We start from the raw sequence: 53035 nt of genomic DNA, 5'->3' as shown, positions 1-53035 counted from the left end.
CGGCGCTTTGGGTAGAAGGGGTGGGACGAGAAGTCTCCCACAGTCTGTACTGGTCAGAGTCAGAATCGAGTCTGTAGTCCCACCCCACCCCTTCAAGTCTAAACATACAAGCGAGCCTGCTCGCGATGAGGGCTTCATTCGCATGAAGATTCTCGCCCCTACTCCACCGCCACCTTCGCAAACCCCGCCCGGATTCTCTCTTCCGGCAAATCATCGGCAATAAACACGATCACGCTTTCGCGCGGTTCATCGTCCGCCCACTCGGTATCCCAGTCGAAGCCATACAACTTCAACACGCCCTGGAACACCATGCGCCGAGGCTCGCCAGCGATGTTCAGCACCCCCTTGTAGCGCAGCAGTTGCTTGCCATGGTCTTCCAGCAGTTCGTTCATGAACTCGCTGAGCTTGTCGATATCCAGCGGCTTGTCAGTTCGCAGCACAAGGCTGGAAATGCGATCGATCGAAGGCGCCGAATTGGCCACCGGACGCAAGCTGATGCCGCCGCCCAGATCCGCATTGAGGTTGAAGCCGCGGACGTCGAGCAACTCGGCCAGGTCGATGTTGCCGTGATCGACCACTCGAATGGGTGCGCGACGGTTGATGCGGGTCAGGCGCTCGCTCAGCGCGGTGAAAGTCGCCTCATCCACCAGATCACGCTTGCTCACCAGCAGGCGATCGGCAAAACCAATCTGTGCCTGGGCGATGGTCTGGGTCAGATGGGTGTCGGCATGAGCGGCGTCTACCAAGGTGATGATGCCGTCGAGGATGTAGCGCTCACGCAATTCTTCATCGATGAAAAAGGTTTGCGCAACGGGCGCCGGATCGGCCAGTCCCGTGCATTCGATGACCAGACGGTCGAAGGCAATTTCACCGCTATCCAGGCGCTCAAGCAACAGGTAAAGCGCCTTGGTCAGGTCGGTGTGGATGGTGCAACAGACACAGCCGTTGGACAGCGTCATCACTTGTACAGGCTCGTCACCCAACAGCTGGGTGTCGATGCCGGCGTCGCTGAATTCGTTCTCGATCACGGCGATTTTCAGGCCGTGTTCTGCTTTGAGCAGGTGGCGCAACAGTGTGGTTTTGCCAGCACCGAGGAAGCCACTGAGGATTGTTACTGGAATGGGAGAGGACAAACTGGATCTCCTGACTCACAAATTGAAGTATCAACACAAAATAAATGTGGGAGCTGGCCTGCCAGCGATGGCGGCTGAACATTCAACATCACTGTTGAATGACAGTCCGCCATCGCCAGCCGGCCAGCTCCCACAAGATTGCTGCTAATCCGACCACCGGATCAACAGCACTTCGGCCCACCCTTGCCACCGTAACGGGCTTCCTGACGCTCCCGGAAGAACATCTCGTAGCTCATCACCGGTTTGTCCGGGTGTTTGGTTTGCATATGCTCGACATAGTTGTCGTAGTCGGGCATGCCGACCATCAGGCGCGCGGCCTGACCGAGGTATTTACCGAGGCGACTCAGGTCATTGAACATGTTTGCAATCCTCGATTACGCATCCGGCACAGCCTGGTATGGCGCTTCTTTATCCGTACGCTCTTTGGTACCCCAGGCAGCAATACCGACCTTGAGCGCATAGAACAGGATGCTGAACACCACAAACAGGAACAGCCCCGTCAGCGTTGCGTTGGTGTACGCGTTGTAAATCACGTGTTGCATCTGGTTGATGTCCTTCGCCGGAGCGAGGATCTGACCGTTGGCCAATGCATCGCTGTACTTCTTGGCCAGCGACAGGAAGCCGATCGCCGGGTTGGCGTCAAACAGCTTGATGAAGCCTGCCGTCACGGTGCAGATCAGCAGCCAGACAGCTGGCAGCATGGTCACCCAGATGTAGCGTTGACGTTTCATTTTGATCAGCACGACCGTCGCCAGCATCAGCGCGATGCCTGCCAGCATCTGATTGGAGATACCGAACAGCGGCCACAAGGTGTTGATCCCGCCCAACGGGTCGATCACGCCTTGATACAGCAGGTAGCCCCACATTGCCACGCAACCGGCGGTGGCGATCAGGTTGGCGGTCCAGGATTCAGTGCGCTTGAGCGCCGGCACGAAAGAGCCCAGCAGATCCTGCAGCATGAAACGCCCGGCACGGGTGCCGGCGTCCACGGCGGTCAGAATGAACAGCGCTTCGAACAGGATCGCAAAGTGGTACCAGAACGCCATGGTGTTTTCACCCGGCAGGACACTGTGCAGGATCTGTGCGATACCGACCGCCAGGGTCGGAGCGCCACCCGCGCGAGCCAGAATCGTTGTTTCACCGATGTCCTTGGCCACCGCTTGCAGGGCTTCAGGTGTGATCGCGAAGCCCCAGCTGCTGACGGTTTGCGCGACAGTCACCACATCACCGCCCACAATCGCGGCCGGGCTGTTCATGGCGAAATACACGCCAGGCTCAATCACCGAAGCGGCAACCATCGCCATGATAGCCACGAAGGATTCCATCAGCATGCCGCCGTACCCGATGTATCGGGCATGGCCTTCATTGGCCAACAGTTTCGGTGTGGTACCAGACGAAATCAGCGCATGGAAACCCGACACCGCACCGCACGCGATGGTGATGAACAGGAACGGGAACAGACCGCCCTTCCACACCGGCCCGGTGCCGTCGATGAACTGGGTCAGGGCTGGCATTTTCAGGTCTGGCATGGTCACCAGGATGCCGATTGCCAGGGCGATGATGGTGCCGATTTTCAAGAAGGTCGACAGGTAGTCACGGGGCGCCAGGATCAGCCACACCGGCAACACAGCGGCCACAAAACCATAACCGATCAGCATCCAGGTGATCTGGATCCCGGTAAAGGTGAAGGCTTTGGCCCACACCGGATCAGCGGCGATCTGCCCACCGAGCCAGATCGAGCCCAGCAGCAACAGCACGCCAATGACGGAAATTTCACCGATGCGGCCCGGGCGGATGTAGCGCATGTAAATGCCCATGAACATCGCAATCGGGATGGTCGCCATCACGGTGAAAATGCCCCACGGGCTTTCAGCCAGCGCTTTAACCACGATCAACGCCAGCACCGCGAGGATGATGATCATGATCAGGAAGCAGCCAAACAGCGCGATGGTGCCAGGGATACGGCCCATTTCCTCACGGACCATGTCGCCCAATGAGCGGCCGTTGCGACGAGTGGACAGGAACAGGATCATGAAGTCCTGAACCGCGCCCGCCAGCACCACACCGGCAATCAGCCACAGCGTGCCGGGCAGGTAACCCATTTGCGCCGCCAACACCGGACCGACCAGAGGCCCCGCGCCAGCGATGGCCGCGAAGTGGTGACCGAAGAGGATGTGTTTGTTGGTTGGAACGTAGTCCAGACCATCATTGTTGAGTACGGCGGGGGTGGCCCGTCGCGGGTCGAGTTGCATCACATTGTTAGCGATGAACAGACTGTAGTAGCGGTACGCGACCAGATAGATGGCCACTGCCGCGACCACAATCCACAAGGCATTGATCGCCTCGCCTCGGCGCAATGCCACTACGCCCAGAGCGCACGCTCCTACGATTGCCAGCAGCAGCCAGGGTATATGGCGTAGCAGGCTATTATTATTTTTCATTTTATGATTCCAGCCAGGGTGGACAAGAAAGACAGCCACCCCGAGTTTAGCTCGCCTGACGGCAAAGACCATACCCCGACATTGGTCTGGAGGCCTGTCCGTGCTGGCGGCCTAAGACAATGCGGGTCTATAGTCAGCGAACATTTCGAGGATTGCCCCATGAGCGACCACGCTGCCGATCGCCGCCGCTTCAAACGAATCGCGTTCGATGCAAAAACCGAGCTGGGCCAAGGGGAAATGATCTGGCCCGTGAAGCTGATCGATCTTTCACTGAAAGGGTTGTTGATCGAACGACCAGTGCCGTGGCTTGGGGATCAAGCGAAGGATTTCTTCGTGAATATTCATCTGACCGATGACATCGACATCGCCATGGACGTACAGCTGACCCACGAAGAAAACGGTCAGCTTGGTTTCGTCTGCCGACACATCAGCCTTGAATCCATTGAACGCCTTCGGCGGTTGATCGAGTTCAACCTGGGAGATCCGCTGGAGCTGGAGCGGGAACTGGGTGCACTGATCGAAGTTTGACCACTTCCTGTAGGAGCTGCCGCAGGCTGCGATCTTTTGATCTTGTTCCTGAACATCAAGATCAAAAGATCGCAGCCTGCGGCCCCTCCTACAGGGAGATTGTATTCACTCGAATAGCGCGTCGAGGGCTTGCTCCAGACGCGTCACGGCAATGATCTGCAATCCGGCCGGCGCTTCCTTCGGCGCATTGCCCTTGGGCACGATGGCGCGCTTGAACCCGTGCTTGGCTGCTTCCTTCAAGCGTTCCTGACCACTGGGAACCGGCCGCACTTCACCTGACAAGCCCACTTCGCCGAACACCAGCAGATCGTGGGGCAACGGCCGATTACGCAAACTGGACATGACCGCCGCCATCAGCGCCAGGTCGGAAGCAGTCTCCAACACCTTCACGCCGCCCACCACGTTGAGGAACACATCCTGATCGTGGGTCGGAATGCCGCCGTGACGGTGCAGCACCGCCAACAACATTGCCAGGCGGTTCTGATCCAGCCCCAACGTGACCCGGCGCGGGTTGGCGAGATGACTGTCATCCACTAGGGCCTGGACTTCCACCAGCATCGGCCGGGTCCCCTCCCACGTGGCCATGACCACACTGCCAGGTACTTCTTCCTGCGCGCGCGTCAGAAAAATCGCCGAAGGGTTGGAGACTTCTTTCAGCCCCTTGTCGGTCATGCCGAACACACCCAGTTCGTTAACCGCCCCAAAACGGTTTTTCACCGCACGCAGCAAGCGCAACCGCCCATCCGACTCGCCTTCGAAATACAGTACGGTGTCCACCATGTGCTCCAGCACACGAGGGCCGGCAAGCGCGCCTTCCTTGGTGACATGACCGACCAAAAAAATGGCCGTGCCACTCTGCTTGGCATAGCGCACCAGCAACGCCGCACTTTCCCGGACCTGGGAGACACCGCCGGGAGCCGATTGCAGCTGTTCAGTGAAGATGGTCTGGATGGAGTCAATCACCATGACTTTGGGCTTTTCGACCCGCGCCGTGGCGATGATTGTTTCGATGCAGGTTTCAGTCATCACCCGCAGCTGATCCTGAGGCAGTCCCAGGCGCCGGGCCCGCATCGCTACCTGCTGCTGGGACTCCTCGCCGGTGACGTACAGCGCAGGCATGGTTTTGGCGAGGTTGCATAAGGTTTGCAACAGAATGGTCGATTTTCCGATGCCCGGATCACCGCCGATCAACACCACCGAGCCGTCGACCAGACCACCGCCCAGCACCCGATCGAGTTCGCTGGAGGCCGTGGAGAAGCGCGGGATTTCTTCAACGCTGACTTCGGCCAACGTCCTGATCTGCGCCTGCTGGCCAGTCCACCCGGTGCGACCGCTGGGAGGCGCGGCGCCGCCACTCTCGACCATGGTTTCGGTCAGGGTGTTCCAGGCACCACACTCGCCACACTGGCCGGCCCACTTGGGGAAGGTCGAGCCGCACTCGGTGCAGCCGTACATGCGCTTGGCCTTGGCCATTTTAACTCCCGACAAAAAAACGCGATGATAGCGCAGTTGAGCCGGATCAGTTGCCAATGGGTTTGAGCACTTGCCTGATCGAACGACGAGGTTTTATTCACGCAGTGGCTATTAAGAAAAACCTGTACAAACTAATAAACAGATCGGCACTGTACTCAACAATTAATACACAAACCCTGTACAGCTCTTCATCGAACAAAACAACCTTGTACAACTTCAATTAACATCGATATTAGAATGCCACCAATCGTCATTATTGATACACATCTGACATGCCGACTATCAAAGCATTTGCTAATCGTTATCAAACTTACCCTGTGAAAGTACGACTTTAATCCAAGCCATTCGACTTCCTTCCGGCAGCTGTTTTTCCGCCGGATAATAATGGCATCAGTCCTCCCAACTCCTCGCAGGCGAGCATCACATCATTTCCGCGAAACGATCGCAGATCGCACAGCGGTGATGGCCTTTTATAAACTTTTTCCGGCTAGCCCGGTCGATAGCAGGCAAGCTCTGTAAGCAGTTGTTTCGGGCAGAACGCACTCTGCTGATTTACACTGCCTTCACCAACCTCATCTGTAACAAGGAAAAAACCTATGGGCGTGATCAGTGAGTTCAAGGCCTTCGCGGTCAAAGGGAACGTGATCGACATGGCAGTCGGTATCATTATCGGCGCCGCGTTCGGCAAAATCGTGTCATCGTTCGTCGGCGACGTCATCATGCCGCCAATCGGTTTGCTGATTGGCGGAGTGGATTTCAGTGATCTGGCGATTACGCTCAAGGCAGCGAACGGCGATATCCCTGCGGTGGTGATGGCTTACGGTAAATTCATCCAGACCATCATTGACTTCGTCATCGTCGCTTTCGCGATCTTCATGGGCGTCAAAGCCATCAATCGTCTGAAGCGCGAGGAAGCCGCGGCGCCAACACTGCCGCCGGTTCCGACCAAGGAAGAAGTGCTGCTGGGCGAGATTCGCGATCTGCTCAAAGCCCGGAACGATCGACCCGGAACGCAGGATTGAAAACAGAAACGGCGCCTTCCCGGCGCCGTTTTTTTTCACCAGTACGTTTCTACTGCCACCTGTCCGGGCCGTCGACTGAGGCTCAGGTTCATGTCGCGCAGCTTCAATACCTTTCGGGTGTCATCGATCATCTGCGGATTGCCGCAAAGCATGACCCGCGAATGCTCCGGCGTAAGCGCCACACCCGCTGCGCGCTCCAGTTCGCCGTTCTCGATGAGCGTGGTGATTCGCCCGTTCAACGCTCCGGGGTACGACTCGCGGGTGACGGTGGGGACAAACTGCAGCTTGTGCGCGAATTCAACCAGGTAGTCACGCCGAACAAGCCCCTCAATCAAATCCCGATAAGCCAGCTCCCGGGCTTCGCGCACGCTGTAAACCAGGATGATGCGCTCGAATTTCTCCCATACTTCGAAGTCCTGCAGGATCGACAAAAACGGTGCCAGGCCGGTGCCGGTGGCGAGTAGCCAGAGATCACGCCCATCAACGAACCGATCAAGGGTCAGGTAACCGAAGGCTTGGCGGTCGACCAGCAGCGTATCGCCAACTTCAAGCCGACTCAGCTCACTGGTGAACTCGCCGCCCGGCACAACAATCGAAAAAAATTCGAGAAACTCGTCATGAGGTGACGAAACCATCGAATACGCGCGCCATACGGTGCTGCCGTCCGCCTTGGTGACCCCCAGCCGAGCGAATTGGCCTGCACGAAAACGAAAGCCGGGATCCCTCGTAGTCCGTAATGTGAACAGACTCGGAGTCAACGAATGGACGTCGAGCAGGGTTTGGCGAGTGAATTTTTCTGCACTGGCGGTCATGGGGCGCTCCGATCAACAGGTACCCCAGTGTCCCGCAAAGCACAAAAATTAAACACCGACGGTTTGTAATGACTTTAACTTATTCGGCCTGTATTAACCGACTAGCTCAAACTTCTCACAGAGTAAAATTAAAGATGACATTCAATAAATCAAACTCACTCCATACTGTATTAGAACTGAATCTTCACTTCTATAGCACTAACAACAGCCAAATAACAACTACCCATCTGAAGGAAACATCCTACACTTTTCGGGGTGCAGGATCTTGGATCCACCACGCACCCCCTCATGTACCCGCAGCCGTAACTGGAGCTTCACTATGGACCAGTGGAAAGAAACACAAATGAAACAGTTGTCTGCTACGACGGACATTCAAAACGCGTACCAGATTTCGATGACTTTTGCCAAGAATACCGGTTTCAAATTTTGTGCCTTTTCAACTGGTTACTTGGACAAAATAACGACGTCCAGCGTGATTCAGTTCGACAACTACCCAGGCGAATTGAACGCGAAGTATAAGCAAAAAGTCCTGGGTGCACTTAACCCGATAGTGGCGCATTGCAATCAATCGATGTTTCCGATTCTCTGGTCGCAAGAGCTGTTTTCCGAAGCCACCTGGATCTGGGACGCACTCGAGCAGCATGGTTCGCAGTACGGGTGGTCTCAATCGTTCCACGATGAAAGAAGTGGTCTGTGCAGCATCTTGAGCCTGGCCCGAAGCCATCAACCGATCACGACATATGAGCTTTACGATAATCTGGGTTTTTCGGTGTTCATCGGGCGCCATCTGCACGCGCTGGCCGTAGAAACGTTGCCCAGACAGGTCGCCGATCACGAAGTACCGCACTTGTCGGAACGTGAAATCGATGTCTTGAAGCTGGCAGCAGCGGGCAAGACGGCGGGAGAAAGCGCCATAATTCTCAACGTCACCCCGCGCACCGTCAATTTCCATGTGCAAAGCGCAATTATGAAATTCGGCGTCAATAACAAAATTTCAGCAGTGATTGCGGCTGCCAAGGTCGGAATCCTCACCAACACCTTGGGCCGCTGACAAAACCTGCGAGTAATTCAATAGAAAAAATCGTACCATTTGCAGCCTTTCCGAGTGTTGACCTGTAAACCTCTACAGCGCAGTACACTCGGCCGGATTCGCCCGCAACAATGCCCCTGGCGGCGAGAATTCGTTGATTACCAAGAGCCCCTCGCCCATGCCTTTGCTTGAAACCCCCTTTGCCCAACTCGATCTGATCCGCCAGCCCGAGCAGCCGAACGAGCCGCTACAAGCATTCGATGCTGCAGACGAGTATCTGCTTAACTACCTGGCCGAACAGCAACCCACCGTGCAAACCCGGGTGCTGGTGCTCAACGACAGCTTCGGAGCATTGGCCGCAAGCCTGGTCGGCAAAACTCAAGTCACCAGCAGCGGCGACTCGTTCCTGGCGTTTCAGGGGCTGGAAAAGAACCTGCTGCGGAACAGCCACGCATTTGATGCTGTGCCGAAGGTGCCCGCCAACCAGCCATTCACCGGGCCGTTTGACCGGGTACTGATCAGGGTGCCAAAGACCCTGGCCTTGCTCGAAGAGCAACTGATACGCCTTCAGGGACAATTGGCACCGGGCGCACAAGTGGTCGCCGCCGCCATGATCAAGCACCTGCCCCGCGCAGCCGGCGACCTGCTTGAGCGTTACATCGGCCCGGTCCATGCCTCGCTGGCCGTCAAGAAAGCACGTCTACTGATCGCGACCGCTGAAGCCAGGGTCGCAGCGGTATCGCCCTACCCGACCCGTTATCAGCTCGACACTCCCGCTATCGAACTGCTCAACCACGCCAACGTGTTCTGCCGTGAAGGCCTGGATATCGGCACCCGAGCGTTCCTGCCGCATCTGCCAATGAACCTGGGCGCCGCTCGTGTCGCGGATCTTGGCTGTGGCAACGGCGTTCTTGCCATTGCCAGCGCCCTGCAAAATCCTGACGCGCAGTACACGCTGGTCGACGAGTCGTTCATGGCGGTGCAATCCGCTGCAGAAAACTGGCGTACAGCGCTGGGTGACAGGGATGTGATCGTGCGGGCCGGTGATGGCCTGGCCGAACAGGAATCACAATCGCTGGACGTGGTGCTGTGCAATCCACCGTTCCACCAACAGCAAGTCGTGGGCGATTTCCTCGCCTGGCGCATGTTCCAGCAAGCCCGGGAGGCGCTCGTTGTGGGCGGTGCGCTGTACATCGTGGGCAACCGTCATCTGGGTTATCACAGCAAACTGGCCCGGCTGTTCCGTGGCGTCGAGCAAGTGGCGGCCACGCCCAAGTTCGTGATCCTCAAAGCCCGCAAGTAAATCGCAGGCAAAAAAAACCTCCATACGCTGGAGGTTTTTTATTGAGGGGCTGCAGCACCTCAATGTGTGCTCAGCCCTGCTGCGTTCATGAACATGCGCATCAGGCTCGCGACGATAAACAGCGCGCCCACGCTACCCACCCAGATCATCGCCAGCCATCCGAGTCGCTGCCACAGAGGCTTTTTCTCTGCGGCTTCAATTTCCTCCAATGAATGCTTACCAGTCATGGCTTTAAACCCTCCTCTTCAAGGTTGACGGCGTCTGTCTCGACGCCATCGCGAGCAAGCTTTGCGCTCACAGGCCGTGCGCTAGTGGTAGCCATCTTCATGGGTGACCTTGCCGCGGAACACGTAGTAGCTCCAGAAGGTGTAGCCCAGGATGAATGGGATGATAAACAGTGTGCCCACCAGCATGAAGCCTTGGCTTTGCGGCGGTGCTGCGGCGTCCCAAATCGAAATCGACGGCGGCACGATGTTCGGCCACAGGCTGATGCCCAGACCGCTGTAACCCAGGAAGATCAGCACCAGGGTCAACAGGAATGGCGTGTAGTTCGCGTTGCGTGCCACGGCCCGGATCAAACCGTACATGGTGACCAGCACCAGGATCGGCACCGGCAGGAACCAGAACAGATTCGGCAACGTGAACCAGCGCGAGGCAATCTCAGGATGAGCCAGCGGCGTCCACAGGCTGACAATACCGATCACCGCCAACACCACGAACGCCAATGGCCGCGCGAGGTTGTGCATCTGTTCCTGCAATTTGCCCTCGGTTTTCATGATCAGCCAGGTGCAACCCAGCAGCGCATACGCCACCACCAAAGCAACACCACAGAACAGAGTGAACGGCGTCAGCCAGTCCAGCGAACCACCGGCGAATTGACGGTTGACCACCGGTAGCCCATCAATGAATGCGCCCAGTGCCACACCCTGGAAAAACGTTGCAGCCACCGAACCACCAATGAACGCTTTGTCCCACAGGTGACGCTTGTCGTCTTTGGCCTTGAAACGAAACTCGAAGGCCACGCCGCGAAAAATCAGCCCGATCAGCATGAAGATCAGCGGCAGATACAGCGCCGACAGCACGACCGAATAGGCCAGCGGGAAGGCGCCGAACAATGCCGCGCCCCCGAGTACCAGCCAGGTTTCGTTGCCGTCCCAGACGGGCGCGACGGTGTTCATCATCACGTCCCGATCCGTCTTGCCCTTGATGAACGGGAAGAGAATCCCGATACCCAGGTCGAAACCGTCCATGACCACGTACATCATGATGCCGAAGATGATGATCACGGCCCAGATCAGCGGAAGATCAATACCCATGATTCAAATCTCCTTGGTCAGGCTGTGGTCGGCGTCAGCGTCAGCATCGTCTTCCGCTGCGGACAGCGGACGGGCGGGTGTACGTTTCTTGCCAGGACCGCCATCGTTGGTTTCCTTGCCTTCGTCGATCTTCGGTCCTTTGCGCACCAGACGCATCATGTAGCCCAGGCCGGCACCAAACAGCGCGAAATACACCACGACGAACATGATCAGGGTGATGCTCATCTGCAGGAAGCTATGGTTGGAGGACGCATCCGCCGTTCGCATCAAGCCGTAAACCACCCAGGGCTGGCGACCGATTTCAGTCGTGAACCACCCGGCGAGGATTGCAATCAGCCCCGAAGGCCCCATCCACAATGCCAGGTACAGGAACGGACGCGAGGTGTACAGCTTGTCGCTCTTGCGCAGCCACAGGCTCCACAGGCCGGTGAAGATCATCAGGAAACCCAGGCCAACCATGACCCGGAACGACCAGAACACGATGGTCGAATTGGGCCTGTCTTCAGGCGGGAAATCTTTCAGCGCCGGGACCTGTTTGTCCAGCGAGTGCGTGAGAATCAAGCTGCCGAGGTACGGAATTTCGACGGCGTACTTGGTTTTTTCGGCCTTCATGTCCGGCCAGCCAAAGAGGATCAACGGGGTCGGTTCATCACCGACGTTTTCCCAGTGCCCTTCAATTGCAGCGATTTTCGCTGGCTGATGTTCGAGCGTATTAAGGCCGTGGAAGTCGCCTATGACCGCCTGAATCGGCGCAACGATCAATGCCATCCACATGGCCATCGAGAGCATGGTACGGATCGCCGGATTGTCCTTGCCGCGGAGCAAATGCCAGGCCGCCGAGGAGCCGACGAAGAAGGCGGTCGCGACGAACGCAGCGGTTGCCATGTGCGCCAGGCGGTACGGGAACGACGGGTTGAAAATCACCGCCAGCCAGTCCACCGGAATCACCTGCCCATTGATGATTTCGTAACCTTGCGGGGTTTGCATCCAGCTGTTGGAGGCGAGAATCCAGAAGGTCGAGATCAGGGTGCCGATGGCAACCATCACCGTCGAGAAGAAGTGCAGGTTGCGCCCGACCTTGTTCCAGCCGAACAACATGACGCCCAGGAAGCCGGCTTCCAGGAAGAATGCAGTCAGGACTTCATAGGTGAGTAACGGGCCTGTCACGGCACCGGCGAAGTCCGAGAAACGGCTCCAGTTCGTGCCGAACTGATAGGCCATCACCAGGCCGGACACCACCCCCATGCCGAAGTTGACGGCAAAGATCTTCGACCAGAAGTGGTACAGGTCGCGGTAGGTATCGTTATTGGTTTTCAGCCACAGGCCTTCGAGCACCGCCAGGTAACTCGCCAGGCCAATGGTGATGGCCGGGAACAGAATGTGGAATGAGATGGTGAACGCGAACTGAATTCGGGCGAGATCAAGCGCCTCCAAACCGAACATAAGTCTTCCTCTGTCAGGTAATACCGGCTGTAGGCCTGCGGCCTGCACCCACTGCCCCCACGGATATGGAGTGTGGCGAATTCAAATTCGTTCTTTTTTTACAATCATCACAGCGTAGGGAGTCTGGCCATCTGGCCGCCGGATCATTTCCACAAAAGGTTTTGATCTGGATCAAGCATGGTTGAAAGAGTAGTCCCATTTTTGGGGGGGACCCGTGTGGTCTTTTGCCGCGTGACAGGTTGCCTCATGGCTCTGCACGGTCCCTTGTAGCAGCTGGCGAAGCCTGCGTTCGGCTGCGCAGCAGTCGTGAATTCAGGTTGGACGGTATGACTGATACATCGAGAGCGCCCATTTACGACTGCTTCGCAGCCGAACGCAGGCTTCGCCAGCTGCTACACAGGGCGAGCGCGAGATCGGTGTCTTGCTAACTAAATTTGCCGTGGTCGCAACTTCCAGTTACAGGTTAGTGATAATCTCGGGACTACCCCCGCTCAAGATCCGCCTCAGATGCCCAGCCAAGCGCCCCTGCTGTTACGTCATCACCGCCCTTTCATCGCGTTCTGGCTGGCCCGTGTATTCACGGCCAGCGGCTTTCAGATGCTCACCGTCGCCATCGGCTGGAATCTGTATCAACTGACCGGAAACGTGCTCGATCTCGGTCTCGTGGGCCTGGTGGAATTTGCGCCAAGGGTGCTGTTCATGTTGCACACCGGTCATGTGGCGGACCGTTATGACCGACGCAAAGTCGCGGCGATCTGTCAGTCACTGCAAGCGCTGATCGCCCTGTCACTGGCTATCGGCAGCGCCACCGATCATGTCACCCGGGAGATGATCTTCATCCTCGCGTTCCTGCTGGGTGCCGCGCGGTCCTTCGAAATGCCGACCACTCAAGCGCTGCTGCCCAGCATCGTTCCCAGCACCTTGTTTCCCCGGGCGGTTGCCGCCGCACAGTCTGCCCAGCAATCGGCCACCATCGTCGCCCCGGCTCTCGGCGGTTTGCTCTACGCCTTCGGCAGCGTCTGGGTCTATGGTCCGACGGTCATTCTCTACATTATTGCCTGCGCACTGATGCTCAACCTGCCGGCACGCCAGACACCGTTGAACAAGGGTAAAGCCACGCTGGACTCGCTGTTGGCCGGCATCCGTTTCATTCGCAGTCGCCCGGATATCCTCGGGGCGATTTCTCTGGATCTGTTCGCGGTTTTACTGGGGGGCGCGACGGCGTTGCTGCCGGTGTTCGCCAAAGACATTCTGCTGACGGGGCCGTGGGGACTGGGCCTGTTGCGTTCTGCACCCGCTGTGGGCGCATTGATGATGTCGCTTTGGCTCGCACGGTTCTCCGTGGACCGCAAGGTCGGGCGAGTCATGTTCACTGCCGTGGGCGTGTTCGGTGTCGCGACGATCGCGTTCGGCCTGTCGACTTCATTCTGGTTTTCCCTCGCGGTACTGGTGGTGCTGGGCGCGGCGGACATGATCAGCATGGTGATTCGCGCCTCCTTCGTGCAACTGGAAACCCCGGACGAAATGCGTGGCCGGGTGAGCGCCGTGAACGGACTGTTCATCGGCGCCTCCAACCAGTTAGGCGAATTCGAATCCGGCCTGACCGCTCACTGGTTCGGCACCGTACCGGCCGTTGTGATGGGCGGTATCGGCACCCTCGTGGTGACCGGCGTCTGGATCAAACTATTCCCGACCCTGGCCAACCGCGATCGCATGCATGTGCCTGTCGAAGAAGCCAAGGTCTAAAGCAGTTTGTCGAGGGTGACGGGAAAGTCCCGTACCCGCTTGCCGGTGGCGTGATAGATCGCGTTGGCCACCGCCGCGGCAACGCCAACGATGCCGATTTCACCCACGCCTTTCGAACCGAGGGCGTTGACGATCTCGTCGTGCTCTTCGACGAACAACACGTAAATGTCACCGATGTCAGCATTCACCGGGATGTGATATTCGGCCAGGCTGTGGTTCATGTGACGGCCCAGTGCATGATCGGTTTGCGTCTCTTCGTGCAGCGCCATTCCAATGCCCCACACCACGCCGCCGAGAATCTGGCTGCGCGCCATTTTCGGGTTAATCACCCTGCCCGCCGCGATGGCGCTGACCACGCGGTTGACCTTCACCGTTCCCAGGTCCTCATCGACAAACACCTCGACGAACACTGCCGAGTGAGTCGCCGTCGCATACGCCTCGCGTTTTTTGTCCGGCTCGGCATCCACCTGGACCTCCAGCGTGGCTTCGCCACTGTCCCGAACCAGCTCAGCCAGTGACACCTTCGCCTCACCGAACACTAACTGGCCGTCTTCGAAAACCGCCTGCTCCGTCGTCACCGCACTGAACGCCGGGTGCGTCTGCCGCGCCACCGCGAGCAGTTTTTCTTTCAATGCCTCGCAAGCCTGTTGCACGGCAGTACCCACCGACGAGACGGTGAACGAACCACCCTGCAGCGGCGCAGTGGGCAATGAGGAGTCGCCGAGGATAAACGTGACGTCCTTCACCGAAACGCCTGATGCCTGCGCGGCAATTTGCGTCATCACGGTGTAGGTTCCGGTGCCAATGTCCGTTGTCGCGCTGCTGACGGTTAAATGGCCCGTGTGGTCCAGGCTGGCCTTGGCACTGGCTTTCTGCTGCATCGCCTCCCAGACACCGCCGGCCATCCCCCAGCCCACCAATTGGCGGCCATGGCGCATGCTGCGTGGTTCGGGGTTACGCGCATCCCAACCAAAACGCTCGGCACCCTGTGCATAACAGGCGCGTAATTCCTTACTGGAATACGGCTTGTCTTCGTTCTGATTGCGTTCCGAATAGTTGATCAAACGCAGCTGCACCGGGTCGATCGCCAGCGCGCACGCCAGCTCGTCCATGGCGCACTCGAGACCGATCAGTCCGAGCGCGGCCCCGGGTGCTCGCATGTCCAGCGGGGTGAACACGTCGAGAGGGACTAACTTGTAAGTCAGTTGCACGTTGTCGCAGTGGTAGAGCATGCCGCTCCACTCCACGACATGTTCGGTAAAGTCCTCGAAGCGCGAGGTCTGGCCAATCGCAGTGTGCGCGACCCCCAGCAAGCGCCCGTTGGCTGTCGCGCCCAATTGCAGTCGTTGCAACGTGCGAGGCCGATAGCCGAAGGTGAACATCTGCTGACGGGTCAACGTCACGCGCACCGAGCGCTTCAGTTTGAGCGCGGCCATGACGGCGAGTGGCAGTTGATATTGAGGGCGCAAGCCCGAGCCGAACGCACCGCCGACATAGGCCGCGAAAATCCTGACCTGCTCTTTCTCGAGGCCGAAGACTTTTTGCACGTAGGACTGACAGTTTTGCGGCCCTTGAGTCTTGTCATGAATGTGCAGGCTGCCATCGGACTGGTACAGCACCGTGCTGGCGTGCGGCTCCATCGGATTGTGATGTTCAATCGGGGTGCTGTAATTCAGATCCAGGCTGATAGCCGCACCGGCGAACTCGGCCTGAAAATTCCCACGGGGCTTGGGCAGTTCGGCGGGCGCGGGATGCGCTTCTTCCTGCGTCGACAACAGATCGGTCTGATGGGCTTCGCTTTCGTATTCGATCACCACCAGGGAACCGGCATGGCGCGCCAGTTCAAGGTTGTCCGCCACCACCAGCGCAAGTGGCTGGCCACTGTAGAGCACCCGGTCGTTGTACAGCGGACGAAACGGTGAGCCTTCGGCGGAGTCGGCGTCGTCGTAATCCTTGTCGTAACTGGCGATCTTCGGCCGGCTCACATGATCGATCACCGCGATGACACCGGGCAGTGCCAGTGCTTTCGAGGCATCAATGCTGATCACCCGACCGCGGGCGATGCGGCTGGAAACAACACTGCCATGCAGCAGGCCTTCCTCTGGATACTCACCGGCGTAACGCGCTTGCCCCGTGACTTTGAGTTTGCCGTCAACGCGGTCCAGCGGTTGGCCCATGGGTTGAGTAAAAGTAGTCATCAGGCTTGCCCTCCCAGCGCGGCATCGCTCAGGGCGCGGACGATTGCCCGACGCGCCAGTTTGACCTTGAAAGCGTTGTGTTCCAGGGGTTCTGCGTGTTGCAGCAAGGCATCGGCGGCGGCGCTGAAGGTCTCGCGGCTGACGGCTTTGCCCACCAGAAAACTTTCCACGGCCTTGTCGCGCCAGGGTTTGTGCGCCACACCACCGAGTACCAGACGCGCCTCGCGGATGATCGGCCCGGTCATATCGAGTGCCGCAGCCACCGAGACCAGTGCAAAGGCATAGGACGCACGATCGCGGATCTTCAGGTAATGGCTGTACTGGGCAAAACCGGCCGCTGGCAACTCGATGGCGGTGATCAACTCGTCATCGGCCAACTGGTTGTCACGCTCCGGCGACTCGCCTGGCAGGCGGTGGAAGTCGGCGAACTCGATGACTCGCGAGCCTGCGCGTCCTTGAACGTGGACCAGCGCCTCCAGTGCGGCCAGCGCGACACACATGTCCGAAGGATGAGTGGCGACGCACTGCACGCTGGCGCCGAAGATGGCATGAATGCGGTTCAGTCCGTCCTTCGCCGGGCAACCGCTGCCGGGTTCGCGTTTGTTGCACGGCACGCTGGCGTCGTAGAAGTAGTAGCAGCGCGTGCGTTGCAACAGGTTGCCGCCCGTGCTGGCCATGTTGCGCAGCTGCGGCGAGGCGCCCGCCAGTATGGCCTGGGACAACAGCGGGTAACGCTGTTCGATCAGGGGATGCCAGGCCAGGTCGGCATTGCTGACCAGGGCGCCGATCATCAACCCGCCCGTCTCGGTTTCGCGGACCTCTCGCAGGGGCAGCCCGGTGATATCGATCAGGTGCTCAGGACGGGTGACGTTTTCCTTCATCAAGTCCAGTAGATTGGTACCGCCGGCAATGAACCGTGACGCGGGACCGGCGAGATGAACGGCGTCCTGCACCGAATCGGGCTTGCTGTAATGAAAGGGATTCATTGGCCACCTCCTTGCCCGTCTTGCTGGCGACAGGCGGGAAGCGCCTCTTCGATGGCATCGCGAATATTGCTGTACGCGCCACAGCGGCAGAGATTGCCACTCATCAGTTCCTGGATTTGTTCGGTGGTCTGCGCCCGACCTTCGTTGGCCATTCCCACGGCAGAGCAGATCTGCCCCGGCGTGCAGTAACCGCACTGGAAAGCGTCGTGCTTGATGAAGGCCTGCTGCATCGGATGCAGTTGATCGCCGTCGGCCAAACCTTCGATGGTGGTCAGTTCGGCACCGTCGCACATGACGGCCAGCGTCAGGCAGGCATTCACGCGCTTGCCGTTGAGCAACACCGTACAGGCGCCGCACTGGCCGTGGTCGCAGCCCTTTTTCGTGCCAATCAGGTCCAGCTGTTCACGCAGCAAATCCAGCAGCGTGGTCCAGGGCAGCACTTCAAGCTCACGCCTTTGACCATTGAGGGTGATGCGCAACGGATATCGGGCAAAGGCCGGCTGCGCTGCGTCGGGAGTGGTCGCGCTCATATACACCTCACGGTTGATCGTACGTTCGCGGCGTTTTGGCAAACCGCCGTCATAAGGGGTACGACTTCAGGGGGTGCGGAGCGTTCAAGGAAGTTGATCTGTGGCGCGTGCTCGACTGCACAGCCTGATCAGGCCAGCGGGAGCAAGCTCCCTCGCCACAGGATCGGTTCTAAATGACTAACTCCACGGCCACAGATGCACGCGTGGCTTTGCCGCAGAGTTGTTCCACAAGCGCCAGGGCAAATGGCAGCGCAGCGCCCGAACCTTGCGCGGTGATGCAATTACCGTCGATCACTACCGGTTGATCGACGAAGTTGCAGCCTGACAATTGGTGGCTGGCCGAAGGCAGGCAGGTCATGCGTCGCTGACGCAGGACACCAAAGGCCTGCAATGCCACCGCAGGGGCCTCGGCAATACCGGCAAACAGTCGGCCGGCAGACGCCTGGTCCTTGATCAGTTGTTGCAACGGTTGATGCGCCGCCAGGTGCTGCGCCCCGACTGAGCCGCCGGGCAGCGCGATCAGGTCAAACGTCTGGGCGAGCAAGTCAACGAGCATGGCATCGGCCGTCAAGCGGGTGCCGCGCGCACAGGTGAGCATGCGCCGTCCCTCGATGCTGGCCACCACCACTTCGACTTTGGCGCGGCGCAGCACATCGACCAGGGTCACGGTTTGCAGATCATCGATGCCCTCGGCGAGGGTAATCAGGGCTCTAAAGGTCATGGGGGGTGTTCCACAGAATGATCTCTAAAGCGTAGTCAGCTTTCTTGAGCCCTGTTCTGGCTGGCCGTTACTTGATGTAAAGCTGGGTCGACATCGTGTTGCCCGGTGCATTGATCGAGGTGTTGCTGAACGTGAAAGTACCCTCCTGCTTGCCGGCCAGATCAAACACGTACAGATAGCCAACCGTTTTTTTTCCGACGGTGCATTCCGTCAGGTTGCCGTTATCAAACGCGCAGATGGGGGTTCGGGTGCCGTTCACTTCGAAACCATCCAGACCGACTTGAGCCGTACGCCCGTAGCCGACTTCCAGCACATACACCTTGATACTCGGCCCACTGTGATTGCAGCGCGTCTGTTCCTGCCCCTGTGCAATGTCTTCAAAGCCGCAGGCCGGCGATTCGACCTTGAGTACCTTCACCTGGCTCAAGGGGGGCGCCGATGCCGCCGACACCGTTTGTGCCCCAAGGAACACGGCCAAAGCTGTTCCAGACACTCTAAACAGATGCTTTTTCATGCAGCCCTCATGTCACCCCAGATTCAGCGCGCAGTATGGCTCACTTGGCTTTAACGCAAAACATCGACGACGATCGCAGCCATAAGCAGCCACAGCCCCACGCTGCTGGTATGATGCGCGGCTTTTTCCGACCCACAGAAAATTACCAGGCGCCTGCAGCGGTCTGTGCTTTGCTGTTGAGGTCGATACATTCACGGCGCCGGGCGCGCCACGGGGAGCAGACATGCTGGAAAGGCTGTTTCAACTCAAGGCACACAACACCAACGTGCGGACCGAGATTCTTGCGGGCGTAACGACCTTTTTGGCCATGGCCTACATTCTGTTCGTCAACCCGAGCATCCTCGGCGAGACCGGCATGGACAAGGGTGCGGTGTTTGTCGCAACGTGTCTGGCAGCGGCCATTGGCTCGACGGTCATGGGCCTGATCGCCAACTACCCGATCGCGCTGGCACCGGGCATGGGCCTGAACGCCTTCTTCACCTACACCGTGGTCCTGCACATGGGCCACACCTGGCAAGTGGCGCTGGGCGCGGTGTTCATCTCGGCAGTGCTGTTCTTCCTGCTGTCGATCTTCCGCATTCGTGAATGGATCATCAACAGTATCCCGCTGCCGCTGCGTTCGGCGATTGCGGCCGGTATCGGCCTGTTCCTGGCACTGATTGCCCTGCACAACGCCGGCATCGTGGTCAGCAACCCGGCAACAATGGTCGGCCTCGGCGACTTGAAGCAACCGGCTCCGATCCTCGCGACCCTCGGCTTTGCGCTGATCGTGGCCCTCGAAGCCATGAAGATACGCGGCGCTGTGCTGATCGGCATTCTGGTGGTGACCATCGCCTCCATTGCGCTGGGCTTTACACCGTTCGGTGGCGTGATGTCGATGCCGCCGTCCCTGGCCCCGACGTTCCTGCAACTCGATATCAAAGGCGCGCTGGACATCGGTCTGGTCAGCGTGATTTTTGCCTTCCTGTTCGTAGATCTGTTCGACAACTCCGGCACATTGATTGGCGTTGCCAAGCGCGCCGGGCTGATGGGCAAGGACGGCCACATGCCGAAAATGGGTCGCGCGCTCATCGCCGACAGCACGGCGGCCATGGCCGGTTCGCTGCTGGGCACATCGACGACGACCAGCTACATCGAATCCGCAGCCGGCGTGAGCGCGGGTGGCCGCACAGGCCTGACCGCGGTGGTGGTGGCGATCCTGTTCCTGCTGGCGCTGTTCTTCTCGCCACTGGCCGCCAGCGTTCCGGCGTTCGCGACTGCACCGGCCCTGCTGTTCGTCGCGGTATTGATGACATCCGGCCTGGCCGAAATAGACTGGGACGACATCACCGTTGCCGCGCCGGTCGTTGTCACCGCCCTGGCAATGCCATTCACGTACTCCATCGCCAACGGCATCGCCTTCGGTTTCATTTCCTGGACCGTGATCAAGCTGCTGTCCGGCCGCGCCCGTGAGTTGAATCCGGCGCTGGTGATTCTGTCGATTCTGTTCGTGATCAAGTTGGGTTGGTTCAACGCATGACTTTTGATTCCCAGGCTTACGCCACTCAGCTCGAAGAAAAGGTCACGCGCCTGCGCGACCTGCTGGCCCCGTTCGACGCGCCCGAGCCGACCGTGTTCGACTCGCCTTTGAAGAACTTTCGCCTGCGTGCGGAATTTCGCCTGTGGCGCGAAGGCGGCGAGCGTCACTACGCGATGTTTTCCCAGGAAGACAAACGCACGCCGATCCTGATCGAAGAGTTCCCGATCGCCAGCCTGCGCATCAACCAGTTGATGCCGCAGCTCAAGGCGGCGTGGAAGGCCAGTGCGGCACTGAGCCACAAACTGTTTCAGGTGGAGTTCCTGACCACCCTGGCCGGCGACGCGATGATCACCCTGTGTTATCACCGGCCCCTCGACGAACATTGGCACACCGCCGCATCGAAACTGGCAGCCGACCTTAACGTCAGCGTGATCGGTCGCTCCAAGGGCAAACGCGAAGTCATCGGTCACGATTATGTGGTCGAGAAGCTTGAAGTGGGCGGTCGCACCTTCAGCTATCGCCAACCGGAAGGCGCGTTCACTCAGCCCAACGGCACCGTGAATCAGAAGATGCTCAACTGGGCGTACGACTCCCTGGGCGATCGTGCGGATGATTTGTTGGAGCTGTATTGCGGCAACGGCAACTTCACCCTGCCCCTCGCCACCCGAGTGCGCAAAGTGCTGGCCACCGAAATCAGCAAGGCTTCGGTCAATGCGGCCTTGAGCAACCTCAGCGAAAACGCTGTGGATAACGTCACGCTGGTGCGTTTGTCCGCCGAAGAACTGACCCAAGCGCTGAACGAAGTGCGTCCGTTCCGTCGTCTGCAAGGCATTGATCTGAAGCGCTACGAATTCGGCAGCGTCTTCGTCGATCCGCCTCGCGCCGGCATGGACCCGGACACCTGCGAACTGACCCGGCGCTTTGACAACATCCTCTACATTTCCTGTAATCCGGAAACACTGGCGGCCAACATCGCCCAGTTGCACGACACGCACCGCATCACCCGCTGCGCGATGTTCGACCAGTTCCCGTGGACGCATCACATGGAATCCGGAGTGATGCTGACCCGTCGCTGATTGCAGCAGCCATAAACAGAAAAGCCGTCTTCATGACGGCTTTTTTGTGGGTGCTCAGTGGGGGAGATCGGCTTTGCGCGAACTCTCTACAACGCTGAAATCGTCCGATCACCGCACACAAACGTCTGCGATCCCGCCTCTTCAATTGACCAAACTAACCATCTAGTACAATTTATCTCCACAGGCTGAAAAATCGGCCAATGCTAAAAATAATAAGTGGAGAGACCCCATGCCCCCTATCGTTCTGGTGCTGAACGGCCCGAACCTGAACCTGCTTGGTACCCGTGAACCGGCCACTTACGGGCACGAAACCCTGGCGGATATCTCAGCGCTGTGTGGACGTACCGCAGAAGAATTCGGCCTCACCGTGGAATTTCGCCAGACCAATCATGAAGGCGAGCTGCTCGACTGGATTCATGCCGCTCGCAAGCGTTGCGCCGGCATCGTCATCAATCCGGCCGCCTGGACACACACCTCGGTTGCGATTCGTGATGCATTGGTTGCCAGTGAGCTGCCGGTTATTGAAGTGCACCTGTCCAACGTTCACGCCCGTGAGCCTTTTCGCCACCACTCGTTCGTATCGGCTGTGGCGATAGCGGTAATGGCCGGTTTTGGCAGCCATGGTTATCGCCTGGCGCTGGAGCATTTCAGTCTGCGTTTGAAGGGGTGAGCAGCATGGACCAGCACAACGTGGTACTGGCCGGCCTGATCGGCGCTGGCATTCAGGCGTCACGCACTCCGGCGCTGCACGAGCATGAAGGCGATGCGCAGGGCATGCGGTATCTCTATCGCCTGATCGATCTCGACCAGTTGAAACTCGATAGCGCTGCCCTGCCCGAGCTGCTGATGGCAGCCGAGTGCATGAACTTCACCGGCCTCAACATCACATTTCCCTGCAAGCAGACAATTATCCCGTTACTCGACGAGTTGTCTCCGGAGGCCCGTGGCATTGGGGCGGTCAATACGGTGGTGCTTAGAGACGGTAAACGAATCGGCCACAACACCGATTGCCTGGGTTTTGCCGAAGGATTTCGGCGTGGCTTGCAGGACGTTTCCGTTGAACACGTCGTACAAATGGGCGCGGGGGGTGCCGGCGCGGCGGTCGCCCATGCGCTATTGAGCGAAGGCGTACAACGGCTGAGCATTTTCGATGTGGAAATCAGCCGCGCGGAAGCCTTGGCGCAGAATCTCAACCAACACTTCGGCGCCCGTCGTGCGGTGGCCGGGCATGATTTGCCGAGTGCGCTGGCTCAGGCGAACGGGCTGGTCAATACCACGCCCATGGGCATGAAGAAACTGCCGGGCATGCCTGTTCCCGCGGAACTGCTTCGCAAGGAGCTATGGGTGGCAGAGATCGTCTACTTTCCGCTGGAAACCGAACTGCTGCGCAACGCCCGCGCCTTGGGCTGCCGGACGCTGGATGGCGGCAACATGGCGGTGTTTCAGGCGGTAAAGGCGTTTGAGCTGTTCAGCGGTGTGGTGCCGGATGCGCAGCGAATGCTCGCGCATTTTCAAAGCATGAACGGGTAAAGATCAAAAAATCGCAGCCGGCGGCAATGCCTGCAGGCTGCGATCTCAAGGGTGAGATCAAGCCTGCAGATAGCGCAAAACCGACTCGCAGATCATTTCCCGATGACGCTGCTTGATGCGCTCGTTCGGCAAATCGATCTGGAACATTTCACTGAGCGTGTGGCGGTTCGATACGCGATAGAAGCAGAACGAGCTCATCAGCAAATGCACATCCAGCGGATCGAGGCCGGGGCGGAACACACCTTCGTCTGCACCCCGGCGCAGGGTCACGCCCAATGCGTCGAGAACAGTGTTGTTCATCGCCTTGATGGCATCGGAGCGCTTCACGTACTCGGCGTTGTGGATATTCTCGATGCTGACGATTCGCACGAAGTCGACGTTGCGGTCATGGTGATCGAAGGTAAATTCCACCAGGCGGCGAATCGCGTCCACGGGCGCCAGCTCGGACAGGTTCAAACGGTTTTCAGTGTTGCGGATGTCACCGTACAGCTTTTCCAGAACCTCGACGTAGAGCTGCTCTTTACTGCCGAAGTAGTAATAGATCATGCGCTTCGAGGTGTGGATCCGGTCAGCGATCGCGTCGACGCGAGCGCCGGAAAGCCCCTGCTGGACGAACTCGACAATGGCCTCTTGAAGAATATTCTCGCGGGTCTTTTCCGGATTGTTCTTGCGACTCTTGCGCGGCCCCGCCACTGGTTCGTCGGGCACTACGGAGAGTTCTTGAGATATTGTCATTGCGGGCTCACGGCCATCACTGAACAGGCTGGCGATTATGAGCCGCGCCGCACGGCGAAGGAAGCTGTGCGGTAGCGGTTTAACCTCGCGCTTACCAATTTCCTACAACTTTGCCTGACGGACGGCGCCACTACGTGATTTGGCCATCGCCGCCAGCCGTACCGCTACGTTGGCAGCACCGTAACCTGCGTAGCCGTCCTTACGCTGGATGATTTCAAAGAAGAAACGCCCTTCGAACGGCTCGGTGTAGACGTGAAACAGCTCGCCGCCCTGGGAATCCCGGTCGTAAAGCACATTGTAATAGGCCAGTTCGCTGAGGAATTCGTCGTCAAAATCGAAGCGCGCCGCGAGGTCATCGTAATAATTGAGCGGGATGTCCAGCAGCGGTACGCCCGCCTCTTTGGCGCGACTGACTTCAGCGAAGATGTCGTCACAATCGAAGGCGATGTGATGCACGCCCGAGCCGCGATAGCTCGACAGTGCGTGTGAAATCGCGGTGTTACGGTTCTCGGAGATATTTAAAGGCAAGCGGATCGAACTGTCACGACTGCGCAGGGCCCGGCTCTTCACCAGACCATACGGGTCAGGAAGCACCACTTCATCGTCGGCTTCGAAGTCCAGCAGGCTTTTGTAAAAAAGCACCCAGCTGTCGAGGCTGTCGGCGGGCAATGCAATGGCCATATGGTCGATGCGCTTGAGGCCGCCGCGAGCCACCGCATCGGGGCGCACGTTAAAATCGGTCCCGTAGACATCGGCGTCCTGATCCACCAGATAGATCAGGCTGCCATCCGGTGCGCGCACGGCGGCCAGCTCCAGCTCGTTCGGGCCTACCAGCCCGCGATAGGGTTGACCTTTATAGGCGACGGCGCGGGCCAGCGCACTGCTGCTGTCCTTGACCCGCACGGCCATGGCGCACAGTGAAGGACCGTGAGCTTCGAAAAAGCTGTTGGCGAAGGAGTAAGGCTCGCAATTGAGGATCAGGTTGATATCACCCTGTCGCAGCAAGCTCACGCTCTTGGAGCGATGTTGCCCCGCCTTGACGAACCCCAGTCGCTCCAGCCAGTGGGAAAGCTTGGCACCGAGGCTCTCATCCACCGCAAATTCGAGAAACTCGATCCCGTTGTACTCGCTGGCCTTGGGGGTCTCGAACAGAATCTCCGGGTTGGCCGTTGGCTTGGCTTCCTGCGCCAGCCGCTCACGGGTTTTCTCTTCCAGGTACAGCAGCGAACGCAACCCGTCAGCGGCGTTGGCTCGAGGCGGTGCGGCGCGGAAGCCATCGTTGAAGATCTCAAGCGACAGCGGTCCGGTGTAACCGCTCTTGATGATGGGTGCGAGGAAACCGGCCAGATCGAATTCGCCCTGCCCCGGGAAACAGCGGAAGTGCCGGCTCCACTCCAGCACGTCCATGGCCAGGATCGGAGCGTCAGCCATTTGGACGAAGAAAATCTTGTCGCCGGGAATATCGGCGATTGCGCTGGGATCGCCCTTGAGCGACAGGGTGTGAAAACTGTCCAGCAGCACGCCGAGACTCGGGTGATCAGCCTGGCGGACGATGTTCCACACCTGTTGCCACGTGTTGACATGCCGCCCCCACGCCAGCGCTTCATAACCGATACGCAGGCCACGCGCCCCGGCGTGCTCGGCGAGCAGACGCAAATCGTCGACCAGAATCTGTTCGTCACCGATGGAATCGGCAGAGGCGTTGCTGCACACCAGCACGAGGTCAGTCCCCAGTTCCTGCATCAGGTCAAACTTGCGTTCGGCCCGTTCCAGGTTGCGTGGCAAGCGATCGCGGCGGCAGCCCTCGAAATCCCGGAAAGGCTGAAACAGGGTGATCGCGATCCCGAGATCGGCGCACATCTGTTTGATTTCCCGTGGACTACCGTCGTAGTAGAGCAGGTCATTTTCGAAAATCTCCACCCCGTCAAAGCCGGCGGCGGCAATGGCTTCGAGTTTTTCCGGCAGGGTACCGCTCAAGGAAAGGGTGGCAATGGAACGCTGCATATTCAGACTCCCGGTGGTGGAGACAATCTTTTTATCGACATCGCGGTAACCGCATTTGTAGCAGCTGGCGAGCCTGCGTCCGGCTGCGAAGCAGTCGTGAAATCAGCTGAAGCGCTGTATCAGGAAAACCTTACATTCAGCTTTTACGACTGCTTCGCAGCCGGACGGGGATAATCCCCTCACCACAGGCTTCGCCAGCTGCTACAGAGGTTGCGTTGAGCAACGAGTGATGATTTGACGTTGGATTAATTATTGGCCGAGCACCTCCACACAGCAATCCAAAGTGTACTACCCGGTTAGTTTTGTGTTCGATTATCGAACACTATGGCCGTTGGTGAATTGACGATTTTTTGTCCACTGCGCAACATCAACTGCACATTGAGTCCGGTCATGAACCACCGGGTTCGGTAACCAACGACACAGCACACCCTATAAAAACAATCGGTGGCCTACATGATTCCTTCTCAGAGCTCTCCCATGGAGCGTCCCTCCATGACCCCTGCCAGCAGTGGTGTCGGCGACAAGATCCGCGGTGCCATGGCGGTCGGCAAGACCCGCTGGGGCATGCTGGCGCTGGTGTTTTTCGCCACCACCCTGAACTACATCGACCGTGCAGCACTGGGCGTGATGCAGCCGATCCTGGCCAAGGAAATGAGCTGGACGGCGATGGATTACGCCAACATCAATTTCTGGTTCCAGGTCGGTTACGCCATCGGCTTCGTGTTGCAAGGTCGATTGATCGACAAAGTCGGTGTGAAGCGCGTGTTCTTCTGCGCGGTGTTGCTCTGGAGCCTGGCCACCGGCGCTCATGGTCTGGCCACTTCGGCGGTCGGCTTCATGGTCTGCCGGTTCATTCTCGGACTGACCGAAGCCGCCAACTACCCGGCCTGTGTCAAAACCACGCGGCTGTGGTTTCCGGCCGGCGAACGCGCTGTGGCCACGGGCATTTTCAACGCAGGTACCAACGTCGGCGCGATGTTCACCCCGATGCTGTTGCCGCTGATCCTCCACGTGTGGGGATGGCAGGCCGCGTTCCTGTGCATGTCGGCATTGGGCGGGATCTGGTTGTTGTTCTGGGGTTTGAAGTATTTCAACCCGGAAGATCATCCGAGCGTTAAACAAACGGAACTCGACTACATCCAGAATGAAGTCGAGCCGGAACAAACCCGCGTACCTTTTTCGAAAATCCTGCGCATGCGCGGCACGTGGGCATTTGCCCTCGCTTATTCGATGACCGCGCCAGTGTTCTGGTTTTACCTTTACTGGCTGCCGCCCTTCCTCAACCAGCAATACAACCTGGGAATCAACGTCACCCAGATGGGTATCCCGTTGATCATCATCTACGTGACCGCTGACTTCGGCAGCGTCGGTGGCGGGATCCTGTCCTCGTTCCTGATCGGTCGCGGCATGAATTCCATCAAGGCACGCCTGTTGTCCATGTTCCTGTTCGCCTGCTGCATCGTCGGCGTGATCATGGCGGCGGGGTCCAGCAATCTTTGGGTCGCCGTGTTCGCGATCTCGCTGGCCATCGGTGCGCATCAGGCCTGGACCGCGAACATCTGGAGCCTGGTGATGGACTACACGCCCAAGCACATGATGAGCACCGTGTTCGGCTTTGGCGGCATGTGCGCAGCCATTGGCGGGATGTTCATGACCCAGTTGGTGGGCCATATCCTGACGGTGACAAACAACAACTACACCGTGCTGTTTACCATGATCCCGGCGATGTACTTCATCGCGCTGATCTGGATGTACTTCATGGCACCGCGCAAGATTCCTACCGTCACTGACTGATATTCCTTCCTCTTGCGGGCCTGATTCCAGGCCCGCTTCGCCAAGTCATCGCTTGCGCTGCTGCCACACTGCCGCCAACCCGCTGCAGCAGATCACCGCGATCCCGACCACCGTGGTCAGGGTCGGCGTGTGGGAAAACAGCAGCCATCCCAACAAGCCTGCAAAGACGATCTGGCAATAGCCGAAAGGTGCCAACAAGGCCGGTGCGGCGTATCGGAATGCCTGGGTCAGCAACAGGTGGGCCGTCATCCCGCAGGCGCCTAGCGCCACCATCAGACACCCATGAAACAACGTGGGCACCTGCCAGAAAAACGGTACCAGCGCGCTCATCACCAAGGTGTTGCACAGACCGGCGAAGAAGTTGCTGGTCGTCGGGCTGTCGATTTCACTGAGCTTGCGCGTGAGCAACTGATAGAAGCAGAAGAACAGCGCCGAACATAAAGGCAGCAACACCGCCGGCGTGAACAACTCCCCACCGGGATGGACAATGATCAGTACGCCGATGAACCCGCAGATGACCGCGATCCATTGGCCACGGGTCACATGCTCTTTCAACAACGGCACCGACAGCGCAGTCACCAGCACCGGGGCAAGAAAGTTGACGGCCGTGGCTTCGGCCAGGGGGATGTATTGCAAGCCGGTGGTGAAAAACAGACTGGTACCCAGCAGGCACAACGCCCTGACCAACTGCAGCATCGGTCGCTTGGTACGCAGGACACGCAACCCCGATTGCGGCAGGAAAATACCCGCCATCAACAAGGTATGAACCACATAGCGGGCCCAGACCACCATGACGATCGGGTAGAAACCCGACAGGTACTTCGACAAGGCGTCATGGCTCGAGAAGAGAAACGTGGCGATGACGATCAGCAAAATCCCTTTCAAGGGATGGTTAACGCCGGAGAGCGGTGTGCTGACGGTCATGAATGTCCCTTACGTCCTGAAATCAAAAACATCGTCGTGTCGTCCTCTCGATTATTGTCAGGATAGATCCATCTCGACAATTTAGAACCTGATTCCATTTTCCTTCATGGACGTACGACGAAACTGTGCGAACAACGCACAGGTTTTTCCTCGCATCAGTCTAGCTAAACAACTCGGAGGCCAGACTCGCCGCCGACAACTCCTCTGTAAATCTCAGCAAGACCGGCGCCAATTCATGCAACCGCGCTCCCGGCATCCGCGCGCTGGGGCCGGCGATGCTCAATACACCAATGACTCGCCCATCAGCGGGATGGCGCACCACCGCCGCAATCGCCGAAGTACCCACGGCCGAGCTTTCCTCGACCCACGCATACCCCTGTTCCCGCGCCAGCCGCAAGCGTTCGAGCAATTCAATGTTGGAGCGTGGCGCGTTCGGGCCGAGATCTTTGGGCTGCTCCGTGCCCTGGCGCTCGACCAATGACAGAGCTTCGGCATCGCTCATGCACGCCAGCCACGCATGCCCGGAAGCCGTGTAAAACAGCGGCGCATCACGGCCCATGTCAGGGTCATAGCGCAACCCGGTCCGAGCACCCTGGGCTTTGGCAATCCAGGTCTGGCGCTCGCCTTCGATCACGCCCAGGCGCACCAGTTCACCGGTTTCCTGGGCGAGACGATCAAGTACAGGCTGGACAATATCGGCACCGCTAGTCGACAGATAACGAAACCCCATCGCCACCAGTTTGGTCGACAGCTGATAGCGCAGGTTCTCCGGGTTTTGCCGCACGTAACCCAATCGAATCAGCTCGGCGAGCAAGCGGTGCGTCGCACTTTTCGGGATATCCAACTGCTCCGCGAGCACCTGCAGGGGCACGCCGCGGGGGTCACTGGTGAGGCTCTCCAGGACGCTGAAAACTCGTTCGATCTGACTGCCGGCCATGGGGGGTTCCAACGAAAAGATTTCGGCGATTCTAAAAGACAATGGGGTGAATGCGAAATCTGGAACCAGTTTCCGCTGACGTCCAAATGTTGGTAGTCCTGAAAAGCACCTTGTAGCAGCTGGCGAAGCCTGCGTTCGGCGGCGAAGCCGTCGTGAAATCAGGCGACGCGGTGTTCAGGAAAATTTCGCGGTCAGGTTTTACGACTGCTTCGCCGCCGAACGCAGGCTGCGCCAGCGGCTACAAAGAGCGTGTTTCGTCCCCTTACACATTCAGCCCGCACGCCCGGGCCGATGCGGTTATTCATGGACAGGGCGATTACCCGCCTTCATCAATCCATGAGAGACCACAACCATGTTATGGAACAAGGCAAGACGCAGCACCAACGTTAACGACACTCGCGAGGGCAAGGACGCCCGTAAACCTACAGGGTTAGTACTCGGCGCAGGACTGGCGTTCGCACTCACAGGCGCCGGCGTGTACACGGCGCTGAGTCCAACACAAGAAACGCCATCCGAGCAAAACACCTCGAGGTTCCCCGTACCCGCCGTCGACCCGCAATTGACGTTCGTTCAGGCCGTGCTGGGCGATACCGAAGACACCTGGAAGGACCTCTTTGCCCAAACCGGAAAACACTACCCCGAACCGACGTTGACCCTGTTCGGCAACGGCGTGAATTCGGGATGCGGTTACGTCGGTTCCGGGGGCGGCCCGTTTTATTGCCCCACAAACAAACAGGTTTACCTCGATCTCGAATTTTTCCGAATTATGGCCGAACGCTATTCGGTGGCGGGCGATTTTGCCCAGGCCTACATCATCGCTCACGAGGTTGGTCATCATGTGCAGCTTGAGCTGGGCCTGTCCGAGCCCTTGGAGAAAGCCCTCAACGAAGACCGGCCCGTGATAGGTGACGGTGGCCTCGAGGTTCGCGGCGAACTGCAAGCCGACTGCCTGGCAGGAGTCTGGGCGCACCATGCACAAAAACGGCACGAGTGGCTGGAACCGGGGGATATCGACGTCGCGCTGAACGCCGCGTCAACCTTCGGCGACGACTACCTGCAGGCGCTGAGTAAAGGCAACGTGTTGCCTGAGACGTTCAGCCACGGCACCTCGCAGCAGCGCCAGCACTGGTTCACCCAAGGTTTTACCGTGGGTGCCGTAGACGCCTGCGACACCTTTACTGCCGAGACCCTGTAATCCCCTTCGTCAGCTCAAATCGCTGATATCACCCCAGGCACAGAACCGCCGCGTCATAAGGCTGTCAGACGACCGGACTGGCGCGGCACCTGCTCACCAGCAACACTCATCACCACGCTTCTTCATCACGCAAGGAAAGAGGGTTCCCACATGCTATGGAAAAAAGGCCGACGCAGCGACAACGTGGTAGATGCCCGTGGAGATAATGTCGGCGGTGGTGGCGGTGGGATGCGCTTTGGTGGCGGCAAAGGTTTGAGCCTGACGGCAATCATCTTGATTGTCGGCATCGGCTGGATCACGGGGCAGGATCCCTTGCAGATACTCGGGCAACTGACCGGGCAGATGAGTGAGCAATCGGCACCGGCGACCACCCAGACGCGCAAGGCGCCACCGGCCAATGATGAGAGTGCCGAGTTCGTGCGCTCGATCCTGGGTGATACCGAAGATACCTGGGGCCAGATTTTTCAGCAGGCGGGACGGCAGTATAAAAACCCGACCCTGGTGTTGTTCAGCAACCGCGTCAACTCGGCATGCGGTCTGGCGACGTCGGCGACCGGCCCGTTTTATTGCCCGGCAGACCAGAAGGTCTACCTGGACATGAGTTTCTTCCAGGAAATGTCCCAACGCTTTTCCGCAGCCGGCGACTTTGCCCAGGCTTATGTGATCGCTCACGAAGTCGGACACCACGTTCAGACGTTGCTCGGGGTGTCGGCGAAAATTCAGGCTGCGCGCCAGCAAGGTCGGCAGATGGAAGGTGACGGCGGATTATTGGTCCGTCAGGAGCTTCAGGCCGATTGCCTGGCCGGCGTCTGGGCGAACAATGCACAGAATCGCCTGAACTGGCTCGAGCCCGGTGATATCGAAGAAGCCTTGAACGCCGCCAACGCCATCGGCGACGACCGCTTGCAACAGCAAGGTCAGGGTCGCGTGGTGCCGGACTCGTTTACCCATGGCACGTCAGCGCAAAGGGTGCGCTGGTTTAAAACCGGATTTGCACAAGGCCAGGTTGGCCAGTGCGATACCTTTGCGGCGAAAAATCTGTAAATGAAAAATTGGCTGTTGATGCTGTTGTTTACCTGCGCAAGTACCCTGGCCGCCGAACATGGTGTGAAAGAAATCAGTCCCGGGCGGTTGTTGTTGAAAGAAGGTGAGATGGCCGTCGGCATTGGTCCGGCGCCCGCGAAGATCGAACGCGTACTGATCATCCTGCATGGTCGGTTACGCAACGCTGAAACCTATCGCCAGAGCGCCGAACACGCGGCCGAACTGGCCGGACAAACGTCCACCACGCTGGTGGTCGCCCCCCAGTTCCTCAACGAAACAGATCTCGCCCTGCACCCATTGCCCGACACCGTGTTGCGTTGGCAGGGCAATGAGTGGATGGCGGGCGGTTTATCCACCGCGCCGTTTCCTCTCGGTTCCTACGCAGCGCTCGACCAAATCATCGGCCGGTTTGCCGACCGTCGACAGTTTCCAGACGTGAAGGAAATTATTATCGCCGGGCACTCCGGCGGCGCTCAGGTGGTGCAACGGTATGCACTGCTGAGCAGCGATCAGCCGGAGCTGGAAGCGGCCGGCGTGCACGTGCGCTACGTGATCGCCAATCCTTCTTCCTATGCGTATTTCGATGAGCGACGGCCGGTGGCGTTCAACCATGCGGGCTGCCCTGGTTTCAATCGCTGGAAGTATGGGCTCGCGGATTTGCCTGCTTACGCACAAGGACAAACCCCTGCGACACTTGCGCAGCAATACGCCAAGCGTGACATTGTTTACCTGTTGGGCCAGCAGGACACCGATCCGAATCATCCGGCGCTGGACAAGGGGTGTGAGGCGAAAGCTCAGGGCCCGAATCGGCTGATGCGCGGGCGCAATTATTTCGAGTACTTGAAGCGCGAGCATCCTGAGGGGCTGAACCAGCAGCTGATCGAGGTGCCCGGGGTTGGGCATGATGGGGATGGGATGTTTACGTCACCGGAGGGGCTGAAGGTGTTGTTTGGTCAATAAACAATGGCGCCCAGGTTGACGCCATCGCTAGCAGGTCGAATCGTCGCACCGTAGCTCCCACAGGGTTCTGTGTTGAATGACAGACCTGAGGTTGACCCAGTCAATGTGGGAGCGGGCTTGCCCGCGAAAGCGGTGGCAGCGACGACCCATCACTTAAACTGAAAGCATCTGCCTGAGCTCAACACAATCCGCCGCATGCCAGTCCGTCAACTCCGGCCACGGATTATCCGGCAGGTTCACCAACACCGTCCGCGCCCCCGCAGCCCGGCCGCAATCCAGATCAAAGCGGTAATCGCCCACCATCACCATCTCGCTGGCCGGCACGTTCCAGGCCTCAGCCAGTTTCAGCAAACCACCCGGATGAGGTTTTGGCGGTGCTTCATCGCGCCCCAGCACATCCTCCACCGCGAAACAGTCCGCCAAGCCGATGGCCTCCAGCGTCACGTGCGCGAGTTCCCGCGCATTACGGGTGAGGATACCCAGTCGGTAGCCACGTCCCGCCAGTTCACGCACCAGTTCCACCGCTCCCGGCGCCGGTGTTGAACCCAGAGCCAGATCACGTTCGTGCTCCAGCAGCCACGCATGTTTCGTGGCCGCTTCCTCCGCCGGCAGCGCGGCGAGGTGGGTCAGGATGTCGTCCTCGGCCGGGATCGACAGCGCCACACGAATCGCCGCGAAGTCGTGCACGGCCACGGTCAGGGTGCCGTCCATGTCGAACACCCAGTTCCGCACCTCGCCCAGACTCATGCCCAATCCTTGCGGTAGCGAATCAGGCCTTCCTGCGTGACCGACGCCACCAGTTGCCCCGCGCGGTTGAACACGCTGCCACGGGTAAATCCACGGGAATTACCGGCCCATGGGCTGTCCATCGCGTACAGCAACCAGTCATCGGCGCGCAGATCCGCGTGGAACCACAGCGCGTGGTCCAGGCTGGCGACCTGCATGTCCTTGTGCCAGACCGATTTGCCATGGGGCTGCATCGAGGTGGTCAACAAGCCGAAATCCGACGCGTAGGCCAACAGGTATTTATGCAATGCCGGCGAATCGGCCAAGGCACCGTCGGCGCGAAACCAGACGTACTTGATCGGATCCGACGGTGTCGGGTTGTAGGGGTCTTTCTCGGTAATCGGCCGGAATTCGATGGGCTTGGGGCACAACAGTTTTTCGCGCATGTGTTCCGGGATCAGGTGCGCACGCTGCTGGGCCAATTCGAGTTCTGAAGGCAGGTTTTCCGGGCCGACCACGACCGGCATCTCGGCCTGGTGCTGGAAGCCTTCTTCGTCATATTGAAACGACGCGCTGCAGGTGAAAATCGGGTTGCCCTTCTGAATCGCCGTCACCCGGCGCGTACTGAAACTGCCACCGTCACGCACCCGGTCCACCTGGTAAACCACTGGCAGCGCGGAATCGCCCGGACGCAGAAAATAGCCGTGCATCGAATGCACATGGCGCGCTTCTTCTACCGTCTGACTGGCCGCCGACAGCGACTGACCGATGACCTGACCGCCGAACAACTGGCGAAAGCCCAAATCCTGACTGCGGCCACGGAACAGGTTTTCCTCGATCGGCTCCAGGGTCAGCAGGTCGACCAGATCATCCAACACTTGGCTCATTCAGACTCTCCTAACACAACGCAATGCCGCGCAGTCTTGGCTGCGGCGGTCGATTCAATTTCTGGCCAGCGCCATCATGGGAGCCATTGTAAACATCCCGGCCGGCTTAGCCATGCAAGGTTTGCAGCCATTGTTCACGGGTGATGCGGTACAGCACATGGTGACGCAGCGGATGGCCGACGGCGAGCTTGGGATGCTCAAAGTCATCGGCTGAATCATGGTGCATGCCGATGGCCTGCATGACTTTCTCCGACGGCAGATTGGATTGCGCCGTGAAGGCCACGACTTCGTTCAGCGCCAACCGGTCAAACCCGCAGCGCAGAGCGGTCCAGGCCGCTTCACTGGCATAACCCAGCCCCCAGTGTTCACGCGCCAGGCGCCAGCCGATCTCGATGGCGGGTGTGAAAGGCGCGTCGAACCCGACCACACCCAGCCCGGTAAAACCGATAAAAGCACCCGTGTCCTTGCGCTGCAGCGCCCAGAGACCAAAACCATGCTCGGCAAAATGTCCACGAATGCGACCGATCAACGAGGCGCTTTCCAGCCGACTCAAGGGCGCCGGGAAGTAACGCATCACTTGTGGGTCGGCGCACATCGCCGCAAATTCCGGCAAATCCTCATCACACCATTGCCGCAACAGCAGGCGTGCGCTCTCGAGTTCCAGTATCGGCTCCATCGTGCTCCCCCTTTCCATGCCTCAAGTTTACATCGCTGGTAGGATCCTTCATTCATTCCTACACGCGTCCAAGATAAATCAGCCATGCCCCTGCCGTTGATCTACCACGACGACTACAGTCCCGAGTTCCCGGCGGATCACCGCTTTCCCATGGACAAATTTCGCCTGCTGCGCGATCACCTGGTAGACAGCGGGTTGACCCGGGACGCCGACCTGCTGCGCCCGGAACTCTGCCCGCCAGAGATTCTCGCCCTCGCTCATGACCCTGCGTATATCGAACGCTACATGGGTGGCGAGTTGTCCCGTGAAGACCAGCGGCGTCTCGGCCTGCCCTGGAGCGAAGCTCTGGCCCGACGGACGATACGGGCGGTTGGCGGTTCACTGCTGGCGGCCGAGCAGGCGCTGGAACACGGATTGGCGTGCCACCTGGCAGGCGGCACACACCATGCGCATTACGATCACCCCGCCGGTTTCTGCATCTTCAATGACCTGGCCGTCATCAGCCATTTCCTACTACAAAGCGGTCGGGTGAACCGGGTGTTGATCTTCGATTGCGATGTGCATCAGGGCGACGGGACGGCGCGGATCCTGCACAACACCCCTGAAGCGGTCACCGTTTCCCTGCACTGCGAGAAGAACTTTCCTGCACGCAAGGCTGATAGCGACTGGGACATTCCGTTACCGATGGGCATGGGCGACGCTGATTACCTGAAAGTCGTCGACGATGCGCTCAACTATTTACTGCCGCTGTACCAACCCGACCTGGTGTTGTACGACGCCGGCGTCGATGTGCATAAGGATGACGCGCTCGGCTACCTGAAGCTGACGGACGAAGGCGTCGCCGCACGGGACGAAAGCGTGATGCGGCATTGCCTCGGCAGGGATATTCCGGTGGTCGGGGTAATCGGCGGCGGCTACAGCAAAGACCGCAAGGCCCTGGCGCGTCGACACGGGATTCTGCACCACAGCGCGCAACGGGTCTGGCTGTCATCAGGGTGTCATTGAGCTGTGGATGCTTTACCCACAATGCCTGTGGAGCTGCCTGTGGATAACCTGAGTGAAAGGGACTGCAGGCCTTGATGTGTATAGCCTGCAAAGTGGTGGTTGTTTTTTGATCAGCTTTCGAACCATCCCCACTCCCTGCGGGAGCTGGCTTGCCAGCGATGAAAGTTGCACATCCAGCATCTTCGATAACCGACAGACTGCTATCGCTGGCAAGCCAGCTCCCACAGGGAATATGTGCTGATAGAATGCGCGCCTTATTCCGCCACACCGCAGCGCTCGCCATGACCAAACCATCGCCCTCCTCTTCCTCTCATGTCGCCATCATCGGCGGCGGCCCCGCGGGGCTGATGGCGGCCGAAGTACTGAGCCAGGCCGGGATCAAGGTCGACCTGTACGACGGCATGCCTTCGGTAGGGCGAAAATTCCTGTTGGCCGGGGTCGGCGGCATGAACATCACCCATTCCGAAGCCTACCCGGCGTTTCTCTCCCGTTATGCCGAACGCGCTCCGCAGATCGCCCCACTGCTGCGCTCATTTGGTGCTGATGCCTTGTGCCAGTGGATTCATGATCTGGGCATCGAAACCTTTGTCGGCAGTTCGGGCCGCGTGTTTCCTACCGACATGAAAGCCGCTCCCCTGCTGCGCGCCTGGCTCAAGCGCTTGCGCGAGGCTGGCGTAGTTATCCACACCCGCCACCGCTGGTTGGGCTGGGACAACAGCGGCAGCTTGCGCATCGACAGCCCCGAAGGCGAAAAAACCATTAAACCCGACGCCACCTTGCTGGCACTGGGCGGTGGCAGCTGGTCGCGCCTGGGTTCCGATGGCGCGTGGATGCTGCCACTTGAGCAGCTCGGCGTCGGACTGGCGCCTCTGCAGCCGAGCAATTGCGGCTTCGAGGTGCAGGCCTGGAGTGATTTGATGGTCAGTAAATTCGCTGGCGCGCCGCTGAAAAATATCGCCATCGGCCTCAATGACGACGTCCCGCGGCTTGGCGAATGCGTGATTACCGCGACCGGGATTGAAGGCAGCTTGATCTATGCCCTGTCGGCTCCGACCCGTGAAGCCATCAATCAGCACGGCTCAGCGACCCTTCACCTGGACCTGTTGCCGGGCCGGCCTGTGGATAAAGTCCAGGCTGCACTGGATAAACCACGGGGTTCACGCTCCCTGTCCAAACACCTGCACAGTCAGCTCGGGATCGATGGCGTCAAAGCGGCGCTATTGCGAGAACTCACACCGACTGAGACGTTTGCCGATATGGCACTGCTGGCCAAAGCGATCAAAGCGCTGCCACTGACCCTGGTGAAAACCCGCCCACTGGACGAGGCCATCAGCAGTGCGGGTGGTGTGTTGTTCGAAGCGATGGATGAACGCTTGATGCTCAAGCAAGTGCCTGGCGTTTTTTGCGCGGGGGAAATGCTCGATTGGGAGGCGCCGACCGGGGGGTATTTGCTGACGGCGTGTTTCGCCAGTGGGCGTGCGGCGGGGTTGGGGATGGTGGACTGGCTCAAGGGCAGCGGCAAGCCTGCTGCGTTTTGATCGTTCCCACGCTCTGCGTGGGAACGATCACTCAAACAGCGAATTAAGGCTTCTTCTTACGCGGCCCGGTATTGAACACCGGCACTTTTCGCACAGGCTTGATCGAAGGTTCCGGCGCCGAAGCATCCCCACTCTCGACCCACTTGCCCAGGTTGCGCTTGCCGCCGCCGGAAGTTTTTGGCTTCTTCGGCTTTTTCGGTTTCTTCACGACCTGACCGCTGGCATCAGTGTCCGGCACGCGGTGTTCAGGTTCAAAATCGTGCTCCACCTGCCGAGGCAATGTCTGACGCGTCAGCGTTTCAATGGCCGACAGCAGATTCACTTCATCCGCGCAGACCAGCGAAATCGCCTGCCCGGTTGCACCCGCACGACCGGTACGACCAATGCGGTGAATGTAGTCTTCCGCCACGATCGGCAGGTCAAAGTTGACCACCAACGGCAAATCTTCGATATCAAGACCGCGGGCCGCCACGTCGGTTGCCACCAGGATCTGTACTTCACTGGCCTTGAAACGGTCCAGTGCGCGCTGGCGCGTCGCCTGTGGTTTATCCCCGTGGATGCCGTCGGCGTTGATGCCCAGGCCCTGGAGTTTTTCCACCAGCGCGTCCACGCCGTTACGGGTTTTCGCGAACACCAGGACCTGCTTCCACTTGCCCTTGCGCAGCAAATGGATGAACAGTTCCGGCTTGCGCTTTTTGTCGACCGTCACCACCCACTGCTTGACCGTGTTGGCGGCAACGTTGCGCGGGCTGACCTCGATGGTCAGAGGGTCGTTGAGCATTTGCCCGGCCAACAAACGGATGGCGTCGGAGAACGTCGCGGAAAACAACAGCGTCTGACGTTGTTTCGGCAGCACGCGGTAAATATTCCCCAGCTCTTCCGAAAAACCCAGATCGAGCATGCGGTCAGCTTCGTCAAGAATCAGGGTTTGCAGCTGATTGAACTTGAGGGCCTTCTGGCGATACAGGTCGAGCAAACGACCCGGGGTCGCCACCAGCACGTCGACACCTTTGCGCAGCTTCATCATCTGCGGGTTGATGCTGACGCCGCCGTATACCGCGTAAGTGCTCAACGGCAGATTCTCGGCGTACTGACGCACGGCTTCGTGAACCTGTTCCGCCAATTCACGAGTCGGCACCAGGATCAGCGCGCGCACCGAGTTTGACGCCACTTTCGGCCCTTCCATGGCCAGCAATTGCAGGAGTGGCAGCGCGAAACCGGCGGTCTTGCCTGTCCCCGTCTGGGCGGCGGCCATCAGGTCGCGACCGGCCAGCACCGCTGGAATGGCCTGCGCCTGAACCGGCGTCGGGGTCTGGTAGCCGAGCGTCTCAAGAGAGCGCAGCAAGGGTTCGATCAGGCCAAGGGTGGCGAAAGTCATGGGATTACCGTAGGAAAATTCAGCGCGGTTGTGCAATGCCGCGCAGTTTACCCTAATTCACGCGGGATTCTGTCGGCACCGCTGCAGCGGGTTTGACCGGAGCCCGTCGCCACTGCGGCAACCCGATCAGGACCACGGCGCTGATGATCACGGCCATGGCCAACGCTTCTTCAATTCCGATGGTCTCACCGACAAACACAATCCCGAGCAATACCGCGACCGCCGGGTTCACGTAGGCATAGCTTGTAGCCGCCGCTGGCCGCACGTTTTTCAACAGGTACATGTACGCGTTGAACGCGATGATCGAGCCGAAGAAGATCAGATAAGCCAGGGCCACCCAACCTTCAACCGGTGGCAGGCTTTCCAGGCGTTCGCCGCTCACGGCGCTGCCGATCAACAACACAACGCCGCCCACCAGCATTTCCACCGCGCTGGCCATCGCTCCCTGAGGCAACGGCAGGTGTCTGCTCCAGACCGACCCAAAAGCCCAGGCCGCTGCGGCGAAGACCAGCAACGCTGCGCCCGTCGGGCTCGATTGCAGGTTGGAGCCGAGGTTCAACATGCCAATGCCGATCAACCCGAGCACAATCCCGGCCCATTCGAGACGGGTATTTCGCGCGCCCCAGAAGTATCCGCAGAGCAAGGTAAACAAGGGCACCGTCGCCACTGCCAACGCGGCAACCCCCGAAGCAACGCCTGTATGTTCGGCAATACTGACCGCACCGTTACCACAGCTCAGCAGCAATATTCCGATGATGCCCGCCGCTTTCCACTGCGCCCACGTCGGTGCAGGTGCCCCGCGCCAGCGCAGGAACGCGTACATCAGCGTGCCCGCAATCACGAAGCGAATACCGGCGAGCAGCAGCGGCGGCCAGTATTCCACGCCGATTCGAATCACCAGGTAGGTCGAACCCCAAATCACGTACAGCGCGAAAAAGGCGGCGATCAACGGTAAGGGGAAGCGACGTAAGCCAGGCATGGGGCAGCTCGAAGGCAAGACAAAAGAACGGTTATTCTAGAAAGGCCAATGGGTAAAAATAAGTTACAAAATTGGTTTTTCGCACCGGTACACTTTGAAAACATGGTCTCTGTCCGGCCTGCAGAAACTATGTAGGAGCTGTGTAGGAGCTGTGTAGGAGCTGTCGAGTGAAACGAGGCTGCGATCTTTTGATTTTGCCTTTAAAAATCAAGATCAAAAGATCGCAGCCTCGTTTCACTCGGCAGCTCCTACAGGGCTCAGGGTGTGGGAGTTCGAGGGATCAAGCGTTCAACAGATTTACCCTGTTCCCGTCAGAACCCGCGATGCCGCTTCAAATGCTCATTGATCTTCGCCGCCGGCACTTTCTGCAAACTGCATAGCAAATCGTGAGACAACTCGCGCAGCCCATGCTTCTGCCGTAATTCCTGGGCCAGGTGCGCCGTCAGGTTGGCCGCCATCTCCGCATCGGCCATGGCCCGGTGAGCCTGGCCCGTGTGGGGCAGTTGCGCGAAGGTGGTGAGGGTGCCGAGTTTATGGTTCGGCGCCGCCGGCATCAGACGACGGGCAAGCAGCAGTGAACAGGCAAAGTTCTGCAAGCGGGTGCGCTTGATGCGCCCCATCTCGAAATCCCAGAACTTCTGGTCGAACGCCGAGTTGTGCGCCAGCAGAGGCGTGATGCCAACGAACTCGTTGACCTCGTTCATCACTTTCTCGGCCGAGGGTGCGGTGCGCAACATGGCGTTGCTGATGCCGGTGAGTTGTTCGATGAATCCCGGCACGCGCACGCCGGCGTTCATCAGGCTCTGGTAACGCTCGACGATGCGCCCCTGTTCAAGGATCACCACGGCGATTTCCGTGGCCCGGCAACTGCTGCTCGGTGAGATCCCGGTGGTTTCAAAGTCGATGACTGCTATGCGTTCCAAACCTGTTTCAACTCCGTAAAAATCAATTCTTGAGCAGCAATGCGCCTTCGATCGGCACATAGCGGCTGGCGGCGCGGATCAGCGAATTGGCGGTCAGGCCAGGCACGCCGTAAGCCACGGCTTGCACGCCATGCTTGCTGATGATTCGCTCGAGCAGCATGTCGAAATCACCGTCGCCGGAAGCCAAAACGACTTCGTCGACGTGATCGGCGGCATCCATGATATCGAGGGTGATGCCCACGTCCCAATCACCCTTGGCCGAGCCGTCGCTGCGCTGGATGTAGGGTTTCAGCTTCACGACGAAGCCCAGGTTGCGCAGGATCTGCTGGAACTGCTGCTGTTTGCTGTCGCCACGATCGATCGCGTAGGCATAGGCCTCGACAATCTCGCCCTGCTTGCTGATATCAGCCCACAGCGCGGCGTAGTTGAAGTGGCAACCATAAGCCTGACGCACGGTGTAATAGAGGTTCTGGACATCGGCGAACACTGCGATTTTTTTCACCGTTCATCCTCGTTCGCGCGCAGACGCGCAGGCTGGATCAGGCACCAGGCCCGAAAGGGAGCCCAGTATGCCAGCACGAAGGAATGTTCCGCGAATAATCAGCCATGCGGCGAGGGAGGTTGCCCCCTCGCCGCAACGGAATCAGACGAAGGAGTCGTCATCTGCGCCAAAGAATGACGAACTGTCGTCACTGTAATCAGCATCGGCATAACCGCCCTGATCACTGGCGCTGTTGTCAGCGACACGCTGGTCATCGCCCCAACCATTGTCGCCGCCGCTCTGATCGTTGACCTGAGCCGGTTCTTCCTTGATCACTTCAACCACTTCGGGCTGCTGATTGTGATTGAACAGGCTGCTGATGCCTTGTGCCAGCATCACGCCACCCGCCACGCCGGCTGCCGTTTTCAGGGCGCCTCCAAGAAAACTGCCACCCGCAGGCTGCTGCGCGGCGTAATTTTGCTGAGGGGGTGCAGCACCGAAGTTTTGCTGAGCGGGCTGCGAATTGAACGAAGGACGCGCCGGCTCACGCCAGCCTCCACTGCTCGAAACCGGTGCCGATTGAGTGCTCGCGGGCTGCGTATCACGGGAACCACCGCCAAAGATGCTCGACAGGAAGCCACCACTCGCCGGTGCTGAGGGCTGTGCTTTGGCTTGCTGCAGCTCGGCCTGCAATTGCTGGACTTGCTGGGTGAGTTGCTTGTTCTGCTGGTCGAGGCTCTTGAGAGCTGCCTCTTGCACCAGAATCGCCTGGGTCATGAAATAGCCTGCTGCGGGCTGGCGAGTCAGGTGTTCCTTGATCCGCGCCTCGGCCTGAGCGTCACGCGGGGCTGAATCCGTTTCGGCCTGCTGCAGCCGGGAAAACAGTCCATCGATCAGGGTTTGTTCTTCGCTGTTCATGGCGACCTCGTAGATTGCCGGGAATTTCGTCGTCTCATCCGCTGTGGATAAGCTGCTCACTGGTAATGGAGGCTGATACAGGATGTTTCAATGACCTTTACCGAACGTTTACGTTTGCGCCCCCAAGCGCATCATCGGTTAAAGTGAGCCACTGCTTTCAATCTGCGATACCGACTGATGAATTCCTTCGATGTACTGCGTGACTCTCTGTATTTCTTCAAGCGCAATCTGGGCCAGATCGTGCGGCTGTGCCTGCCGCTGGTGATCTTCGAGGCGCTGTTGCAACAAGTCGTTGACTACTCCACTGAGCCGGACAGCTTTCCTGGCATCAGCGTGATCGTCGGTTTGTTGATCTACCCGCTCTACACCGCCGCACTGATCCTGTTTCTCGACGCCCGCAGTCGTGGCGAATCGCCGCGCACCCGTGACCTGCTGGCAATGTCTGCGACCCTGTGGCCGCGTTTCGCCCTGCTGACGGCCCTTAACACGCTGCTGATCCTGCTCGGCTTGTCGCTCTATTTCCTGCCAGGCATCTGGCTGATGGTGACCCTGGCCTTCGGCGAATACCTGCTGGTGCTGCGTGGATTGGCCCCGCTTGCCGCCATGAAGGAAAGCCTGCGCCTGACACGGGGACATTTCCTGAGAATCCTGGTGTGCATCCTGTGTGTGATGGGCCCGTTGTGGGTACTCAAGGGCGCGACACTGACGATCTACCCGGACCCGCAAAACCCGGTCATCTCATTGTTGATCGACAGCGCCCATAGTTTCCTGCAACTGTTCACCAGCGTGGTGCTGTTCCGTTTGTTCATGTTGATCAGCGAACAACCGGCCAAAACCGATGGGCCGCGTAACTGACGCCGCAAACTACCTGTAGCAGCTGGCGAAGCCTGCGTTCGGCTGCGCAGCAGTCGTAGAAATCTGTGGTCGCGGTTTTTCAGTCAAACCGCGTATACCGTTTACGACTGCTGCGCAGCCGAACGCAGGCTTCGCCAGCTGCTACAAGGAGCGGGTGATCACGCTAACATCCTTGGGATTACGCCCGACGCTCGGTTATGCTCGGGCTCATCTTTTGTAACGCGATAAAAGCCGAGTCATGACCCGTCTACTGCGCTACACCTTGCTGGGCCTGCTGATCGCGATCGCCCTGGTCGCCCTGCTGATCTACAACCTGACCTGGCGCCCCGAGGCCAAGGAAATGTTGCCCGTCAGTTGCAACGCACAGGCCCCCACGCTGGTGCCTGGCCAAGCGCTGAAGATAATGACCTGGAACGTCCAGTACCTGGCAGGCAAGCGCTATGTGTTCTGGAACGACCTGGCCCAAGGCAATGACGAAAATCCCACGCCGGAGGACATGGCATTCAGCCTCGATGAAGTCGCGCGGGTGATCCGTGACGAGCAGCCGGACATTGTGCTGTTGCAGGAGCTGGATGACGGTGCCAAAGCCAGCGACTACCAGAACCAGCTCAAACTGCTCCAGGAACGGCTCGCCGACCTCTACCCCTGCAGCGCCCACGCGTTCGACTGGAAGGCCGAATTCGTTCCCGAGCCCCACATCTTTGGCGCCGTCGGCCGGCAACTCGCCACCCTCAGCCGCTACCAGATCGAACACGCCGAACGCCTGCAATTGCCCATTGAGCCCGCCAACTTCATCAGCCGTCAGTTCAAACCGAAAAACGCTCTGCTGGTCACGTATCTGCCGCTAAGCGATGGCGGCCAGATCGCCGCGCTCAATACGCATCTGGACCGCGCCACCCAACCGGATGAAACGCTGCAAGACCAGGTGACCGCCGTGGGCAAGGTGCTCGACCGATACGAAAGCCGAGGCACGCCCTGGCTGATTGGCGGTGATTTCAATCTGTTGCCGTTGGGGCAATTCCAACGCCTGCCCAACGAACAACGCACGCCCTACTCCGCCGACAGCGCGCTGCATCTTCTGTGGGACAAATACCCGATGATCCCCACCAACAACGAGGCCAGCGGTGCCGACCGGGCGCTGTGGCTGACGCATTACCCGAACGATCCGGGCTTGAACGGCCCGGACCGGACGGTCGATTACCTGTTCTACAGCCCGCGAATCAAACGGGTCGAGGCCATGGTCAGGCAGGACGATACGTTGCGCATTTCCGATCACTTGCCAGTGATTGCGCGGTTTCTGTTGCCCGCAGCACCGTAAGCTCTGGCTAAACACAAAACCTGTAGGAGTGAGCCTGCTCGCGATAGCGGTGGATCAGGCACCCTATACATCGCCTGGAAAAAAGCCATCGCGAGCAGGCTCACTCCTACAGGGGGAATTGTGCACAACCGGTTCGGTTCAATGCGCCTCTTCCAGCTCATCATGCAGCAACCCGAAAATCTCGCGTTTCATCTCGATAAACGAGCGCTCCATGACCATGTCCAGGTGGCGTGGACGTTCGATCGGCACATCCAGAATCTGCTTGATCCGCCCGGGCCGCGCGCCCATCACGTAGACCCGATCCCCCAACAGAATCGCCTCGTCGATATCGTGGGTCACGAACAGCACGGTTTTTTTGCTGTTGCCCCAGACCCGCAATAACAACTGCTGCATTTGCAGGCGCGTCTGGCTATCGAGGGCGCCGAAAGGTTCGTCCATCAGCAGAATCTGCGGGTCGTTGGCCAGCGCGCGAGCAATCGCCACACGTTGCATCATGCCGCCGGACAACTGCTTGGCGTAGTTGTCGGCAAAGCCGGTCAGGCCCACTTCATTGACGTAGTAGTCGACGATTTCCTTGCGCTGCGCGGCCGCCATGCCACGCCGTTTGAGACCGAACTCGACGTTCTGGCGCACGGTCAGCCAGGGAAACAGGGTGTAGCTCTGGAACACCATGCCGCGGTCCGCACCCGGTCCCTGCACTTGCTGGCCGCCCACGTAGATCTCGCCTTCGGTGGGTTCGTTGAGCCCGGCGGTGAGGTACAACAGGCTCGACTTGCCACAGCCTGACGGCCCGACCAGCACCGCGAATTGTTGATCGGGCACCTCGAACGACACCTTCTCCAGCGCGGTAAACATCCCGCCGTCGGGCTTCTGGTAGCGCAGACTGACCTTGTCCACTTGCAACCGTGGCGCGGCCTGTACCGGAGCCGACTGGGACGTGACGAAACGAGGGTTGACTGCGGTTACTGAGCCCATGCGGCGATCCTCAGACGTAGGAAGCGGAACAGTTGATCGGTGAACAGGCCCAGCAGGCCGATGATCGCGATAGCCAGGAAGATCACGTCAACCTGAAAGCCGCGCATGGCTTTGAGACTCAGGTAACCCAGGCCACTGGACGCCGCCACCAGCTCGGCGACCACCAGGTAAGTCCAGGCCCAGCCCATGGTCACGCGCAAGGTGTCGAGGACACCGGGCAACGACGCTGGCGCGATCACGTGCAGCACCGCATCGCGGCGATTTGAACCGAGGGTGTAGGACGCGTTGATCAGGTCCTTGGAGATGCCTTTCGACACGTCAGCGATCATCACCAGTTGCTGGAAGAACACGCCGAAGATGATCACCGAAACCCGTTGCTCCAGGCCGATGCCGATCCACAGAATGAACAGCGGCACGAACGACGTCACCGGCAAGTAGCGAATGAAATTGACCATCGGTTCGAGGAACGCTTGAACGATGCGGAAGCTGCCCATCAGCAACCCCAGCGGCACGGCCACCAGCGACGAGATAATAAACCCGACCATCACCACTTCGAGACTGGCCCACACATGCAGACCGAGGGTGCCGTCGCGGCTCAGGCGCACGGCGGCTTCAACCACCGCACCCGGTGTCGGCAGGAACATCCCCGGTACCACACCGCCGTAAGACAAGCCGGCCCACAAGCCCACCAACAACACCCAGGCCAGCCCACTGGCGCTCCAGATCACCTGCACCGGCAGACCGGTCTTGGGCGTGATGCAGCGGCTCAGCCATGAATTGCGCTTGAACATGCGAACCTCCTACAGCGGGGTGACGAAGCGGTTGTCGATCAGATCGTCATTGCTGACGTTGTAGGGTTTGCCCTGCAATTCACTGGCGGTTTCGTTGGCCAGTTTGATCAACGCTTCGCTGTCGCCCGGCGCACCCGGCGCGCCCAGGAGTTTCTCGCTCATCGCCTGATCGTAGAACCGCACGCCTTTCGCGGCGGCGGCCAGTTCCTTCGGATCGGCCAGGTAACCACCGACGCCCTTGGCCATGATCTTGTAGGCTTCTTCCGGATGATCCTTGGTGTACTGGACGGCCTTGTACAAACCAGCGACCAGCGCCTTGACGTCTTCCGGCTGCTTCTCGATGACCGAACAGTTGAGCGCCACCACGTCGACGATCACACCCGGAGTGCTGCTGCTGTCGATCAGCACCTTGCCTTGCTGTTTGCTGCGCACCATCGACAGATGCGGTTCCCACGTCACGGCAGCCGGCACGCGCCCGGCGATGAACGCGGTGGCGGCATCGTCAGCCGTCATGTTCTGCACGGTGATGTCGCTCATGGTCATGCCGTGTTTTTTCAGCAGATAAGACAACCAGAACTGCGACGTCGACCCTTCGTTCACTGCCACCGCTTTGCCTTTGAGCTCCTGCAGACTCTTGACGTCCTTGCCCACCAGCACGCCGTCGCCACCATGGCTGTCGTCCAGTGCAGCCACGGCCTTGAAGCAAAATTGCGGACGGTATTTCAGCACTTCGTCGATGGTCGACGCCGAGCCCGACAACTCGCCGGAAGCCTGCGCGGCCATGTACATGGAGGCTTCTTCGACGACGGGCAATTCGACGGTCAGGCCGTTTTCCTTGAAGTAACCCAGGTCCCGGGCCAGGTAGAGCGTGCCGTAGCCCACCCAGGTGGTGTGGCCGATAGAGAGGGTGCCGGCCTGGGCGCTGGTGGCGACCGTGGCGGCAATGGCGGTGAGCGCCAGTGGATGGGCGAGACGGGTAAGCAAGGACTTGATCATGGAGCACTCCCAAAGCTGTTGATTTAGTTTTGATGGGCAGTACGGCCAGCGGCTCTGGACATCAGCTGTCACCTCGGGTCTCTGATGGACCTTGCGGTGGGCAGCATCGGGCTGACTGGTGAAGTCGATGTTGGCCCAGTGCGGGGAGAAGGAAAATTAGGAAATATGTCGCCGGGAGTGATGAAAAAACTGGGTAGCGTGCCCGGTAAAAGGGCGGTGTTGGAAGAGGTGCACGGGGTGGGTGCAAAAGATTAGATAGGGTGTGAATCGCCAATAGCTATCGCGGGCAAGCCCGCTCCCACAGTGTGCGTGTTGGCCTCAAAATCCGGCACTTACACAAATCTGTGGGAGCGGGCTTGCCCGCGATTGAGGTCCGCAAGAGCGATAAAAGATCAGAGCCGGCCGTATTCCTGCGCCGTACGATCCAGCGCTTTCAAGGTCTTGCCCACCAACTCATCAATCTCCTCACGACTGGCAATCAGCGCCGGCGCCATGATCATCCGCCCCAGCGTCGAGCGAATGATCACCCCTTCTTCAAAGCCAATTGTGCGGCAACGCCAGGCAATGTCGTTCTCATTGGCGAAGCGCTTGCGGCTGGTCTTGTCCTCGGCCAGTTGCAACGCCGCGACCATGCCCACGCCTTGAATATCACCCACCAACGGGTGATTGCCGAACACCTCGCGCAAGCACTGTTGCAGGTACGGGCCGATGTCATCCTTGACGCGCGTGACCACGCCTTCATCGCGCAATGCCTTGAGATTGGCAATCGCCACCGCCGCCGCCACCGGGTGTCCGGAATAAGTCAGGCCGTGGGCAAATACCCCGCCCTGTTCCACCAGCACCTGGGCCATTTTCTTCGACAGGATCAACCCGCCCATGGGGATGTAGCCGGAGGTCAAACCCTTGGCGATGGACAAGGTGTCCGGTTCAAAACCGAAGTACTCATGGGCGAACCATTCGCCGGTACGACCGAAGCCGCCGATCACTTCATCAGCACACAACAGCACGTCGTACTGGTGGCAGATGCGCTGGATTTCCGGCCAGTAACTTTCCGGTGGAAAGATCATGCCGCCCGCTCCCTGGAACGGTTCGGCGATGAAGCCCGCGACCTTGTCCGCACCCAGTTCGAGAATCTTCGCTTCCAGTTGCTGCGCCGCTCGCAGGCCGAATTCCGCCGGCGTGAGATTGCCCTCATGGGTGAAGAAATACGGCTCGTCGATGTGTTCGATGTCCGGGATCATGCCGCCCATTTCATGCATGAATTTCATCCCGCCCAGCGCCGTCGCGGCCAGGGTAGAACCGTGGTAGCCGTTCCAGCGACCAATCATGATTTTCTTCTCGGGCTTGCCGAGCACCTGCCAGTAACGGCGCACGGTGCGGATCAGCACCTCGTTGGCCTCAGACCCGGAGTTGGTGTAGATCGCGTGGCTGTAGTGCCCCGGCAACAGGCTGAACAGCAGCTCCGAGAGCTCGATCACCTGCGGGTGGGTGGTGTGGAAAAACATGTTGTAGTACGGCAACTGCTCAAGCTGCCGGGTCGCCGCCGCAGCCAGATCCTTGCGTCCGTAACCGAGATTGGTGCACCACAAACCGGACATGCCATCCAGGTAACGCCGACCGTCGTTGTCCCACAGATGCAGACGCTCACCGCGGACCATCACGCGTGGTCCTTCGTCGTTCAGGGCTTTTTGATCGACAAAGGCGTGGATGTGGTGCGCAGCGTCGGCGGCCTGATAGTCGCGGGTTTCACGTGGTGTGGTCATCGCCAGTTCTCCGTTTTGTTGTGAGCGGCTGTTATCAGCGCAGCTGAAACCAGGTGGTCTTCAGCTGGGTGTATTTATCAAATGAGTGCAGCGACAGGTCGCGGCCGAATCCGGACTGTTTGCCGCCGCCAAAAGGCACCGTCACGTCCAGCGCATCGACGCTGTTGACCGACACCGTGCCCGCTCGCAATTGTCGCGCCACGCGGTGGGCGCGGTTGAGGTCGTCGGTCCACAGCGAAGCCGCCAGACCGTAGACGCTGTCGTTGGCCAGTTGCAAGGCCTGTGCCTCGTCATCGAACGCCGTCACCGCCAGCACCGGGCCGAACACTTCATCGCGAAACAGCGGCATGTCCGGGCGCACACCGGTGAAGATCGTCGGTTGAATAAAGTTGTCGGAACCGTTGAAGATCGACTGGCGACCGCCACACACCTTCGTCGCGCCCTGGCGTTCGGCCTGCTCGATAAACTTCATGATGCGCGCGGTCTGGCGGCTGTCGACGATCGCTCCGGCGCTGCTCGACGGGTCCAGTGGATCCCCCGGTAGCCAGCGTTCAGCCTGGGCTTTGAGGCGCTCGACAAAGGCGTCGTGAATCGAGCGCTCGACTAACAACCGCGAGTTGGCCGAGCACACTTCGCCCTGATTGAAGAAGATCCCGAACGCGGCTTTCTCGGCGGCCAGATCAAGGTCCTGGCAATCGGCGAACACCAGGTTGGCGCTCTTGCCGCCGCACTCCAGCCACACCTGTTTCAGGTTCGATTGCGCGGAATACTGCATGAAGTATTTGCCGACTTCCGTGGACCCGGTGAACACCAGGCAATCGACGTCCGGGTGCAAGCCGAGGGCTTTACCGGTCTGCTCGCCAAGCCCGGGCAACACGTTGAGCACACCTGCTGGCAAGCCGGCTTCCAGCGCCAGTTCGGCCAGACGCAGGGCAGAAAAGGGTGACTGTTCAGCGGGCTTGAGGATCACCGAATTGCCCGCCGCCAGTGCCGGCGCGAGTTTCCATGCTGCCATGTCCAGCGGGAAGTTCCACGGCACGACTGCCGCGACCACGCCCAACGCTTCACGGGTGATCGTGGCGAGGACGTTTTGCGCGCTGGGGGCGATCTGATCGTAGAGTTTGTCGAGGCTCTCGGCGTACCAGCGAAACACTCCGGCGGCGCCGGGGACGTCGATGTTGTAGGCATCCATTACCGGCTTGCCCATGTTCAGCGAATCCAGCAGTGCCAGTTCTTCACGATAGGTCATGAGCAGGTCAGCCAGACGCAGCAGCACTTGCTTGCGCTCAGCCGGTGATCGGCCCGACCACGTGCCGGCCTCGAACACCTGCCGTGCATTACGCACCGCCGCGTCTACCTCTGCTTCGCCGCACGCGGTCACGTTCGCCAGGCACTGGCCGGTGGCTGGATTGATTGCCGCGAAGGTCTGCCCTGTCTGCGCCGTACAGTGTTTGCCGTCGATGACGGCCTGATCGGGAAACCGCAGGGCAGCGGTTTTATTTTGCCAATATGCAAGCTCGAACACGTTCAGACGCTCCAAAGGCTTTCTTGTGTTCTGGATGTTGGCTCAGGTACGAGTCCAGCAAAAATAGTAAAAATGTCTTCGCAGACGATAAAAAAACGGGGTAGTCATTCTCCCCAGCCGGGTTGCTTGTGGTTATTGTTCAAGCAACAAAAACACCGTCGTCAGAACGGATGCGGGCGGCTCGCAATTTGCTTGGATGTCGACATCATCCACCCCGAGGTTTGCCGTGGCTGCCTACAACCTGCGTCAACTGAAATACTTCATCACCACCGTCGAGTGCGGCAGCGTCGCCGAGGCTTCGCGCAAGCTGTACATCGCCCAGCCGGCGATCTCCACGGCAATCAAAGGCCTGGAGGACAGCTTCGGTGTGCAACTGCTGATCCGGCACCACGCTCAAGGTGTGTCGCTGACGCCCAGCGGCGCGCGCTTTTATCGCAAGGCCCAGGAACTGCTGCGCATGGCCAAGGAGTTCGAACAGAACGCCCTGGCCGACAACGATGTGGTGTCCGGACAAATCGATATCGGCTGCTTTGAAACGGTCGCGCCGTTGTACTTGCCGCAGCTGATCGCCGGGTTTTCGGCGCTATACCCCGGGGTGAAGATCCGCATCCGCGACGGTGAGCAACAAGAGCTGGTGCAAGGCCTGACATCGGGCGCCTTCGACCTGGCCATCCTGTATGAACACGATCTGGACGCCACCATCGAAACCGAGCCGTTGATGCCGGCGCAACGACCCTATGCGTTACTGCCGGCGGACCATCGCTTCGCCCAGCTCAAGCAAGTGTCGCTGCGGGATTTGTGCCTGGAGCCGATGATTCTGCTGGACGTGCAACCGAGCCGGACCTACTTCGTCAGCCTGTTTGAAGAGTTGGGCCTGACCCCGCACATCGCGTTCAGCTCACCGTCGATCGAGATGGTCCGGGGCATGGTCGGGCAAGGGTTTGGTTTCTCGATCCTGGTCACGCGGCCGCACTCGGAATGCACGTATGACGGCAAGAAAGTAGTGTGCGTGGACATCGTTGAGGATGTCACGGGGTCGGGGTTGGTGGCGGCGTGGCTCAAGCGCGGGCAGTTGACCAAACCGGCGCAGATGTTTGCTGATTATTGTCGGGAGCAACTGACGGCCAAGGCCGGGTCTTGAACGTCAACGTCAAAAGATCGCAGGCGCGTTTTTAACGTCAACGTCAAAAGATCGCAGCCTCGTTTCACTCGACAGCTCCTACACAGCTCTGCATGTATTGCGTATCCCTTGTAGGAGCTGTCGAGTGAAACGAGGCTGCGATCTTTTGATCTTCAGGTTTTACGAGGCTTGATCCGCGCAGTAGCCTCGGCCACCAATGGATCATCCGGCCAATAATGCTTCGGATACCGCCCCTTCAAATCCTTCTTCACCTCGGCATACGTGCTGCGCCAGAAGTTCGCCAGGTCCTGGGTCACTTGCACCGGACGACGCGCCGGGGACAATAAATGCAGCTTCACTACTTGGCGACCACCGGCGATACGCGGGGTGTCGGACAGGCCAAACAGTTCCTGCAACCGCACCGCCAGAATCGGCGGATGCTCGCTGTAATCCAGACGAATCGACGAGCCCGATGGCACGGACAAGTGATGGGGTGCCAGTTCGTCCAGCCGTTGCGGGAGTGGCCAGGGCAGCAGGTTATGGACGATGCTCGACAGGTCCAGATTGGCGAAGTGACTGAGGCGCGAGACCTTTCCCAGATACGGCATCAGCCAGTGTTCGAGGTTTTTATTCAACGCCCCGTCGCTGACATCCGGCCATTCACTCTCGCCTTTGCTGCCCAGATCCAGTTGGCGCAGGAGCGCCACACGCGCCTGCCACTGGCGCAGCTCCGGGGTCCAGGGCAACAGCTCCAGCCCCTTGCGTCGCACCAGATTGACCAGCGCCTGACTGCGCGCGGTTTCATCCAGACCGGTCAGTGGTTCACGGCTGAGGATCAACTCCCCGACCTTGCGCTGCCGCTCGGCGCGCAGCACACCTTCGCGCTCATCCCAATCCAGCTGATCGACCACGCGCACTTGTTCGGCCAGCACCGAGTCGAACAACGCCGGATCGAAATCCGCCGCCAGATAAATCCGCTCCTCGCGCTGCCCCTGTCGACTGCCGAGGTCGGCGATCACCAGCCAGGGTTGCTTCATCAGACTGTCGGCCTCGGCAAACAGCGCGGCGCGACCGTTGGCCAGACGATACTCAGCGCCCCCGGCACGCCGCTGCTGGGCGACGCGGTCGGGATAGGCCAGCGCCAGCAGTGCGCCCAGCCAGCGCGGATGATCCGGGTTGCTGACCGGTTCCGACGCTTTACCCCGCAGATAACCGCGATACTGCCGCGCCAGTTGCCGGGCACGCTGCACGCCGCCCTGAGCACCAC

At 59.3% G+C, this 53035-nt stretch carries 49 protein-coding genes; 18 read left to right on the top strand and 31 right to left on the bottom strand.

Annotated features, from left to right (window positions below; genetic code table 11):
- Positions 1–158: 158 nt before the first annotated feature.
- The 3 genes from yjiA to GBC55_RS22470 all read right to left on the bottom strand — a co-directional run bounded on the left by yjiA (position 159) and on the right by GBC55_RS22470 (position 3574).
- Positions 159–1133 carry a GTPase gene (gene yjiA, locus GBC55_RS22480; protein WP_162439536.1) on the bottom strand — a complete coding sequence of 325 codons (975 nt, stop codon included), beginning with the start codon at positions 1131–1133 and terminating at the stop codon, positions 159–161.
- A 161-nt stretch (positions 1134–1294) separates the two neighbouring features.
- On the bottom strand, positions 1295–1492 hold the full coding sequence (locus GBC55_RS22475) for a YbdD/YjiX family protein (RefSeq protein WP_007895266.1): 198 nt from the start codon (positions 1490–1492) through the stop codon (positions 1295–1297).
- A gap of 15 nt (positions 1493–1507) precedes the next feature.
- A complete protein-coding gene (locus tag GBC55_RS22470; protein WP_162439537.1) occupies positions 1508–3574 on the bottom strand; it encodes a carbon starvation CstA family protein in 2067 nt (688 codons plus the stop codon).
- A 159-nt stretch (positions 3575–3733) separates the two neighbouring features.
- On the opposite strand from GBC55_RS22470, the gene GBC55_RS22465 reads away from it, so the two are divergent.
- Positions 3734–4102, top strand: a complete 369-nt coding sequence (locus GBC55_RS22465; protein WP_162439538.1) for a PilZ domain-containing protein — start codon at positions 3734–3736, stop codon at positions 4100–4102.
- A 105-nt stretch (positions 4103–4207) separates the two neighbouring features.
- On the opposite strand, the gene radA is transcribed toward GBC55_RS22465, so the two are convergent.
- Entirely contained in the window at positions 4208–5575 is a 1368-nt protein-coding gene (gene radA, locus GBC55_RS22460; RefSeq protein ID WP_162439539.1) for a DNA repair protein RadA, read from the bottom strand.
- 596 nt (positions 5576–6171) lie between these two features.
- Between radA and mscL the strand changes: the two genes are divergently transcribed.
- The gene (mscL, locus tag GBC55_RS22455; protein WP_162439540.1) at positions 6172–6597 is read left to right on the top strand and encodes a large-conductance mechanosensitive channel protein MscL; all 426 of its coding nucleotides are present in this window, start codon (positions 6172–6174) and stop codon (positions 6595–6597) included.
- 35 nt (positions 6598–6632) lie between these two features.
- Here mscL and GBC55_RS22450 read toward each other — a convergent pair whose 3' ends face one another.
- Positions 6633–7409 carry a ferredoxin--NADP reductase gene (locus tag GBC55_RS22450; protein WP_162439541.1) on the bottom strand — a complete coding sequence of 259 codons (777 nt, stop codon included), beginning with the start codon at positions 7407–7409 and terminating at the stop codon, positions 6633–6635.
- Between the two features lie 319 nt (positions 7410–7728).
- Here GBC55_RS22450 and GBC55_RS22445 point away from each other — a divergent pair, with 319 nt between their 5' ends.
- Together GBC55_RS22445 and GBC55_RS22440 are read left to right on the top strand one after the other, a co-directional pair.
- The gene (locus GBC55_RS22445) at positions 7729–8460 is read left to right on the top strand and encodes an autoinducer binding domain-containing protein (protein WP_162439542.1); all 732 of its coding nucleotides are present in this window, start codon (positions 7729–7731) and stop codon (positions 8458–8460) included.
- Positions 8461–8617: 157 nt separating this feature from the next.
- Positions 8618–9742, top strand: coding sequence for a class I SAM-dependent methyltransferase (locus GBC55_RS22440; protein WP_162439543.1), 1125 nt, complete (start codon positions 8618–8620; stop codon positions 9740–9742).
- Positions 9743–9801: 59 nt separating this feature from the next.
- Here the strand turns inward: GBC55_RS22440 and GBC55_RS22435 are convergent, their stop codons facing one another.
- From GBC55_RS22435 to GBC55_RS22425, 3 genes are all read right to left on the bottom strand, one after another.
- On the bottom strand, positions 9802–9969 hold the full coding sequence (locus tag GBC55_RS22435) for a DUF2474 domain-containing protein (RefSeq protein ID WP_162439544.1): 168 nt from the start codon (positions 9967–9969) through the stop codon (positions 9802–9804).
- An 81-nt stretch (positions 9970–10050) separates the two neighbouring features.
- Positions 10051–11058, bottom strand: coding sequence for a cytochrome d ubiquinol oxidase subunit II (gene cydB, locus GBC55_RS22430; protein WP_162439545.1), 1008 nt, complete (start codon positions 11056–11058; stop codon positions 10051–10053).
- A gap of 3 nt (positions 11059–11061) precedes the next feature.
- Positions 11062–12501, bottom strand: a complete 1440-nt coding sequence (locus GBC55_RS22425; protein ID WP_162439546.1) for a cytochrome ubiquinol oxidase subunit I — start codon at positions 12499–12501, stop codon at positions 11062–11064.
- 507 nt (positions 12502–13008) lie between these two features.
- Here GBC55_RS22425 and GBC55_RS22420 point away from each other — a divergent pair.
- Entirely contained in the window at positions 13009–14247 is a 1239-nt protein-coding gene (locus tag GBC55_RS22420; RefSeq protein WP_162439547.1) for an MFS transporter, read from the top strand.
- On the opposite strand, the gene GBC55_RS22415 is transcribed toward GBC55_RS22420, so the two are convergent.
- The 5 genes from GBC55_RS22415 to GBC55_RS22395 form a co-directional block, all read right to left on the bottom strand.
- Positions 14244–16445: a xanthine dehydrogenase family protein molybdopterin-binding subunit gene (locus tag GBC55_RS22415; RefSeq protein ID WP_162439548.1), complete on the bottom strand. Its 2202-nt coding sequence runs from the start codon at positions 16443–16445 to the stop codon at positions 14244–14246. The two genes, GBC55_RS22420 and GBC55_RS22415, sit on opposite strands and share 4 nt — an antisense overlap.
- On the bottom strand, positions 16445–17431 hold the full coding sequence (locus tag GBC55_RS22410; protein ID WP_162439549.1) for a xanthine dehydrogenase family protein subunit M: 987 nt from the start codon (positions 17429–17431) through the stop codon (positions 16445–16447). Before GBC55_RS22410 ends, GBC55_RS22415 begins: the two co-directional genes overlap by 1 nt.
- Positions 17428–17961 carry a 2Fe-2S iron-sulfur cluster-binding protein gene (locus tag GBC55_RS22405; RefSeq protein ID WP_162439550.1) on the bottom strand — a complete coding sequence of 178 codons (534 nt, stop codon included), beginning with the start codon at positions 17959–17961 and terminating at the stop codon, positions 17428–17430. Before GBC55_RS22405 ends, GBC55_RS22410 begins: the two co-directional genes overlap by 4 nt.
- A gap of 169 nt (positions 17962–18130) precedes the next feature.
- Positions 18131–18682 carry a DJ-1 family glyoxalase III gene (locus GBC55_RS22400; protein WP_162439551.1) on the bottom strand — a complete coding sequence of 184 codons (552 nt, stop codon included), beginning with the start codon at positions 18680–18682 and terminating at the stop codon, positions 18131–18133.
- Between the two features lie 67 nt (positions 18683–18749).
- Positions 18750–19196 carry a DUF4879 domain-containing protein gene (locus GBC55_RS22395; RefSeq protein ID WP_162439552.1) on the bottom strand — a complete coding sequence of 149 codons (447 nt, stop codon included), beginning with the start codon at positions 19194–19196 and terminating at the stop codon, positions 18750–18752.
- 223 nt (positions 19197–19419) lie between these two features.
- Between GBC55_RS22395 and GBC55_RS22390 the strand changes: the two genes are divergently transcribed.
- From GBC55_RS22390 to GBC55_RS22375, 4 genes are all read left to right on the top strand, one after another.
- Positions 19420–20715: an NCS2 family permease gene (locus GBC55_RS22390; RefSeq protein WP_162439553.1), complete on the top strand. Its 1296-nt coding sequence runs from the start codon at positions 19420–19422 to the stop codon at positions 20713–20715.
- Entirely contained in the window at positions 20712–21791 is a 1080-nt protein-coding gene (trmA, locus tag GBC55_RS22385) for a tRNA (uridine(54)-C5)-methyltransferase TrmA (RefSeq protein ID WP_162439554.1), read from the top strand. Before GBC55_RS22390 ends, trmA begins: the two co-directional genes overlap by 4 nt.
- 229 nt (positions 21792–22020) lie before the next feature.
- Entirely contained in the window at positions 22021–22461 is a 441-nt protein-coding gene (aroQ, locus tag GBC55_RS22380) for a type II 3-dehydroquinate dehydratase (protein WP_162439555.1), read from the top strand.
- Between the two features lie 5 nt (positions 22462–22466).
- Positions 22467–23321 carry a shikimate dehydrogenase gene (locus GBC55_RS22375; RefSeq protein ID WP_162439556.1) on the top strand — a complete coding sequence of 285 codons (855 nt, stop codon included), beginning with the start codon at positions 22467–22469 and terminating at the stop codon, positions 23319–23321.
- 57 nt (positions 23322–23378) lie between these two features.
- Here GBC55_RS22375 and GBC55_RS22370 read toward each other — a convergent pair whose 3' ends face one another.
- Positions 23379–24056 carry a TetR/AcrR family transcriptional regulator gene (locus tag GBC55_RS22370; protein ID WP_162439557.1) on the bottom strand — a complete coding sequence of 226 codons (678 nt, stop codon included), beginning with the start codon at positions 24054–24056 and terminating at the stop codon, positions 23379–23381.
- A gap of 102 nt (positions 24057–24158) precedes the next feature.
- Entirely contained in the window at positions 24159–26060 is a 1902-nt protein-coding gene (gene quiC / locus GBC55_RS22365; RefSeq protein WP_162439558.1) for a 3-dehydroshikimate dehydratase QuiC, read from the bottom strand.
- A 453-nt stretch (positions 26061–26513) separates the two neighbouring features.
- Here quiC and GBC55_RS22360 point away from each other — a divergent pair, with 453 nt between their 5' ends.
- The gene (locus GBC55_RS22360; RefSeq protein WP_162439559.1) at positions 26514–27854 is read left to right on the top strand and encodes an MFS transporter; all 1341 of its coding nucleotides are present in this window, start codon (positions 26514–26516) and stop codon (positions 27852–27854) included.
- A 45-nt stretch (positions 27855–27899) separates the two neighbouring features.
- Here GBC55_RS22360 and GBC55_RS22355 read toward each other — a convergent pair whose 3' ends face one another.
- Positions 27900–28778 (bottom strand): DMT family transporter, encoded by an 879-nt coding sequence (locus GBC55_RS22355; RefSeq protein ID WP_162439560.1) that lies wholly within the window; start codon positions 28776–28778, stop codon positions 27900–27902.
- Between the two features lie 160 nt (positions 28779–28938).
- Positions 28939–29715, bottom strand: a complete 777-nt coding sequence (locus GBC55_RS22350; RefSeq protein WP_162439561.1) for an IclR family transcriptional regulator — start codon at positions 29713–29715, stop codon at positions 28939–28941.
- A gap of 352 nt (positions 29716–30067) precedes the next feature.
- Here GBC55_RS22350 and GBC55_RS22345 point away from each other — a divergent pair, with 352 nt between their 5' ends.
- The 3 genes from GBC55_RS22345 (at position 30068) to GBC55_RS22335 (ending at position 32914) form a co-directional block, all read left to right on the top strand.
- The gene (locus tag GBC55_RS22345) at positions 30068–30910 is read left to right on the top strand and encodes a neutral zinc metallopeptidase (protein WP_162439562.1); all 843 of its coding nucleotides are present in this window, start codon (positions 30068–30070) and stop codon (positions 30908–30910) included.
- A 150-nt stretch (positions 30911–31060) separates the two neighbouring features.
- Positions 31061–31954 (top strand): neutral zinc metallopeptidase, encoded by an 894-nt coding sequence (locus GBC55_RS22340; protein WP_162439563.1) that lies wholly within the window; start codon positions 31061–31063, stop codon positions 31952–31954.
- The gene (locus GBC55_RS22335) at positions 31955–32914 is read left to right on the top strand and encodes an alpha/beta hydrolase (RefSeq protein WP_162439564.1); all 960 of its coding nucleotides are present in this window, start codon (positions 31955–31957) and stop codon (positions 32912–32914) included.
- 153 nt (positions 32915–33067) lie between these two features.
- Here the strand turns inward: GBC55_RS22335 and GBC55_RS22330 are convergent, their stop codons facing one another.
- From GBC55_RS22330 to GBC55_RS22320, 3 genes are all read right to left on the bottom strand, one after another.
- On the bottom strand, positions 33068–33661 hold the full coding sequence (locus tag GBC55_RS22330) for an HAD family hydrolase (RefSeq protein WP_162439565.1): 594 nt from the start codon (positions 33659–33661) through the stop codon (positions 33068–33070).
- The gene (gene tesB / locus GBC55_RS22325) at positions 33658–34527 is read right to left on the bottom strand and encodes an acyl-CoA thioesterase II (RefSeq protein ID WP_162439566.1); all 870 of its coding nucleotides are present in this window, start codon (positions 34525–34527) and stop codon (positions 33658–33660) included. Before tesB ends, GBC55_RS22330 begins: the two co-directional genes overlap by 4 nt.
- 106 nt (positions 34528–34633) lie before the next feature.
- A complete protein-coding gene (locus tag GBC55_RS22320; RefSeq protein WP_162439567.1) occupies positions 34634–35203 on the bottom strand; it encodes a GNAT family N-acetyltransferase in 570 nt (189 codons plus the stop codon).
- 84 nt (positions 35204–35287) lie between these two features.
- Here GBC55_RS22320 and GBC55_RS22315 point away from each other — a divergent pair, with 84 nt between their 5' ends.
- A complete protein-coding gene (locus GBC55_RS22315; RefSeq protein ID WP_162439568.1) occupies positions 35288–36208 on the top strand; it encodes a histone deacetylase in 921 nt (306 codons plus the stop codon).
- 281 nt (positions 36209–36489) lie between these two features.
- Positions 36490–37746, top strand: a complete 1257-nt coding sequence (locus GBC55_RS22310; RefSeq protein ID WP_178114322.1) for a TIGR03862 family flavoprotein — start codon at positions 36490–36492, stop codon at positions 37744–37746.
- A gap of 43 nt (positions 37747–37789) precedes the next feature.
- Here GBC55_RS22310 and GBC55_RS22305 read toward each other — a convergent pair whose 3' ends face one another.
- The 5 genes from GBC55_RS22305 to GBC55_RS22285 form a co-directional block, all read right to left on the bottom strand.
- Positions 37790–39124: a DEAD/DEAH box helicase gene (locus tag GBC55_RS22305; RefSeq protein ID WP_162439570.1), complete on the bottom strand. Its 1335-nt coding sequence runs from the start codon at positions 39122–39124 to the stop codon at positions 37790–37792.
- 52 nt (positions 39125–39176) lie between these two features.
- Positions 39177–40103, bottom strand: a complete 927-nt coding sequence (gene yedA, locus GBC55_RS22300) for a drug/metabolite exporter YedA (RefSeq protein WP_162439571.1) — start codon at positions 40101–40103, stop codon at positions 39177–39179.
- A gap of 311 nt (positions 40104–40414) precedes the next feature.
- Positions 40415–41026 (bottom strand): 3'-5' exonuclease, encoded by a 612-nt coding sequence (locus GBC55_RS22295; protein WP_162439572.1) that lies wholly within the window; start codon positions 41024–41026, stop codon positions 40415–40417.
- 22 nt (positions 41027–41048) lie between these two features.
- On the bottom strand, positions 41049–41528 hold the full coding sequence (locus GBC55_RS22290; protein ID WP_054616703.1) for an NYN domain-containing protein: 480 nt from the start codon (positions 41526–41528) through the stop codon (positions 41049–41051).
- 141 nt (positions 41529–41669) lie between these two features.
- Positions 41670–42425, bottom strand: a complete 756-nt coding sequence (locus GBC55_RS22285; protein WP_162439573.1) for a DUF2076 domain-containing protein — start codon at positions 42423–42425, stop codon at positions 41670–41672.
- Positions 42426–42602: 177 nt separating this feature from the next.
- On the opposite strand from GBC55_RS22285, the gene GBC55_RS22280 reads away from it, so the two are divergent.
- Together GBC55_RS22280 and GBC55_RS22275 are read left to right on the top strand one after the other, a co-directional pair.
- Positions 42603–43280, top strand: a complete 678-nt coding sequence (locus GBC55_RS22280) for a YciC family protein (protein WP_162439574.1) — start codon at positions 42603–42605, stop codon at positions 43278–43280.
- Between the two features lie 238 nt (positions 43281–43518).
- Positions 43519–44598: an endonuclease/exonuclease/phosphatase family protein gene (locus GBC55_RS22275; RefSeq protein ID WP_162439575.1), complete on the top strand. Its 1080-nt coding sequence runs from the start codon at positions 43519–43521 to the stop codon at positions 44596–44598.
- Positions 44599–44736: 138 nt separating this feature from the next.
- Here the strand turns inward: GBC55_RS22275 and GBC55_RS22270 are convergent, their stop codons facing one another.
- The 5 genes from GBC55_RS22270 to GBC55_RS22250 all read right to left on the bottom strand — a co-directional run bounded on the left by GBC55_RS22270 (position 44737) and on the right by GBC55_RS22250 (position 50648).
- Positions 44737–45573, bottom strand: a complete 837-nt coding sequence (locus GBC55_RS22270) for an ABC transporter ATP-binding protein (protein ID WP_162439576.1) — start codon at positions 45571–45573, stop codon at positions 44737–44739.
- Positions 45561–46364, bottom strand: coding sequence for an ABC transporter permease (locus GBC55_RS22265; RefSeq protein WP_162439577.1), 804 nt, complete (start codon positions 46362–46364; stop codon positions 45561–45563). The genes GBC55_RS22270 and GBC55_RS22265 overlap by 13 nt, the downstream gene beginning before the upstream one ends.
- Positions 46365–46373: 9 nt before the next feature.
- Positions 46374–47360 (bottom strand): ABC transporter substrate-binding protein, encoded by a 987-nt coding sequence (locus GBC55_RS22260; RefSeq protein WP_162439578.1) that lies wholly within the window; start codon positions 47358–47360, stop codon positions 46374–46376.
- Positions 47361–47752: 392 nt separating this feature from the next.
- The gene (locus GBC55_RS22255; RefSeq protein WP_162439579.1) at positions 47753–49123 is read right to left on the bottom strand and encodes an aspartate aminotransferase family protein; all 1371 of its coding nucleotides are present in this window, start codon (positions 49121–49123) and stop codon (positions 47753–47755) included.
- Positions 49124–49157: 34 nt separating this feature from the next.
- Positions 49158–50648, bottom strand: a complete 1491-nt coding sequence (locus GBC55_RS22250) for an aldehyde dehydrogenase (RefSeq protein ID WP_162439580.1) — start codon at positions 50646–50648, stop codon at positions 49158–49160.
- Positions 50649–50874: 226 nt separating this feature from the next.
- On the opposite strand from GBC55_RS22250, the gene GBC55_RS22245 reads away from it, so the two are divergent.
- The gene (locus GBC55_RS22245; protein ID WP_162439581.1) at positions 50875–51789 is read left to right on the top strand and encodes a LysR substrate-binding domain-containing protein; all 915 of its coding nucleotides are present in this window, start codon (positions 50875–50877) and stop codon (positions 51787–51789) included.
- Between the two features lie 152 nt (positions 51790–51941).
- Here the strand turns inward: GBC55_RS22245 and GBC55_RS22240 are convergent.
- On the bottom strand, positions 51942–53035 hold a 1094-nt coding region (locus GBC55_RS22240; protein WP_281508187.1), incomplete at its 5' end, for an ATP-dependent helicase C-terminal domain-containing protein.

Origin of the sequence: Pseudomonas sp. TNT3 (assembly GCF_010095445.2) — a bacterium.
Classification (GTDB): domain Bacteria; phylum Pseudomonadota; class Gammaproteobacteria; order Pseudomonadales; family Pseudomonadaceae; genus Aquipseudomonas.
This window is presented reverse-complemented; position numbering and strand designations above follow the sequence as displayed.

What these genes read in the sequence shown, in the direction of transcription:
- GBC55_RS22475 (WP_007895266.1), bottom strand. Translation starts at nt 1,492, where the DNA reads ATGTTCAATGACCTGAGTCGCCTCGGTAAATACCTCGGTCAGGCCGCG.
- GBC55_RS22470 (WP_162439537.1), bottom strand. Translation starts at nt 3,574, where the DNA reads ATGAAAAATAATAATAGCCTGCTACGCCATATACCCTGGCTGCTGCTG.
- GBC55_RS22465 (WP_162439538.1), top strand. Translation starts at nt 3,734, where the DNA reads ATGAGCGACCACGCTGCCGATCGCCGCCGCTTCAAACGAATCGCGTTC.
- radA (WP_162439539.1), bottom strand. Translation starts at nt 5,575, where the DNA reads ATGGCCAAGGCCAAGCGCATGTACGGCTGCACCGAGTGCGGCTCGACC.
- mscL (WP_162439540.1), top strand. Translation starts at nt 6,172, where the DNA reads ATGGGCGTGATCAGTGAGTTCAAGGCCTTCGCGGTCAAAGGGAACGTG.
- GBC55_RS22450 (WP_162439541.1), bottom strand. Translation starts at nt 7,409, where the DNA reads ATGACCGCCAGTGCAGAAAAATTCACTCGCCAAACCCTGCTCGACGTC.
- GBC55_RS22445 (WP_162439542.1), top strand. Translation starts at nt 7,729, where the DNA reads ATGGACCAGTGGAAAGAAACACAAATGAAACAGTTGTCTGCTACGACG.
- GBC55_RS22440 (WP_162439543.1), top strand. Translation starts at nt 8,618, where the DNA reads ATGCCTTTGCTTGAAACCCCCTTTGCCCAACTCGATCTGATCCGCCAG.
- GBC55_RS22435 (WP_162439544.1), bottom strand. Translation starts at nt 9,969, where the DNA reads ATGACTGGTAAGCATTCATTGGAGGAAATTGAAGCCGCAGAGAAAAAG.
- cydB (WP_162439545.1), bottom strand. Translation starts at nt 11,058, where the DNA reads ATGGGTATTGATCTTCCGCTGATCTGGGCCGTGATCATCATCTTCGGC.
- GBC55_RS22425 (WP_162439546.1), bottom strand. Translation starts at nt 12,501, where the DNA reads ATGTTCGGTTTGGAGGCGCTTGATCTCGCCCGAATTCAGTTCGCGTTC.
- GBC55_RS22420 (WP_162439547.1), top strand. Translation starts at nt 13,009, where the DNA reads ATGCCCAGCCAAGCGCCCCTGCTGTTACGTCATCACCGCCCTTTCATC.
- GBC55_RS22415 (WP_162439548.1), bottom strand. Translation starts at nt 16,445, where the DNA reads ATGACTACTTTTACTCAACCCATGGGCCAACCGCTGGACCGCGTTGAC.
- GBC55_RS22410 (WP_162439549.1), bottom strand. Translation starts at nt 17,431, where the DNA reads ATGAATCCCTTTCATTACAGCAAGCCCGATTCGGTGCAGGACGCCGTT.
- GBC55_RS22405 (WP_162439550.1), bottom strand. Translation starts at nt 17,961, where the DNA reads ATGAGCGCGACCACTCCCGACGCAGCGCAGCCGGCCTTTGCCCGATAT.
- GBC55_RS22400 (WP_162439551.1), bottom strand. Translation starts at nt 18,682, where the DNA reads ATGACCTTTAGAGCCCTGATTACCCTCGCCGAGGGCATCGATGATCTG.
- GBC55_RS22395 (WP_162439552.1), bottom strand. Translation starts at nt 19,196, where the DNA reads ATGAAAAAGCATCTGTTTAGAGTGTCTGGAACAGCTTTGGCCGTGTTC.
- GBC55_RS22390 (WP_162439553.1), top strand. Translation starts at nt 19,420, where the DNA reads ATGCTGGAAAGGCTGTTTCAACTCAAGGCACACAACACCAACGTGCGG.
- trmA (WP_162439554.1), top strand. Translation starts at nt 20,712, where the DNA reads ATGACTTTTGATTCCCAGGCTTACGCCACTCAGCTCGAAGAAAAGGTC.
- aroQ (WP_162439555.1), top strand. Translation starts at nt 22,021, where the DNA reads ATGCCCCCTATCGTTCTGGTGCTGAACGGCCCGAACCTGAACCTGCTT.
- GBC55_RS22375 (WP_162439556.1), top strand. Translation starts at nt 22,467, where the DNA reads ATGGACCAGCACAACGTGGTACTGGCCGGCCTGATCGGCGCTGGCATT.
- GBC55_RS22370 (WP_162439557.1), bottom strand. Translation starts at nt 24,056, where the DNA reads ATGACAATATCTCAAGAACTCTCCGTAGTGCCCGACGAACCAGTGGCG.
- quiC (WP_162439558.1), bottom strand. Translation starts at nt 26,060, where the DNA reads ATGCAGCGTTCCATTGCCACCCTTTCCTTGAGCGGTACCCTGCCGGAA.
- GBC55_RS22360 (WP_162439559.1), top strand. Translation starts at nt 26,514, where the DNA reads ATGATTCCTTCTCAGAGCTCTCCCATGGAGCGTCCCTCCATGACCCCT.
- GBC55_RS22355 (WP_162439560.1), bottom strand. Translation starts at nt 28,778, where the DNA reads ATGACCGTCAGCACACCGCTCTCCGGCGTTAACCATCCCTTGAAAGGG.
- GBC55_RS22350 (WP_162439561.1), bottom strand. Translation starts at nt 29,715, where the DNA reads ATGGCCGGCAGTCAGATCGAACGAGTTTTCAGCGTCCTGGAGAGCCTC.
- GBC55_RS22345 (WP_162439562.1), top strand. Translation starts at nt 30,068, where the DNA reads ATGTTATGGAACAAGGCAAGACGCAGCACCAACGTTAACGACACTCGC.
- GBC55_RS22340 (WP_162439563.1), top strand. Translation starts at nt 31,061, where the DNA reads ATGCTATGGAAAAAAGGCCGACGCAGCGACAACGTGGTAGATGCCCGT.
- GBC55_RS22335 (WP_162439564.1), top strand. Translation starts at nt 31,955, where the DNA reads ATGAAAAATTGGCTGTTGATGCTGTTGTTTACCTGCGCAAGTACCCTG.
- GBC55_RS22330 (WP_162439565.1), bottom strand. Translation starts at nt 33,661, where the DNA reads ATGAGTCTGGGCGAGGTGCGGAACTGGGTGTTCGACATGGACGGCACC.
- tesB (WP_162439566.1), bottom strand. Translation starts at nt 34,527, where the DNA reads ATGAGCCAAGTGTTGGATGATCTGGTCGACCTGCTGACCCTGGAGCCG.
- GBC55_RS22320 (WP_162439567.1), bottom strand. Translation starts at nt 35,203, where the DNA reads ATGGAGCCGATACTGGAACTCGAGAGCGCACGCCTGCTGTTGCGGCAA.
- GBC55_RS22315 (WP_162439568.1), top strand. Translation starts at nt 35,288, where the DNA reads ATGCCCCTGCCGTTGATCTACCACGACGACTACAGTCCCGAGTTCCCG.
- GBC55_RS22310 (WP_178114322.1), top strand. Translation starts at nt 36,490, where the DNA reads ATGACCAAACCATCGCCCTCCTCTTCCTCTCATGTCGCCATCATCGGC.
- GBC55_RS22305 (WP_162439570.1), bottom strand. Translation starts at nt 39,124, where the DNA reads ATGACTTTCGCCACCCTTGGCCTGATCGAACCCTTGCTGCGCTCTCTT.
- yedA (WP_162439571.1), bottom strand. Translation starts at nt 40,103, where the DNA reads ATGCCTGGCTTACGTCGCTTCCCCTTACCGTTGATCGCCGCCTTTTTC.
- GBC55_RS22285 (WP_162439573.1), bottom strand. Translation starts at nt 42,425, where the DNA reads ATGAACAGCGAAGAACAAACCCTGATCGATGGACTGTTTTCCCGGCTG.
- GBC55_RS22280 (WP_162439574.1), top strand. Translation starts at nt 42,603, where the DNA reads ATGAATTCCTTCGATGTACTGCGTGACTCTCTGTATTTCTTCAAGCGC.
- GBC55_RS22275 (WP_162439575.1), top strand. Translation starts at nt 43,519, where the DNA reads ATGACCCGTCTACTGCGCTACACCTTGCTGGGCCTGCTGATCGCGATC.
- GBC55_RS22270 (WP_162439576.1), bottom strand. Translation starts at nt 45,573, where the DNA reads ATGGGCTCAGTAACCGCAGTCAACCCTCGTTTCGTCACGTCCCAGTCG.
- GBC55_RS22265 (WP_162439577.1), bottom strand. Translation starts at nt 46,364, where the DNA reads ATGTTCAAGCGCAATTCATGGCTGAGCCGCTGCATCACGCCCAAGACC.
- GBC55_RS22260 (WP_162439578.1), bottom strand. Translation starts at nt 47,360, where the DNA reads ATGATCAAGTCCTTGCTTACCCGTCTCGCCCATCCACTGGCGCTCACC.
- GBC55_RS22255 (WP_162439579.1), bottom strand. Translation starts at nt 49,123, where the DNA reads ATGACCACACCACGTGAAACCCGCGACTATCAGGCCGCCGACGCTGCG.